Source organism: Providencia sp. PROV272 (assembly GCF_049901975.1).
Lineage (GTDB): Bacteria > Pseudomonadota > Gammaproteobacteria > Enterobacterales > Enterobacteriaceae > Providencia > Providencia stuartii.
Genome location: NZ_CP096291.1, coordinates 57,672 through 115,342, shown reverse-complemented (window position 1 = coordinate 115,342; position 57,671 = coordinate 57,672). Strand labels below are relative to the sequence as shown.

The 57,671-nt window shown below is 42.8% G+C and carries 47 protein-coding genes, 2 tRNA genes and 3 rRNA genes (2 of these 52 cut by a window edge); 29 read left to right on the top strand and 23 right to left on the bottom strand.

Annotated elements, in window-relative coordinates; genetic code table 11:
- Positions 1 to 1,082 carry the 5' portion of an IgaA/UmoB family intracellular growth attenuator gene (locus M1E93_RS00480; RefSeq protein ID WP_004916096.1) on the bottom strand. 1,012 nt of this gene lie to the left of the window's left edge, so only the first 1,082 of its 2,094 coding nucleotides appear in the window; the start codon lies at positions 1,080 to 1,082; its stop codon lies beyond the left edge, outside the window.
- A 421-nt stretch (positions 1,083 to 1,503) separates the two neighbouring features.
- Here M1E93_RS00480 and nudE point away from each other — a divergent pair, with 421 nt between their 5' ends.
- Complete coding sequence (gene nudE, locus M1E93_RS00475) at positions 1,504 to 2,055, top strand: ADP compounds hydrolase NudE (protein ID WP_004916049.1); 552 nt, start codon at positions 1,504 to 1,506, stop codon at positions 2,053 to 2,055.
- Between the two features lie 128 nt (positions 2,056 to 2,183).
- Here the strand turns inward: nudE and mrcA are convergent, their stop codons facing one another.
- A complete protein-coding gene (gene mrcA / locus M1E93_RS00470; RefSeq protein ID WP_014657121.1) occupies positions 2,184 to 4,715 on the bottom strand; it encodes a peptidoglycan glycosyltransferase/peptidoglycan DD-transpeptidase MrcA in 2,532 nt (843 codons plus the stop codon).
- Positions 4,716 to 4,831: 116 nt separating this feature from the next.
- Here mrcA and pilM point away from each other — a divergent pair, with 116 nt between their 5' ends.
- From pilM to M1E93_RS00410, 12 genes are all read left to right on the top strand, one after another.
- Positions 4,832 to 5,674, top strand: coding sequence for a pilus assembly protein PilM (gene pilM / locus M1E93_RS00465; protein WP_040132637.1), 843 nt, complete (start codon positions 4,832 to 4,834; stop codon positions 5,672 to 5,674).
- Positions 5,661 to 6,200 (top strand): PilN domain-containing protein, encoded by a 540-nt coding sequence (locus M1E93_RS00460; RefSeq protein ID WP_040132636.1) that lies wholly within the window; start codon positions 5,661 to 5,663, stop codon positions 6,198 to 6,200. The genes pilM and M1E93_RS00460 overlap by 14 nt, the downstream gene beginning before the upstream one ends.
- Positions 6,193 to 6,741, top strand: coding sequence for a hypothetical protein (locus M1E93_RS00455; protein ID WP_004916055.1), 549 nt, complete (start codon positions 6,193 to 6,195; stop codon positions 6,739 to 6,741). Before M1E93_RS00460 ends, M1E93_RS00455 begins: the two co-directional genes overlap by 8 nt.
- Positions 6,731 to 7,768 carry a secretin N-terminal domain-containing protein gene (locus M1E93_RS00450; protein ID WP_014657124.1) on the top strand — a complete coding sequence of 346 codons (1,038 nt, stop codon included), beginning with the start codon at positions 6,731 to 6,733 and terminating at the stop codon, positions 7,766 to 7,768. The genes M1E93_RS00455 and M1E93_RS00450 overlap by 11 nt, the downstream gene beginning before the upstream one ends.
- A gap of 503 nt (positions 7,769 to 8,271) precedes the next feature.
- Complete coding sequence (gene aroK, locus M1E93_RS00445) at positions 8,272 to 8,793, top strand: shikimate kinase AroK (protein WP_004916057.1); 522 nt, start codon at positions 8,272 to 8,274, stop codon at positions 8,791 to 8,793.
- A 34-nt stretch (positions 8,794 to 8,827) separates the two neighbouring features.
- The gene (gene aroB, locus M1E93_RS00440; protein WP_004916059.1) at positions 8,828 to 9,922 is read left to right on the top strand and encodes a 3-dehydroquinate synthase; all 1,095 of its coding nucleotides are present in this window, start codon (positions 8,828 to 8,830) and stop codon (positions 9,920 to 9,922) included.
- 319 nt (positions 9,923 to 10,241) lie between these two features.
- The gene (locus M1E93_RS00435) at positions 10,242 to 11,147 is read left to right on the top strand and encodes an SPOR domain-containing protein (RefSeq protein WP_014657126.1); all 906 of its coding nucleotides are present in this window, start codon (positions 10,242 to 10,244) and stop codon (positions 11,145 to 11,147) included.
- A gap of 80 nt (positions 11,148 to 11,227) precedes the next feature.
- Positions 11,228 to 12,112 (top strand): adenine-specific DNA-methyltransferase, encoded by an 885-nt coding sequence (dam, locus tag M1E93_RS00430; RefSeq protein WP_004916061.1) that lies wholly within the window; start codon positions 11,228 to 11,230, stop codon positions 12,110 to 12,112.
- 34 nt (positions 12,113 to 12,146) lie between these two features.
- Positions 12,147 to 12,821 (top strand): ribulose-phosphate 3-epimerase, encoded by a 675-nt coding sequence (gene rpe / locus M1E93_RS00425; protein WP_004916064.1) that lies wholly within the window; start codon positions 12,147 to 12,149, stop codon positions 12,819 to 12,821.
- On the top strand, positions 12,818 to 13,510 hold the full coding sequence (locus tag M1E93_RS00420; RefSeq protein WP_104873096.1) for a phosphoglycolate phosphatase: 693 nt from the start codon (positions 12,818 to 12,820) through the stop codon (positions 13,508 to 13,510). The genes rpe and M1E93_RS00420 overlap by 4 nt, the downstream gene beginning before the upstream one ends.
- A 19-nt stretch (positions 13,511 to 13,529) precedes the next feature.
- Complete coding sequence (gene trpS / locus M1E93_RS00415) at positions 13,530 to 14,573, top strand: tryptophan--tRNA ligase (RefSeq protein WP_004916068.1); 1,044 nt, start codon at positions 13,530 to 13,532, stop codon at positions 14,571 to 14,573.
- 174 nt (positions 14,574 to 14,747) lie between these two features.
- Positions 14,748 to 15,485 (top strand): 3-oxoacyl-ACP reductase family protein, encoded by a 738-nt coding sequence (locus M1E93_RS00410; protein WP_004916069.1) that lies wholly within the window; start codon positions 14,748 to 14,750, stop codon positions 15,483 to 15,485.
- A 57-nt stretch (positions 15,486 to 15,542) separates the two neighbouring features.
- On the opposite strand, the gene M1E93_RS00405 is transcribed toward M1E93_RS00410, so the two are convergent.
- The 3 genes from M1E93_RS00405 to M1E93_RS00395 all read right to left on the bottom strand — a co-directional run bounded on the left by M1E93_RS00405 (position 15,543) and on the right by M1E93_RS00395 (position 18,115).
- Positions 15,543 to 16,721, bottom strand: a complete 1,179-nt coding sequence (locus tag M1E93_RS00405; RefSeq protein WP_426207270.1) for a lactate oxidase — start codon at positions 16,719 to 16,721, stop codon at positions 15,543 to 15,545.
- Positions 16,722 to 16,773: 52 nt separating this feature from the next.
- On the bottom strand, positions 16,774 to 17,340 hold the full coding sequence (locus M1E93_RS00400; RefSeq protein WP_004916073.1) for a YceI family protein: 567 nt from the start codon (positions 17,338 to 17,340) through the stop codon (positions 16,774 to 16,776).
- 97 nt (positions 17,341 to 17,437) lie between these two features.
- Positions 17,438 to 18,115, bottom strand: a complete 678-nt coding sequence (locus M1E93_RS00395) for a hydrolase (RefSeq protein ID WP_004916074.1) — start codon at positions 18,113 to 18,115, stop codon at positions 17,438 to 17,440.
- A 266-nt stretch (positions 18,116 to 18,381) separates the two neighbouring features.
- Between M1E93_RS00395 and M1E93_RS00390 the strand changes: the two genes are divergently transcribed.
- A complete protein-coding gene (locus tag M1E93_RS00390) occupies positions 18,382 to 19,257 on the top strand; it encodes a pirin family protein (protein ID WP_004916075.1) in 876 nt (291 codons plus the stop codon).
- A gap of 56 nt (positions 19,258 to 19,313) precedes the next feature.
- Here M1E93_RS00390 and M1E93_RS00385 read toward each other — a convergent pair whose 3' ends face one another.
- On the bottom strand, positions 19,314 to 20,225 hold the full coding sequence (locus M1E93_RS00385; protein WP_169342353.1) for a LysR substrate-binding domain-containing protein: 912 nt from the start codon (positions 20,223 to 20,225) through the stop codon (positions 19,314 to 19,316).
- Positions 20,226 to 20,411: 186 nt separating this feature from the next.
- Between M1E93_RS00385 and M1E93_RS00380 the strand changes: the two genes are divergently transcribed.
- Together M1E93_RS00380 and M1E93_RS00375 are read left to right on the top strand one after the other, a co-directional pair.
- Positions 20,412 to 22,094 carry an ABC transporter ATP-binding protein gene (locus tag M1E93_RS00380; protein ID WP_040132633.1) on the top strand — a complete coding sequence of 561 codons (1,683 nt, stop codon included), beginning with the start codon at positions 20,412 to 20,414 and terminating at the stop codon, positions 22,092 to 22,094.
- Positions 22,091 to 23,722: an ATP-binding cassette domain-containing protein gene (locus M1E93_RS00375; RefSeq protein WP_053110896.1), complete on the top strand. Its 1,632-nt coding sequence runs from the start codon at positions 22,091 to 22,093 to the stop codon at positions 23,720 to 23,722. Before M1E93_RS00380 ends, M1E93_RS00375 begins: the two co-directional genes overlap by 4 nt.
- Before the next feature lie 5 nt (positions 23,723 to 23,727).
- Here M1E93_RS00375 and yiiM read toward each other — a convergent pair whose 3' ends face one another.
- The 4 genes from yiiM to sodA form a co-directional block, all read right to left on the bottom strand.
- Positions 23,728 to 24,408, bottom strand: a complete 681-nt coding sequence (gene yiiM, locus M1E93_RS00370; RefSeq protein WP_004916078.1) for a 6-hydroxyaminopurine reductase — start codon at positions 24,406 to 24,408, stop codon at positions 23,728 to 23,730.
- 71 nt (positions 24,409 to 24,479) lie between these two features.
- Positions 24,480 to 25,943: a J domain-containing protein gene (locus M1E93_RS00365; protein WP_053110897.1), complete on the bottom strand. Its 1,464-nt coding sequence runs from the start codon at positions 25,941 to 25,943 to the stop codon at positions 24,480 to 24,482.
- Positions 25,943 to 27,640, bottom strand: a complete 1,698-nt coding sequence (locus M1E93_RS00360; protein WP_014657134.1) for an Hsp70 family protein — start codon at positions 27,638 to 27,640, stop codon at positions 25,943 to 25,945. Before M1E93_RS00360 ends, M1E93_RS00365 begins: the two co-directional genes overlap by 1 nt.
- A gap of 207 nt (positions 27,641 to 27,847) precedes the next feature.
- Positions 27,848 to 28,474, bottom strand: a complete 627-nt coding sequence (sodA, locus tag M1E93_RS00355) for a superoxide dismutase [Mn] (RefSeq protein WP_014657135.1) — start codon at positions 28,472 to 28,474, stop codon at positions 27,848 to 27,850.
- Between the two features lie 423 nt (positions 28,475 to 28,897).
- Between sodA and acs the strand changes: the two genes are divergently transcribed.
- The 3 genes from acs (at position 28,898) to actP (ending at position 32,878) form a co-directional block, all read left to right on the top strand.
- The gene (acs, locus tag M1E93_RS00350; protein ID WP_004916080.1) at positions 28,898 to 30,853 is read left to right on the top strand and encodes an acetate--CoA ligase; all 1,956 of its coding nucleotides are present in this window, start codon (positions 28,898 to 28,900) and stop codon (positions 30,851 to 30,853) included.
- A 67-nt stretch (positions 30,854 to 30,920) separates the two neighbouring features.
- Positions 30,921 to 31,232 carry a DUF485 domain-containing protein gene (locus tag M1E93_RS00345; protein ID WP_004916081.1) on the top strand — a complete coding sequence of 104 codons (312 nt, stop codon included), beginning with the start codon at positions 30,921 to 30,923 and terminating at the stop codon, positions 31,230 to 31,232.
- The gene (gene actP, locus M1E93_RS00340) at positions 31,229 to 32,878 is read left to right on the top strand and encodes a cation/acetate symporter ActP (RefSeq protein ID WP_004916106.1); all 1,650 of its coding nucleotides are present in this window, start codon (positions 31,229 to 31,231) and stop codon (positions 32,876 to 32,878) included. The genes M1E93_RS00345 and actP overlap by 4 nt, the downstream gene beginning before the upstream one ends.
- Positions 32,879 to 32,956: 78 nt before the next feature.
- Here actP and M1E93_RS00335 read toward each other — a convergent pair whose 3' ends face one another.
- From M1E93_RS00335 to M1E93_RS00310, 6 genes are all read right to left on the bottom strand, one after another.
- The gene (locus M1E93_RS00335) at positions 32,957 to 33,385 is read right to left on the bottom strand and encodes a hypothetical protein (RefSeq protein WP_014657136.1); all 429 of its coding nucleotides are present in this window, start codon (positions 33,383 to 33,385) and stop codon (positions 32,957 to 32,959) included.
- 395 nt (positions 33,386 to 33,780) lie between these two features.
- Positions 33,781 to 33,896: ribosomal RNA gene (gene rrf / locus M1E93_RS00330) — 5S ribosomal RNA — on the bottom strand.
- Between the two features lie 130 nt (positions 33,897 to 34,026).
- Positions 34,027 to 37,037: ribosomal RNA gene (locus M1E93_RS00325) — 23S ribosomal RNA — on the bottom strand.
- 325 nt (positions 37,038 to 37,362) lie between these two features.
- Positions 37,363 to 37,438 (bottom strand) — tRNA-Ala (locus M1E93_RS00320).
- Positions 37,439 to 37,618: 180 nt separating this feature from the next.
- Positions 37,619 to 37,695: transfer RNA gene (locus tag M1E93_RS00315), tRNA-Ile, on the bottom strand.
- Between the two features lie 64 nt (positions 37,696 to 37,759).
- Positions 37,760 to 39,298 (bottom strand): 16S ribosomal RNA (locus tag M1E93_RS00310).
- Together the 16S, 23S and 5S rRNA genes with 2 tRNA genes alongside form the textbook arrangement of a ribosomal RNA operon.
- A gap of 513 nt (positions 39,299 to 39,811) precedes the next feature.
- Between M1E93_RS00310 and M1E93_RS00305 the strand changes: the two genes are divergently transcribed.
- The gene (locus M1E93_RS00305; RefSeq protein ID WP_004923944.1) at positions 39,812 to 40,510 is read left to right on the top strand and encodes a FadR/GntR family transcriptional regulator; all 699 of its coding nucleotides are present in this window, start codon (positions 39,812 to 39,814) and stop codon (positions 40,508 to 40,510) included.
- A gap of 49 nt (positions 40,511 to 40,559) precedes the next feature.
- The gene (gene mdtD / locus M1E93_RS00300) at positions 40,560 to 41,966 is read left to right on the top strand and encodes a multidrug transporter subunit MdtD (protein WP_004923945.1); all 1,407 of its coding nucleotides are present in this window, start codon (positions 40,560 to 40,562) and stop codon (positions 41,964 to 41,966) included.
- Here the strand turns inward: mdtD and rbsR are convergent.
- The 6 genes from rbsR to rbsD form a co-directional block, all read right to left on the bottom strand.
- A complete protein-coding gene (gene rbsR / locus M1E93_RS00295) occupies positions 41,963 to 42,964 on the bottom strand; it encodes a ribose operon transcriptional repressor RbsR (RefSeq protein ID WP_014657138.1) in 1,002 nt (333 codons plus the stop codon). The two genes, mdtD and rbsR, sit on opposite strands and share 4 nt — an antisense overlap.
- A 3-nt stretch (positions 42,965 to 42,967) precedes the next feature.
- Positions 42,968 to 43,897 (bottom strand): ribokinase, encoded by a 930-nt coding sequence (rbsK, locus tag M1E93_RS00290; RefSeq protein ID WP_004923951.1) that lies wholly within the window; start codon positions 43,895 to 43,897, stop codon positions 42,968 to 42,970.
- A gap of 81 nt (positions 43,898 to 43,978) precedes the next feature.
- A complete protein-coding gene (gene rbsB, locus M1E93_RS00285; protein ID WP_014657139.1) occupies positions 43,979 to 44,869 on the bottom strand; it encodes a ribose ABC transporter substrate-binding protein RbsB in 891 nt (296 codons plus the stop codon).
- Between the two features lie 24 nt (positions 44,870 to 44,893).
- Positions 44,894 to 45,856 carry a ribose ABC transporter permease gene (gene rbsC / locus M1E93_RS00280; RefSeq protein ID WP_004923956.1) on the bottom strand — a complete coding sequence of 321 codons (963 nt, stop codon included), beginning with the start codon at positions 45,854 to 45,856 and terminating at the stop codon, positions 44,894 to 44,896.
- Positions 45,853 to 47,367, bottom strand: a complete 1,515-nt coding sequence (gene rbsA, locus M1E93_RS00275; RefSeq protein WP_060560762.1) for a ribose ABC transporter ATP-binding protein RbsA — start codon at positions 47,365 to 47,367, stop codon at positions 45,853 to 45,855. The genes rbsC and rbsA overlap by 4 nt, the downstream gene beginning before the upstream one ends.
- Positions 47,368 to 47,374: 7 nt before the next feature.
- Complete coding sequence (gene rbsD, locus M1E93_RS00270; RefSeq protein ID WP_004923960.1) at positions 47,375 to 47,794, bottom strand: D-ribose pyranase; 420 nt, start codon at positions 47,792 to 47,794, stop codon at positions 47,375 to 47,377.
- 280 nt (positions 47,795 to 48,074) lie between these two features.
- Here rbsD and ravA point away from each other — a divergent pair, with 280 nt between their 5' ends.
- Positions 48,075 to 49,589 carry an ATPase RavA gene (gene ravA / locus M1E93_RS00265; RefSeq protein WP_004923961.1) on the top strand — a complete coding sequence of 505 codons (1,515 nt, stop codon included), beginning with the start codon at positions 48,075 to 48,077 and terminating at the stop codon, positions 49,587 to 49,589.
- Between the two features lie 2 nt (positions 49,590 to 49,591).
- Positions 49,592 to 51,049, top strand: coding sequence for an ATPase RavA stimulator ViaA (viaA, locus tag M1E93_RS00260; RefSeq protein WP_004923962.1), 1,458 nt, complete (start codon positions 49,592 to 49,594; stop codon positions 51,047 to 51,049).
- Here viaA and asnA read toward each other — a convergent pair whose 3' ends face one another.
- On the bottom strand, positions 51,050 to 52,042 hold the full coding sequence (gene asnA, locus M1E93_RS00255; protein ID WP_004923963.1) for an aspartate--ammonia ligase: 993 nt from the start codon (positions 52,040 to 52,042) through the stop codon (positions 51,050 to 51,052).
- A 161-nt stretch (positions 52,043 to 52,203) separates the two neighbouring features.
- Between asnA and asnC the strand changes: the two genes are divergently transcribed.
- From asnC to atpB, 6 genes are all read left to right on the top strand, one after another.
- On the top strand, positions 52,204 to 52,665 hold the full coding sequence (gene asnC / locus M1E93_RS00250; RefSeq protein WP_004923964.1) for a transcriptional regulator AsnC: 462 nt from the start codon (positions 52,204 to 52,206) through the stop codon (positions 52,663 to 52,665).
- A gap of 91 nt (positions 52,666 to 52,756) precedes the next feature.
- Positions 52,757 to 53,191 (top strand): FMN-binding protein MioC, encoded by a 435-nt coding sequence (mioC, locus tag M1E93_RS00245; RefSeq protein WP_104873098.1) that lies wholly within the window; start codon positions 52,757 to 52,759, stop codon positions 53,189 to 53,191.
- Positions 53,192 to 53,575: 384 nt separating this feature from the next.
- Positions 53,576 to 55,465 carry a tRNA uridine-5-carboxymethylaminomethyl(34) synthesis enzyme MnmG gene (gene mnmG / locus M1E93_RS00240; protein ID WP_004923968.1) on the top strand — a complete coding sequence of 630 codons (1,890 nt, stop codon included), beginning with the start codon at positions 53,576 to 53,578 and terminating at the stop codon, positions 55,463 to 55,465.
- A 2-nt stretch (positions 55,466 to 55,467) separates the two neighbouring features.
- The gene (gene rsmG / locus M1E93_RS00235) at positions 55,468 to 56,091 is read left to right on the top strand and encodes a 16S rRNA (guanine(527)-N(7))-methyltransferase RsmG (protein WP_014657142.1); all 624 of its coding nucleotides are present in this window, start codon (positions 55,468 to 55,470) and stop codon (positions 56,089 to 56,091) included.
- A 601-nt stretch (positions 56,092 to 56,692) separates the two neighbouring features.
- Entirely contained in the window at positions 56,693 to 57,070 is a 378-nt protein-coding gene (atpI, locus tag M1E93_RS00230; RefSeq protein ID WP_004923974.1) for a F0F1 ATP synthase subunit I, read from the top strand.
- Between the two features lie 33 nt (positions 57,071 to 57,103).
- Positions 57,104 to 57,671 carry the 5' portion of a F0F1 ATP synthase subunit A gene (atpB, locus tag M1E93_RS00225; RefSeq protein ID WP_004923976.1) on the top strand. It continues 251 nt past the right edge of the window, so 568 of the gene's 819 nt are visible here — the first part of the coding sequence; the start codon lies at positions 57,104 to 57,106; the stop codon falls past the right edge of the window.

The window sequence follows — 57,671 nt, the reverse complement described above, 5'->3', positions numbered from 1 at the left end:
CCGAGTTTGATGGGTAAGCACATGGATTGATAGGAAAACATCAAAAATAAAACCAGTAAACCAGTTGCGAGTATCAGGAGATTTTTTTTATATCGCCGATAAGGGTAATAGCGCTCCTCTTCGTGCAATGATAGAAATTGCCCATGCCGCAAAACCTGCCCTGACGGGTACATGTCTATCTGAGTCGCTTTGTTTAACTCATGGTGGATATAAGGTTCCCAATGGGAAGGGTAATAGAGATCGATCCCCCCTATAGAGACGGTCGATGATTGCCTTTTATCTAATTCCCCATACAGTTCCCACCGTTTCGGTTGCCCAAAAACGCACTGCACATCTTGTAATTTCTTAGGGAAGACACGTAAGCGAAAGAGAGCCAATAGGCCCGCAACAAAACAGAAAAAGGCTCCGACAAACCCCCATGACTGCAAAAAAGGAATGGCAATTAGTGCTAAATACCCAAGTAAAAAGCTCAAACAAATCAGTAAAGTGCCTAGCCAACCAGAGGAATGATTTAGCCGATGCTCCTCAATAGTTTCTTTGCGAACACGCAATACTTGAACATTAGGTTCTCCTCTTTCATGAATTGCCGCTTCAGGGGTAACAATTTCCTGAATATCATCAGAGGTCCACTCATAATTAAAATCTTTTAACGAGAAATTATTTAGAGAAATAATTAATGGTAGATGGTTAGTTTCAACTAACTCCATCACATTTTTTTGCTGTAAATAAGGTTCAAGCTGGTGGGGAAGTTTAACTTCAATGGTATCAATAAAATAACGCCAACTATTCGCTTGCTCTTGCCGCAAATTAAATCGAGTGACTGAATTACACACCGTTGCGATCACGGCATTTTTCTTCAATTGCCACGGTGTTTGCTCAGCGCTTTGGGAAGGAAAAGGGTTGGTACGTAAGTACTGAGAGATGATTTGATAGTCGTTATCTATCATCTTCCGGTAAGATGGCTCAGCTTGAGAAGGGATCTGATAGACACCAGAATTCCGCCCCCGCCTGAAATACAGAAAGGAAGCCATTATAGTTAGGCTAATTATAAAAATAGCCATTATAATGACGTAAGTAAGCATTTTTTCCCCAGTGAAATAATATCAAGAAAAGCATAGCAATCACGGCGCTATCGCTATATAAGCCAATTCCTATTCTATTTTTAGTTTTTATGTTAATTTACAATATGTTGTAATTAAAAAATTTTATTTATTAATCTGTGCTCTTTTTATACACTTCATATATACATAAAATAATTCAAGTTGTATGTTTGTATACATGCTAAGTACGCCATTTTAATATAAAAACCTAAGAGACGAAGCACTGTACCTTATTATCATACCTCTCACACAACTAGAAGTGCGATAGGTATACTAACAGCATTTTATCAACCCGATAATCTCTATCAATTTTTTTTGATATGGGTCATAGTTAACAACAGTGTAATAGCGACATTGTAGCGTCGCTGATATTTTTATTCACTCACCCTATTCGGGAATTGTTATGACTGAGCTTAAAAAGCCAAAAATCTTGAATATTCAGGATGTTGCTCATTCCAAGTTATTCAGTATCCAATCTGTTGACCTCGAGTTTAGCAACGGCGAAAAACGCATTTATGAAAGGATGCGTCCAGGGAAACGTGAGGCCGTACTCATTGTTCCTATCATCAATGATAGTTTGATCCTAATCCGTGAATACGCTGTCGGTATTGAAGATTACGAATTAGGGTTCCCTAAAGGCGCTATCGATCCCGGTGAAACCCCAATAGAAGCAGCACAACGCGAGTTAAAAGAAGAAATCGGTTTTGGTGCCAATCACATCACACAAGTGGCGAAACTCACCATGTCACCCTCTTACTTCTCTAGTAAGATGAATATTCTCATCGCAAGCGACCTCTACCATGAAAAGCTAGAAGGGGATGAACCAGAGCCTTTACAACAGGTTAGATGGCCAATTGCACGCATGATGGAGTTACTTGAACACCCTGATTTCAATGAAGCGCGTAATATCAGTGCCTTATTCTATCTTGAGCGTTATTTAAAAAAATACAATTAGCGCCATTTTTCCAAATAGATCACCGATTAATTTTTGCGTTAAAAATAAATAGGAAAATCAATACAACGATTTTCCTATTTAACATTTACTCTCTTGTTAGCTCCCCTTTGAACAGGGAGCCAAACACATTAGAACAGTTCTTGGCTCTCGCCGCCCTCTTCAAAGATAGTCGTTCCAACCTCTTGAATAGCATGCTCTTTAGGCTCAGTACCCTCAATAAAATACTCTTTACGAGAATTGCCTAGCTTACCCGTCCGACTATCAATAGAAACAGCAATGATCCCTTTCGGTGGCTTCATCATCGTAACCGGTACACCTTCTAAGATTGACTTCATAAAGTCATCCCATATTGGTTGAGCGCTTTTCGCCCCCGCTTCACCACCGCTGATTGCAGTGCGCCCTAAGGTACGCCTATTATCATCAAAACCAATCCAAGCCGAGGCGACAACATCAGGGCCGTAACCGGAGAACCAAGCATCTTTCGAGCTATTCGTTGTGCCTGTTTTACCACCAATATCACGGCGACCACCTAGATCTCTCGCTGCACGCCAGCCAGTACCTAACCAACCTGGTTCACCATAGATATTCGTCATCATTGCATCCCTAATTAAGAACGCTAAAGGTGTGCTGATAACATGAGGCGCATACATATCTTGAGGTGTCGCTTCTTTTGGTGCCGCAGATGTCACTTCCATCGTTGGCTCTTGCTCCGTTGGTTTATCATCTGATTGAGTAATTTCTTCTGTCGACTCGTCATCAACGCCTTTAAGGGCGATCGTACGCTCCGTATTTCCATAAATCACTGGAATATCAGTACAATCAGGGCAAGCTATTCTTGGATTAGCTTCAAAAAGCACCTCACCCTCTGCATTCTCAATTTTTTGGATATAGTAAGGGTCAATCAGATAACCACCATTCACCATCACCGCATAGCCTCGCACCATCTGCATTGGCGTAAATGATGGCGCACCGAGCGCTAAGGCTTCAGTCCGATTGATATTTTCCGCAGGGAAGCCAAAACGTGTGAGGTAATCGGCTGCATAGTCAACCCCCATCGCTCTCATGGCGCGTACCATAACCACGTTCTTTGATTCACCTAACCCTTGTCTTAAGCGGATAGGGCCTGCATAACGAGGTGGTGAGTTTTTCGGCCGCCAATCTGACCCTGCTCCCGCATCCCAACGACTGATAGGAACATCATTTAACAGTGATGCCAACGTCAAGCCTTTATCCATCGCTGCTGTATACAAGAAAGGTTTGATATTCGAGCCAACTTGGCGTAATGACTGAGTGACGCGGTTAAACTCACTCATATTAAAGTCAAAGCCACCCACTAAGGCGATAATCGCACCATTATTTGGGTTCAATGCCACAAAAGCCCCGTTAACTTCAGGAACCTGTCCCAGCCACCAAATATCTTTTACTTTGCGGATCCAAACTTGCTCACCTGCTTTCATCACCGCATTCACTTTACTTGGCATGGCACCTTGCTGGGTATCGGAAATGAATTTACGCGCCCAACGCACACCCGCTAAAGTGATTTTCTCTGTTGAGCCATCGGCCAATTGTACCGTCGCTTCGCTGTCCGTTGAGGAAAGGACAACAGCAGGTAATAATGGCCCATAAACAGGGGATTTTTTAAGTTTTTCGATAATTTTTTCTGTCGTCCAGGCAGGCTCTCCTGCTGTCCACAACACGTCTGCTGGCCCGCGATAACCATGACGGACATCATAATCAATTAAATTATTGCGTACCGCATCAGTGGCTGCGAGTTGGTCTTTGCGAATAACCGTTGTGTAGACTTTGTAACCGTCAGTATAAGCATCTTCACCATGTTGCTCATACAATGTTTGGCGTGCCATTTCGGCGAGGTAAGGTGCTGAGAAATCAATTTTCGGTGCGTGATAAGACGCTTCAATTCGCTCATTTTTTGCTTGTTCATATTCAGCTTGGGTGATGTATTTTTCTTCTAGCATACGCCCAAGCACCACATTACGACGGCTAATCGCTTTTTCATAAGAGAATAAAGGGTTTGATGTCGAAGGTGCTTTTGGTAAACCCGCGATCATCGCCATTTCACTGAGCGTTAATTCATTAACCGTTTTACCAAAATACACATACGCGGCTGCGCCAACCCCATATGCACGGTTACCAAGGTAAATTTTATTGAGGTACAGTTCCATGATCTCATTTTTGGTGAATAACTGCTCAATTCTCACCGCAAGAAAGACCTCTTTTACCTTACGCATTATGGTTCTTTCTGGGCTTAAGTAAAAGTTTCTGGCTAATTGCTGGGTGATTGTACTCGCCCCTTGGGAAGCACGACCCGAAGATGCCATTACCGTAACGGCACGGAAAATACCCACAGGGTCGATACCATGATGCTCATAAAAACGGCTATCTTCCGTTGCAATAAAGGCCTTGATCATCAGGGGTGGGATATCAGCTAATGGCAGCGGAATACGGCGTTTTTCACCATATTGTGCAATTAATTCACCATCAGCACTGAAGATTTGCATCGGCGTTTGTAGGCGGATGTCTTTCATTGTTGCGACGTCAGGTAACTCATTTTCGACATATTTGTACATGCCAAAAATCGAGGCGGTTCCCAAAAAAATGCAACAAATAACAATAATAAAAAAATATTTTACGAACTTCACCGGATAATTCCCATACTCAACAGACAGGAGGGTTTAGATATAGCTGGCGCGTAGTATAAAGCTTATACAGCTCAATAGAAATCGTAATTTATTTGTTGATGATAAGGAAATTATCTATGTATTCACAAAAATGGAACATCGGAATAGACCTTTGCCAAGCCTCAATTCAACTTGTTGCCACAAAACAAAACCGCAAACGGCGGTACTTATGCGAGTGTTGGCAACATAATATTCCAAACGAAATCACCAGCCAATCTGAACATGATAGATACGAGATGCTACTGAAAATTTTAATACAATGGCGTCGGAAATTACCTAAAAATTGTCAGGTCTCAATGGCATTTTCTGCTCTGAGAACATTAAAACAGCAAGTGACTTTACCTGAACAAGTGACTTTAAAGCAACCTGAGCTAGGTTGGTACTTACAAAGCTGCGCCGAAAAATTGTTTCCACTAAGTTCAGAAGATTTGGTGATCGATTATCGTGTGATAGACAATCGAGCCTACCTAAACGGGGTACGTAAGTCAGAGATCGTGTTTTGGCAAAATTTATTACATGACAGTGGCTTCTTGTTAACCGCAATTGATGTCGCCCCTTGTGTCTTACGTTACATTGCACGCTATGCTGGGTTACCCGATGAGAGTTGGCTAATACATTATCGCCAAGGGGAGTGGCTATGGACTGGCCCCGTCAGTCAACCTGCAACTTATAATCAAATCCAAGAAAATGACATCACCACTCTTCCACAAATTATCGCTCTACTCAATGAAAACAATGGGCCACTAAAATTGCCTCTCTATTATATCGGTGATCACCATAAGTCTCAGGCGGTACATTCATGGAGCCTATTGCAAGCCTTTCATAACCATACCGTTAAGCTCCCTCACCAACTCGGTGATTTTGTGGTTGCAACAGGTTTAGCGTTACGCGATAAGGATCGTGACCATGTATCAAGTTAATTTTTTACCTTGGCGGCAACAGCGTATTACTCGCAATAAACGGCGGTGTTTCGCGCTATTTATTCTGCAAAGTTGTCTAGTCGCGATCGTGGTTATCTACAATTCTTCACAACAGCAGTTCGAACAAACACAGTGGCAGATCACCAAAATGCAACTCGAACAACATGTCGCGCAAAAGCAGCAACAGATAAAGGTGATTAACGAAAAACAAGCCAAGCTCGCTGAATGGCAAACGCACCGACAACACCTTAATCGGCAAGCACAAAGTAACCGAACTCGGTTAAATCTTCTTTATAAGCTGCCTGAACTTACACCGCAAAAAAGCTGGCTCGCGAAGGTTTCACTCACTGGTAATAACCTAGAAATAGCTGCTGTTAGCTATGATTTTCACGATATTAGCCAATTGATCACTCGCTTAGAAAGCAACCCGTTATTGCATCAAGTACAACTCATAAAAATGGGGAAAACTCGTCAGGTTAACTACTTGCATGTAAGTGCACACTATCAGGAGGAGACGAATGAATGATAATGCCTCTGGGTTTTGGTATCGCCCTTTTTGGCAACAAACTATCCCTCTTTGGGTTGCTACGATTGCTATCTTACTGGCTTACACCTTTTTTTATTGGCAGGAAGTGGAGTCTCAACTGACTGAACTTAAAAATAAAACTCAGCATATCGCCTCTCAATCACAACAATATACGCAGGCACTAACACAACTTCCTTCACTCCATCAACTTGAGCAACAAATGGTGGCTCTGGAGCAAGAATTAACATTATCAAAACAAAACGCAACACAATTTGTGGCTCATATACAACACATGGTTACCCAAACAAAGGTCGTACTTAACCGTTTACAACCCTCGGCGGCTGTAGCGGCCAATGAGCAGCGTTATCAGGTTGAAGTTCAAGGTGATTACCCGCAAATTTACCGCTTCATCCATGCCATTATCACGCCCGCATCATACCAAACAGGTCTCATTTCTGAGGTACGTTTTTCGCCTCGCAATGGCGAGTTAACAGCCACATTCACCCTCTCATTTATCAAGGATGATATTAATGAACAATAAACTGTTTTTAGCTGTAATCATTGTTTTTACTATTCCCTTAAACGTGATCGCTCAAGAGATGCGCGACCCCTTCATCCCTCTGCCTTTAGATGAAACTCACCAAAAGCTCGCCTCTCCCTCACCAACTCCCTCTCATCAACCCGTCGAGAATCCATTCATCGAAAAAATCTTTAAACTCACATCCATAAGTGCAACAGATGCCCTCGAACAGTTAAAACACCCTGAAAATGCTTTATTATCGAGCCAAGCTACCGCCATCAGCCACTTTGCAACAAATAGTTTAGTGATAAAAGAGACAAAAACCCGCTTACAGCTGATTGAAGAGTGGTTAAAGCAACTTGATGTTCCTAAACAGCAAGTCCAAATTACCGCACACATTATCAGCAGCAGCCGGACAGCCCTGCAAGAGTTAGGCTTGGAGTGGGGAATGTTATCGGGTAGCCCCAATAATAGCCGCTACCAGCGTTATAACCGCTATGACTCTTCATCAGGTCAGTTTAATTTACTTCGGCTGGGCGAAGGGCTGTTAGAACTTAAACTTAATGCTTTAGAAAAAGAAAATTTGCTCTCTATTATCGCAAGCCCTCGTTTGATGGCTTCACACAAACACCCCGCCAGTATTCAGCAAGGGTCTGAAATCCCCTATGTCACTAGCACAGAAAAGAAAACACACGTTCAGTTTAAAGATGCGGTATTAGGAATGGAGGTCACGCCAACTCTCTCACGCGGAGATCACGTTGAGCTACTACTGAAAATCAGTCATAACTCCCCTGATAAAGCGATTACCACCAGTGATGAACACTATTTAGCGATCAATAAGCAAGAAATCGCTACCTCTGTCACGATACGCAACAATGAAACATTGATACTCGGCGGCATTTTTCAACAGAAGCAAGAAAAAACAGAAACAGGCCTACCTTTTCTTTCCAACATTCCCCTTTTGGGAAAGTTATTTACCAATACAGGTGAACATATTGACCGTAGAGTTCTTGTGGTTTTTATCACACCAAAGCTGATCAATATTTAGATAAAAAAATAATATTGATACTTCAAGTAGTTGAATGAATATAAAGGAAATGTGAGCGGAGAAAATTATTTTTTATGCCATAAACTTACCGGATAAATTTGACGCTGACGTCGTTTTAGCATACAAGGTTACCCATTGAGTGTTCTAACTATCAGTAGATTAAAGAACAAGCTATCAGCCGCTTATAAAATAGCCGCAATCAATTTGCTCTATAAATTAACACGTTCCTCTGCTTTTATATGCAGTGGCAATACTGTTAAAACTCATGTTGAACAAAACGTTAGGCAAAATAGACGGCATAATAAAAGAAACCAGTAACACAAATGTGGCACTTTGTTCGCTCAGTGCCACATTTATATAGTTGCAATTCAGGTTGATGTATTGAGATAATTTTCTTATCTGATCTCACTTATCACTCATGAGGTTTCAGTTTAGGTCCCGTCGCTAATTCGATTGGCGGGGCGGGTTATCATTAACGAATAATCGTAGTAATACCAAAAAACATGGCAGAGAAACGCAATATCTTTCTGGTTGGACCGATGGGTGCCGGCAAAAGCACTATTGGTCGTCAATTGGCTCAACAGCTTAATATGGAGTTTTTCGACTCTGATCACGAGATTGAAAAACGTACAGGTGCAGATGTAGGCTGGGTCTTTGACCTAGAAGGCGAGGAAGGCTTCCGCGAGCGCGAAGAAAAAATCATCAATGAGCTTACCGAAAAACAAGGCATCGTACTGGCAACGGGTGGCGGTTCAGTAAAATCGAAAGAAACTCGCAATCGCCTATCTGCTCGTGGTGTTGTTGTGTATCTCGAAACCACTATCGAGAAACAGTTGTCTCGAACTCAACGTGATAAAAAACGGCCACTATTACAAGTGGATGAACCGGCTCGTGAAGTTCTTGAAAAATTGGCATCTGAACGCAACCCGATGTATGAAGAAATTGCTGATATCACCATTCATACTGATGAGCAAAGTGCCAAAGTTGTCGCAAGCCAAATCATTGAGCTGTTAGAAAAAAACTAACTTAACATTACTCATGGCAACAAGGTAAAGCAAGATGGAAAAAGTCACTGTTACTCTGGATGAACGCAGTTATCCAATCACAATTGCTCCGGGTCTTTATAACCAACCAGATGCTTTTTGGCCACTCAAAGCGGGTCAACGAGCTATGTTGGTGACCAACGAGACACTTGCGCCTATCTATCTTGAGAAAGTGACGCGTGCTCTTGAAGCAGCAGGGGTAACAGTAGATTCAATCATTTTACCGGATGGGGAACAGTATAAATCCTTGTTCATTATGAACGATGTTTTCACTGCCTTACTCGAAAAACGCCATAATCGCGATACCACCCTCATAGCACTTGGTGGGGGTGTTATCGGTGACCTAACAGGTTTCGCCGCAGCAAGTTATCAACGTGGGGTTCGTTTTATCCAAGTACCAACCACCTTGTTATCACAAGTAGATTCATCCGTAGGCGGCAAAACCGCGGTAAACCATCCATTAGGCAAAAATATGATCGGGGCATTTTATCAGCCCGCCTCTGTCATCATCGACCTTGATTGCTTAAAAACGTTACCGAAAAGAGAGCTTTCATCTGGTCTTGCTGAGGTCATCAAGTATGGCATCATCCTTGATGGGGAGTTTTTCAGCTGGCTAGAAGCGAATATCGACGCTCTAATGGCTCTTGATAATCAAGCCATGGCTTACTGCATCCGTCGCTGCTGTGAATTAAAAGCACAGGTCGTCGCGGCTGATGAGAAAGAGACTAGCGGCTTAAGGGCGCTACTTAACCTTGGCCATACTTTTGGTCATGCTATTGAAGCCCATATGGGCTATGGCGTTTGGCTGCACGGTGAAGCCGTTGCAGCAGGTATGGTGATGGCGGCTAAAACGGCAGAACGCATAGGCACATTCACCGCACACCAAACTCAGCGAATTATCGCCTTGTTAGAACGCGCTGAGCTACCTGTGACGGGTCCTGAGCAAATGAAACCGGATGACTATTTACCTCATATGATGCGGGATAAAAAGGTCATGGGCGGGAAACTCCATCTTATCTTACCTACCACAATCGGCCATGCAGAAATGCGCTCAGATATTGAAACACAAACAGTACGAGATGCGATATCGTCCTGTTTACCCGAAACCTAAGCCATCTTGTGTGATTATCAGCCAGAAACAGATAAAACCATCCAGATAATTTGAGGTTTTAAAATGTTTCTGGCAGATATGTCTTAAAATCGTTAAATTATAAGCTATGCCTAAAGTTTCAGGTTACAACACACTCTCAAACACTTAGACTTTTAGACATGCAATATCATATGTCGTATTAATCATATGAAGACGATATGACAAGTATAAGACTATCCTTTGCAACATCGCGGGTATACACTATTTACTCGTGAAGAGGCCGTAATGAAAAGAGAAATTTTATCTCGATTACAAGGTGATATTTATTCGGGAGGGCAAAATGGACGAATTTAAACCAGATAATCAGCCTAATACACAAAATGATCTACGGCCAGATACATCCGACCGACCGGCAGGTCGTAGCCGTCCATCATCAACAGCAAAACCTAAACTCACGATATCTCGCCAACATATTATGATTGGTGTAGGTGTTTTGGTGCTGTTATTACTGATTATCGCCATTAGCTCAGCCTTAAAAGCTCCAACAGAGCATGAAAAGCAGCAAACTGATACAACGGCAAACGAGCGTAATATCGATTTGTCTAGCTCTTCATCGCTTAGCAATAATCAAAGCCCATCAGGCCAGGCACAAGAGATAAACGTACCGCCTGTGAACCCAGTACCTACCCAAGGTACTCAACAGCAACAAACAAATAATTATGGTGAACGGATTGAAATCCCGGGTGATGTTGTCGATGCTCTAAACCAAGGTCAATCACTCAACCAAGGCACGGCGAATACGCCGGCACAAAATATTGCACCGCCTCCTGTGACACAAACGCCACCGGCCCAAAAGCCACAAACGGTGCCTGCAAAACCAGAGAGGACGCAAACAAAGCCTGTTGAAACTAAACAACCGGCTCAACCTAAGCAGCCAGCAAAAACAACCACGGCGAACCAAAATCAAAGTGGTAACTTAATGTCAGCGCCTGCGAGTAACTACACATTACAATTAAGCAGTGCAAGCCGTTCTGATACACTAGAAGCTTTCGCTAAACAACATAAACTCAATAACTATAAAGTTTATAAAACAATCCGTAATGGGCAAACTTGGTATGTTCTGATCCACGGCAACTATCGCTCCGTCAATGAAGCTAAAAGCGCTATTGCGACTTTACCAGCCGAAATTCAAGCGAAAAAACCATGGGTTAGAAATATGAAGCAAGTTCAACAGGATCAGAAATAACAACGTTTTATAGCGGGCGCATTATGCTGTCCTGACAGAGTACCCAATACTACTCTAAACGTTTGTAACAATAAGACGGCATGAAAAAAACACGCGCTTTTTTGAAATGGGCCGGCGGCAAATACCCTCTAGTGGAAGATATCAAAAAACATCTTCCACAGGGTGATTGCTTGATCGAGCCCTTTGTAGGAGCAGGTTCTGTTTTCCTAAATACCAGCTACGATGCTTATGTCCTAGCTGATATCAACAGCGACCTCATTAACCTCTACAATACCGTAAAATACCGTACAGACTCTTTCATCGGAGAAGTACGCGAGATCTTTACGCCTGAATTTAATACCGCCGAGCAGTATTACATTAAACGTCAAGAATTTAACCAATCTACAGACCCTATCAAACGTAGCGTATTATTTTTATATCTAAATCGCCACTGCTACAACGGGCTATGTCGTTATAATTCACGCGGCGAATTTAATGTGCCTTTTGGTCGTTATAAAAAGCCCTACTTTCCAGAAGAAGAACTACTGTGGTTTGCCGATAAAGCGCAAAAAGCGACCTTTGTGACCCAAGATTATGAAAGTACGCTGCTATCTGCGGAATCAGGCTCGGTCGTTTATTGTGACCCTCCGTATGCTCCGCTTTCCGAAACAGCGAACTTTACGGCCTATCACACCAATGCCTTTAGCGCTCAAGAACAACAAAATCTTGCGCGATTAGCCCATTATTTGTCTTCAGATCGCAAAATTCCGGTTCTGATTTCAAATCATGACACGCCAGCAACAAGAGAGTGGTATCATCAAGCTAAATTACACATTGTCAAAGTGCGTCGAACAATCAGTCGAAACATACTTAATCGCGCGAAAGTCAATGAGTTGTTGGCACTATATAACGGGGAGCCTGCGCTAAAACTCCCCAAAAACGCTGATAAGAAAAACATCAAGCGCCTCTCGTCTGGCGTGGAATGACTCTCAGGTGACGTTTAAATAATCGGAGACAATAATGAAAGATTTTCTCATTGCCCCATCTATTTTATCTGCAGATTTTGCCCGTTTAGGCGAAGATACCGCAAAAGTACTAGCCGCTGGCGCGGATATCGTGCATTTTGACGTTATGGACAACCACTATGTTCCTAACCTCACGTTCGGTGCACCGATTTGTAAAGCCCTACGCGACTACGGAATTACTGCGCCAATCGATGTCCACTTGATGGTTAAACCTGTCGACAGAATTATCCCTGACTTTGCAAAAGCAGGCGCAAATCATATCAGCTTCCACGTTGAAGCCAGCGAACATGTCGATAGAACACTACAGTTAATCAAAGAACATGGCTGTACTGCTGGCCTCGTTTTCAACCCAGCAACACCATTGAGCCACCTAGAGTATGTGATGGATAAAGTCGATATGATCCTACTCATGTCGGTAAACCCAGGCTTTGGTGGTCAATCCTTTATTCCACATACGCTGACTAAATTGCGCCAAGTCCGTAAAATGATCGATGAAAGTGGCTATGATATTCGTTTAGAAATCGATGGCGGTGTTAAAGTTGATAATATTGCCGAAATTGCCGCTGCTGGTGCCGACACCTTTGTTGCAGGATCTGCAATTTTTGGTCAGCCTGATTACAAAACCGTCATTGACCAAATGCGTAAGGAATTACAAAAGGTATCTCAATGACACAACCGAGTTTAGAAAACATCAAAGCAATTGCCTTTGATTTAGATGGTACTCTCGTTGACAGTGCCGGTGGATTAGCTGAAGCGCTAGATAACGCATTAAAAGAACAAGGTTTTCCACCAGCAGGGAAAGAGCGTGTTTCAATTTGGGTAGGTAACGGTGCCGATGTCATGATTGAACGCGCATTAACATGGGCGGGAGCAACCATCACTCCCGAGCTTCACCAAGCGACCCGTGACAGTTTTGATAAATTCTATGCCACCGCTGTGACAACGGGCAGCGAACTATTTCCAGAAGTCAAAGAGACGTTAGAAAAGCTCGCATTCCATAACATCCCTATGGCCATAGTGACCAATAAACCCACACCTTTTATCGCGCCATTACTGGAAAAATTAGCCATTGATCGCTATTTTTCGTTAGTGCTTGGCGGCGATGATGTGAAAGAGAAAAAGCCACACCCAGCGCCACTGTATCTCACCATGGGCAAGCTTGGTTTACGTAAAGAGGAATTGCTTTTTGTCGGTGATTCCCGTAATGATATTATTGCGGCAAAAAGCGCACAATGCCCTAGCGTTGGCCTAACTTACGGTTATAACTATGGTGAATCAATCGCTCTGAGTGAGCCTGACTGTGTATTAACACACTTTTCAGATATCCTGCCTACCATCGGTTTATCTGACACAAAATAATTAAAGGATATAAAAAGAAATGAGTGAACCCACTGAAAAACAAAAGCAAACCCAAAAACCTATCGTATTCAGCGGCGCGCAGCCTTCCGGTGAATTGACCATCGGTAACTACATGGGTGCGCTACGTCAGTGGGTACAAATGCAAGATGATTACGACTGCATCTATTGTATCGTTGACCAACATGCGATCACTGTACGTCAAGACCCTGACGAGCTACGCAAAAGAACCCTCGATACCTTAGCACTCTACCTCGCTTGTGGCATTGACCCGAATAAAAGCACTATTTTTGTTCAATCCCATGTGCCGCAACATGCGCAACTTAGCTGGGCGCTAAACTGTTACACTTACTTCGGCGAACTAAGCCGTATGACACAATTTAAAGATAAATCAGCGCGTCATGCAGAAAACATTAACGCTGGTTTATTTGATTATCCTGTATTAATGGCTGCCGATATTTTACTTTATCAAACTAACCAAGTTCCTGTTGGTATCGACCAAAAACAGCATCTTGAGTTAAGCCGTGATATTGCACAGCGTTTTAACGCGATTTATGGCGATATCTTTACCGTGCCAGATCCTTTTATTCCGACTGGAGGTGGCGCTCGTGTCATGGCTTTGCAAGATCCAATGAAGAAAATGTCTAAGTCTGATGATAACCGCAATAACGTTATCGCCCTGCTTGAAGATCCAAAATCAGCAGCGAAAAAAATCAAACGTGCGGTCACTGACTCAGAAGAGCCGCCTCGTGTTCGTTATGACATCGAAAACAAACCAGGTGTTTCAAACCTGCTAGATATTTTATCTGGCGTAACGGGTAAAAAGATTGCCGAGCTTGAAGCCGAATTTGAAGGTCAAATGTACGGTCATCTTAAAGGGGCAGTGGCAGATGCCGTCTCTGGCATGTTGGCTACACTCCAAGAGCGTTATCATCAATTCCGTAATGACGAAGCGCTGCTCAACAAAATTATGGATGAAGGCGCAACCAAAGCGGCAGCACGCGCGCAAGAAACCGTTGATAAAGTTTATGAAGCCATTGGTTTTGTAAAACGCCCTCAGCTGTAATTCATACACGCCCTTATCTCTTCTAAAAGGTAAGGGCTTTTAATTTAAAAACTCACCTTTCTCTTCACCTTCAATTATTTTCAACAACCTCATCGATTTATCTCTCTGGTGTCTCTGTGCTTTTCTCAGTCAAATAGCTCACTCATTGATATGTAATAACGTTAAGGTGAATCTATGTTATTCAAAAATAAATATGCTTTTGTTCAAGGTGGATCAAGAGGTATCGGTGCTGCTATCGTCAAACAATTTGCTCAAGCTGGGGCCAGTGTCGCTTTTACCTACGCCTCTTCTGACGATAAAGCTAAAGCTTTAGTGGCTGAAATTGAGCAATTTTCAGGTAACGTATTGGCAATCAAAGCAAATAGCGCTGATGAAAATGAAATAAAAGCCGCCATCACACAAGCCGCCAATACATTTGGTAGCCTTGATATCTTAGTTAACAATGTTGGTACTTTAGAGCTAGGAACATTAGATACCCTATCATTAGAAGCGTTCGATCGCTCCTATCACCTCAATGTTCGCAGCCTATTTATTGCCAGCCAAGCTGCATTAGAAGTGATGAATAATAATGGGCGCATTATTCATATTGGTAGCATTAACGCACAAAGAGTACCATTTGAAGGCGGTAGTGCTTATGCGATGAGCAAAGCCGCTATCGTAGGGCTTACTAAAGGGATGGCTCGTGATGTCGCTAGCCGAGGCATTACTGTGAATAATATCCAGCCCGGTCCTGTCAACACGGACATGAATCCTGAACAAGGTGAGTTTGCAGAGAGTTTAAAACAGATCATGGCATTAAAACGTTATGCCAGCGCCGATGAAATAGCCAGTTTTGTCGTTTATTTAGCCAGCCCTGCCGCTGCTTATATCACAGGTGCAAGCTTAAATATTGATGGTGGATTTAGCATCTAATTATCTTAATAGCATAAAAAAACGGGAGGCATCTCCCGTTTTTTCACTTAATGAAATTTATTGAAAATCCATATCGGTATAAAGCTTCGTTGCTTTTACACTTTCAATATTTTTCGCGCCACCCAACATCATATTAATGGATAATTCTTTATTCAGTTGCTGAATAACGGAATTCACCCCTTCCGCGCCCCCTAAATTTAATCCATATAAAATTGGACGACCCACCGCGACAACATCAGCACCACTTGCTAGCGCTTTAAACACATGGGAGCCACGGCGAACACCACTATCAAAAACAATAGGAACACGTTTGTTGACCACTTTTGCAATGGAAGGCAAAACATCAAAAGAAGCTGGGCCGCTATCTAATTGTCGCCCACCATGGTTAGATACCCAAATCGCATCTGCACCAGCCTTGATCACTCTATCTGCATCTTCAGGTGATTGGATCCCTTTCACTATCACAGGCAAACCCGATAGTTTTTTCACGTAAGCAATATCTGCTGGGGTAAAGGCTTGTTTAGCTTGAGCATAAATTTCGCTGATCCCAGCCCCTTTACCTGTTTTAGAGCCATCATCATTTTGTTTAGCGAACAGTTCTAAATTGGCAAAACCAAGTGGGAATTGGAAGTTATTGCGAATATCATCTTCGCGATAGCCACCAACAGGCGAATCCACCGTTAAAATAATCGCTTTAGCACCACTCTCTTTAGCTCGTTTCAAGGTAAACTCATTGAAAGCATTATTCTTGCTCATATAAAGTTGGAAGAAGAATGGGCTTTCCCCTGAAACTTCGGCGACTTCTTCAATAGTCTTGTTACCATAAGTACTTAATGAAAAAATTGAGCCAGCTTTCGCCATCCCTTTGGCTGTCGCAATTTCACCGTCTTGATGGGCCAAACCTTGAGCTGCCATTGGGGCTTGAATAATTGGCGTTTTTAAATCAATCCCTAAAAATTGGGTTGATAAGTCAATATCTTTAATTTCAATCCCCTGCATTACCCACGGCATAATGTATTTTCTATCAAAGCTACGCGTATTTTTATCTAAGTTCAGCTCATCTTCGGCCCCACCTCGAATATAGCCAAAAGCCCCTTTTTCCATGTTTTTCGCAACTTGGTCTTCTAGCTCATCTAAATTGATAATTTTAATCGGTCCTTCTTTGGTACTCGCTTGATAATCCGCGGCTTGTGCAGCCCCAACGGATAAGGTCAAAGCCAGTATCGCCGATGACATCACCGCGATGGGCTGTTTTTTTGCTCTGTGTAACATACTCCACCTCCTCAACTTATTGTTTGATAGCTTCCGCTTGTATTTTTATCACTACCTCTTTTGCCATTCCCTCTTTTGCAAGGAAATCCACCCCCCATTTTGTACGGTCAATGGTCGTTTCAAAGTCACCACCACAAACATCCGCTTTAAAAATAGGACTGAAATAACAGCCGAATTTCGTTGTTTTCAACTGAACGGGATGAGACTGTCCTTTCATGGTTAAAATGCCATCAATAGAAACAGGTTTATTATCCGCAAAGTTCCATTTAGTTGATTTAAATTCGATGGTTGGGTATTTCGCTACATCTAACATATCGGCGCTCTTAATATGGTTATCAAACGCTGTTAGACCGGTATTTAATGTCTCCGCTGGGATTTTGACATTAATGCTTCCCTTGTTTTTTTCTGGGGAATAGCTCATATCACCACGAATGTTGTAGAAACCACCGCTATTGGTCGATGTATTAAAGTGATCAATATAGAAAACCGCTTTAGTATGGGTTGGATCTAACTGATAATTTGCGGCTTGAGCAGTACCGGCTACCAATAGTGAAGCCAATAATGGCAATACAATCTTTTTCATGGAATACATCCTAATTATTTGTTTTATCTAAATTAATACAGATAGGTAGCCTCTACTTTTAGTAAAGGCTACGGATAATTCGAGTTAAAAATAAGGCTTAGCGTTCTGAATCTAATTGCTCATTGTTTTTCAAAACATCTTGAGCTTTCATATAGCTTTCAATGAGCAGTTGATATGCAGGGAAAATTTGCGTGTAAGCTTGTGCCCATTCTGCCGCATCTTCACGATTCCACGTTTTCTGAATTTCAGACGCGACCGCGGCTGTATCCATTGGTACCACACCAGCTTGGACCATGCGTGCTAAGGTGATTTCTTGTGCCATTTTGCTATAAGTACCAGATGCATCAATGACGACAAAAACTTGGTAACCGTCAGCTACCGCACTAATAGCAGGGAAAGCCATGCAAACACTGGTTATCGTGCCCGCGATAATCAGTTGTTTTTTACCCGTTGCTTTAACTGCTTCAACAAATTCAGGGTTATCCCATGCGTTGATTTCACCGCGACGTGCAATATATTGTGCATGTGGCGCATTTTGGTGAATTTCAGGGATCAGAGGGCCATTCGGGCCTTGTGGTACAGATGCTGTTGTGATGACAGGCATTTTTGCCAATGAAGCTATTTTTGCGAGAACAGCAGCACGCGCTCGCAGCTCTGTCATTGGCATATCACCGACAGTTTGGAACAAACCACTTTGATGGTCTATCAATAACATCACTGCATCATCTGGATTAATAACAGGACGCTGTCCATTGAAGTTTGCCGGATTACTCATAATGAAACCTCTCAATCAATAAAATAATGAAATGCTTTTAAACGAGAAATAGAACAATCGTTGCCCCGCTCTCTTGTTATTTACATTAATTCATCGATTTTTTGTTGAGTAGTCCGGTTTTTAGTAAACACTGTTCTAAAAATAGGATAATGGAAACCAGAACTATTGTTCTAGTAATGAAACAATGAAACCTATTTTTACCACTACTGATAACGAAATCGTGCCCCTATGATAAATACATCAGAATCTATTTTAGGAGCATAACCATGAAAAAGATCATTGGTATTTATAACGCACCTCGCAGTCATTGGGTTGGAGATGGCTTCCCTGTTCGCTCATTATTTAGCTATAACAACCACGGGAAATATCTCAACCCATTTCTTTTACTTGATAGAGCGGGGCCTTTTACCTTCCCAAGCTCAGATGCTGAGAACCGTGGTGTTGGAGAGCATCCGCACAAAGGGTTCGAAACGGTAACTATCGTCTATGATGGTGAGGTTGCACATCATGATTCTACAGGTGAAGGGGGCGTGATTGGTCCAGGAGATGTTCAGTGGATGACTGCGGCATCCGGTATTTTACATCAAGAATACCAATCCGATGATTTTATGAAAAATGGCGGCACCTTAGATATGGTGCAACTGTGGGTCAACTTACCGGCTAAAGATAAATTGGCGTCTCCGGGATACCAACTGCTAAAAAGTAGCCATATTCCGAATATTGCTTTACCTAATGATGCAGGCTATTTACGCGTCATTGCAGGTAACTATCTAGGAAATAATGGTGCTGCACGTACATTTACCCCTTTAGATGTTTGGGATCTCAAACTGAAAAAAGGTAAAACAGTAGGGTTACAAACTAAAGCCGGCCGTAATGTTGGTTTAGTGATGTTACATGGCTCGTTAATTGTTGATGGTCACGCTAGTTTAAATGAGGGAGAGCTGCTCATCCTTGATAGTAGTGACAGTAATATTGTTATGGAAGCCACGGAAGATGCTGTTGTACTCTTCTTAAGCGGTGAGCCCATTGATGAACCCGTTGTCGGCTATGGTCCCTTTGTGATGAATAGCGATAAAGAAATTATCGAAGCGGTTAATGATTTTAATCGTGGTAAATTTGGCCGAATCCCTCAAAATCAATAAGATAATAACTCCTCGATAGGGTGACTATTGAGGAGTTATCTTTTTACGGTGATGGATTATGATGATTTAACAGTTGGTGAAATATTCTCAGCCAAATAATTTAATAATAGTTGTACTGATGGCAATAAACCTTTTCTTGATGGGTAAACCGCATGAATAATATCTTCAGGAAAACGCCATTCAGGTAATATCTCAATCAATGCCCCTGAACTTAAGTCTTTTTCCACCACACCATAAGGCAATCGAGCAATACCAATTCCCTTTAATGCGGCTTTATACAAGGTCAAAATATCGGTTGTTGCTAATTTGGGGATAAAGTGCTGAGTGAAGCTTAAGTCCTCACTGTTTTTCAGTGTCACCGTATAATTTTGGGAATGTTCGGTATTTGCCAATATTGGGTAATTCACTAACTCTTCGGGTTGTTGCAGCGGCTCTCCGCCTTTAAATAACAACGGGCTAGCGACCAAAACCCGCCGTGAATAACCCAATACTTTCATCATTAAACCCGAATCATCTAACGGCAGCGAACGCACTCGCAGCGCCATATCTAACCCTTCACTGATCACATCAACGGGCCGATTAACTGCTAAGATTTGTACATTGATCTCCGGATACTTCACCATAAAATCGACTAATAAATCTTGCAGATACACTTGAAGTAAAGCGACAGGACAAGACAATTTAATGATCCCTTTCGGGTCAGTTTGTACAGAGCAGATCAGCTCCTCAGCAATTTTCGCTTCATCGACAACATTTTTGCATTGTTGATAAAAGGTTTGGCCGATTTCAGTCACATGGAACTGGCGTGTTGAACGATAAATTAAGGAAACATTGAGTTTCTGCTCAAGATCAGCAATACGGCGGCTAAGTTTAGATTTCGGGATCCCCAAAGCAAGACCTGCTTGTGAAAACCCGCCATGCTCGACTACTTTGACATAGTAGTAGAGGTCATTTAAATCGTACCGCATCCCTATTCCCCTTTTTACTAAAACCTATTTATATTACTGAAAATCGATAATAAGTCTGCTTAAATTACGCCATTTACCCCGTCAATAAGACCCGTTAGCCAAACAAATAGTTTCGGTATCGAAACAACTCATTGCCAGTTAAACAAGGAAATCAATTAAAGTAACTACCCGGCTATGGAGGTTTCTATGTACCGCGCACTTTGGGCATTGTTACGCCCTTATCGTTTTGTTTTAATATTTGCTGTTATTTTACAAGCTATCGCTGGCATTAGCTCCCTGATCCCTTGGGTTGCAATTAGCCAAATCGCCTTATCCCCTGTTGAACAAGGGAACACTTGGGTCATTATTGCATTTATTAGCGGAGTCGTATGGCTCGTTTGTCAAACACTTGCCCTATACCTAACCCATCAAACGGATAACCAATTGTGCTATCAATTAAGGCTAAAAATACTCAATAAACTCAATCGACTTCCTTTGAGTGAATTTGTTTATTCAGGTAAAGAAGGGATCCAAAAAATTGTTGATCGCGATGTGCGCTTGCTGCATCAACTCACCGCCCATGCACCTGCCGACTTGGCTCAACTGTTTGTCGTTCCAATAACTGCAACGCTGATCTTATTATGGACCAACTGGGCATTAATGATTTTTTGCCTACTTCCTTTAATCATCACCATTTACCTTTTCCGCCAGCTACGCTCACCACGTTATCAATCGCTATTCACTGCTCGTGACCAGACGATGGGGAATTTATATGCTCAATATGCAGAGTTTGCCGATAACCCATTACTTGCAAGACAGTTTCCAAACCGCGCCATTCAACTTGCTGTGACACAAGCACTCTCCGCTTTTCTCGTGGCCTTTAATCGCTGGATTAACAAAATCGGCGCATTCAGTTCACTGACTCAAATTGGAATGAGTACCACATTACTGACGTTATGGGTGATTATTGGGTCGTTGGTAGTGCCGACCTCGGTGTCACTGTCGCAAATGGTGTTGTTTATTCTTTTGATGCATAGCATTACCGCTCCAATCGCTGCCATGGGGCACGGTGCCGATGCCCTCAACCATGCAGTCGCCGCTTCAGAGCGTATTCGCCATTTTCTTGAGCAAACAGAAATGCAGTATGGTGATAAATCACTGCAAGGAGCGCCTTGTGCCGTTCATATTCACGATGTGGATTATTGTGTACAGGATAAAACTTTACTCTCTAACATCAACTTAACCATTCAACCCGGTCAGCTTGTCGCTATTGTTGGTGCATCGGGAGCAGGAAAAAGTACACTTTTACAATTGATGGCACGGTTCCTCGACCCAACTCGTGGCGAGTTATACTTTAATACGACGCCCCTACCTCAATTCTCATTAGCAGGGTTAAACCAGCAAGTATCTATCGTGATGCAGAATACTCAACCTATGCCGTGTTCGCTGAAAGAAAATCTACAGCTATTTGCCCCCGATGCGACAGCGGTCGAAATCACTGACTACCTTGAAAAATTAAATCTACTAACACGGCTCCAGCAATTACCAAAGGGGCTAGACAGTTTAGTCGGTCATGATATCACCTTATCAGGTGGTGAAGCTCAACGTTTAGCCATCGCTCGCGTGCTGCTCTCTAAAGCCCCTATTTTGTTGTTTGATGAGCCAACATCTGCATTAGATCCGCAAAATGCCGAATTATTTTTCCAGCTTTTAAACCAAGAGCAGCGTACACGAGTCTTGGTCACCCATGATCTGAGCTATTTATGCCATGCAGATACGGTGATCTTACTGGAAGAAGGACAAATAATTGCTCAAGGTACACACCTACAGTTATCTGAACATACTCCCCAATATCAACAATTACTAAGTGCATTGGAGGACGCCGCATGATCCGTCTGTTCTTAAGTACCGTCCGTCGTGCGCTATTATGGATGATATTCGCTGCTATCTTAGATGGTATCAGCGGGTTGCTACTCGTTCCTGTGATCATCAATTGGGGCTCCGACGATATAAGTGCGCTGATTTGGCTACTGGTGAGTAGCTTAGTGTCATTAACCGTTATTTTTATCGCCACTCAGAAAGGCTACCTTGCAGGTGGCATTGTTATGCGCACGCTCACCAATGCATTAATACGCCATCTACCTGTCTCATTAAAACCAATCCCGAGTGCGACAAGTTTAGTTTCTGGGCCAATTTCCCATGTGATGTCCATTCCTGCTCACTTATTACACCCAATCATTAGCGGTATTGTCACCCCTTTAACCGTGATCTTAGGGGCATTGATTCTGAACTTTTGGCTAGGAAGCATCCTGCTAATGATTGGCTTCATGTTATTACTTATTTTACGTTTTTCCGCCAAACACGTGTCATTCGCCGAAAAGCAAGTACACGCCTCACAGCAGAAGGTTATCGATGAATTAGGCCACTTTGCCACACATCAACCGCTGCTTCGCAGAGCGGGTGTCAGTCAACAGCAGCAACAAGGTTTAGAGCAGAGCCTGACTCAGCAATATCAGACACAAAAACAACTTCAACGCCGTAGCTTGCCTTTTCATTTGCTGTTTTCATTCGCTATTCAAGTAACCTTTATCGGCTTATTAACTTTCGGCTTATTGGCGGTCAATCGTGAAACACTTACCCTACCTATGTGGTTAGCCGCCATGCTGTTATTAGCGCGTTTTATTGAGCCACTCTGGTTGCTTTCCCATTTAGACCAAGCATTACGCCAAGCTAAAAAATCGCTCAATCAGATAACCCAAGCACTGGAAACACCTGAGCTTAATTTTGTTCGTTCATCTCAAACCCCATCTGAAAATACCGTGAGCTGTAACGCCTTATCTCAGCGTACAGAGGAGGGGAAAGTCCTATTAAAACCGCTCGACTTAACTTTTAAAGCAAATACATTCACGGCCATTGTGGGGGCGTCTGGCGCTGGAAAAAGCACGTTATTGAATTTGTTGGCGCGCTTGCAAGACCCTTCACAAGGCGTAGTGCGGTATGGCAATAAAGATATCGCTCAATTATCGCAAGCAGTGCTCTGTAGTAAGCGAGGCATATTATTTCAAGATAACCGGCTGTTTAAAGGCAGTTTACGGCAAAATATGACTGCCAGTTCAGAAGAGATCGATGATCCATCAATCATCGCCATGCTTCAACAACTCAATATCGATGCAGATCATACTTTACTAGATGGAGATGTAGGTGCTGGCGGGCAAATTTTCTCTGGTGGACAAAGGCAACGTTTGTGTATTGCAAGACTACTATTAAGCCGTCCTGATATTATTTTGATGGATGAGCCGACAGCTAGCCTTGATTACATCAATACTGCCGCTGTTATTGAACAGCTACTCACTGCCAACCAGCAGACACGTATTGTTGTGACTCACCAACCGATGCTTGCCAGCCAAGCCGATCATATTATTGTGATGGCATCTGGCGAAATCGTTGACCAAGGAACACATGCAGAATTATTAGCCCGTGAGCCTTGGTATCAACAATTTATCAGCGGCAGCCTTTAAGAATATCAGCCTCGCTTACCAAATAAGCGATGGCTGAACTCTTCAATACGGCGATGCTCAAGCCTATTTTGCATCGTCAGGCTCCAACTTGCAGACAGCCCCGCGGCTCCTAGCAAACGTTGATATAACTCTTCATCGAATGGGGCATGAAAAGCGATCATAATCGCTTCTTGAACAGAAATATCGCTATTACGACTTAAAAGGGTGATCGGTGTTGCGGCACTGACTGACCCCGTCTTTATCACTCGATACAACCAACCACAACGACCATTTTCTTGCATTATTTGAGCAAAGTTTTCAACGCCTGTCAGGCCATTGAGCTTATAGCATGGCGAGCGTGGTTGGGTGACTTGAATACGAGCATCACCCCAAGCATAAATATCACCAATAAAGACATTCTCTTCTGTCATACCTTGAGTCGAGATATTTTCACCAAACGCTGGTGGCGTAAAAAGAGATTCAAGTTCAGGATAAGCATTAGCCCAGAATTGATAGTGCTCTGCCGGATAATGGCATAGCGCCCGATCAGGGCCACCATGAAAGCGTTTTTCAGCTTGCTCATCTCCCTCAAGCCCTAATTGCCCTAATGGCAACGGCCCATCCACTTGACGCTTATGAATAGCGCTCTGACCACAATCTAATGTGGCTTTGACTTCGCCGATATAGACTTGAGGATGAATTTGCATTGCGATTACACCTTTATCGTGGCTTTAAATTCAATGAACTCATCATTATCACGTTGAACGAGCATCAGAGTTCAATTTACTAGAAATTCTGTAAAATACTTCAATAAGTTATGCATAGCACTATAATAAATCAAATAGATAATAACTAACCAAACGAGTGAAAACCATGAAAACTTAAAGTACTCCAAAAATTTCCATGGACTCGCAAACACCCGATACATCATTATGCCCGGTCTGCGTATACTAGGTTTATCTTTCGGCCATGCATACCAAAAAAGCCACATAAGAATAAAAATCACCATCGCTTGTGCACCATGTGCAGGCCCAATATCCAAGCCAGTGATAAAGAATAAGAGTACCTCAGACAGACCAAGAAAAAAGATCAGGATAACGAATAACGTTATAAAAAATTCACTGACCAAAAATACAGTGAATGCTTTTTTCCTAGAATGAAGCCCAAACATAATCAGGTCATTGAAAAATAAATAGAATAAAATAATCACACCAGCAACTATTGCCACGCCGCTATTAACATCAGGCTGAGTAGCAACCATGTTCAATAACAATCCCCAAAAAATACATAAGAAGACCCCGCGCCAGTTGAACGCTAGCCTAGGCTGCTGTATGAAAGATAAAATAGCAGGGTTAAATTTATCCTTTAGCTCTGGGTATTCACTGGTTCGTTGTTTCACTTGCTCAGCGATTTGAGGGATCAATCCAGGTATCAAGCGAACTTTATAAGAAACTTTCTCATTTTTACTCGTCAGTACACGTAAAGATTGAGAAACGATATAGTCTCCATGGACAGCATCAATCTGACACTGCTTCCATGCTCGAGCCACCTCAGTCTGGCGTAGCTGTTCAGTTAATGCGTTTTGAATATAAAACGGGATAATTTGCTCTGAGTTATATTCATCAAGCCGCCAGCCTAATAGAGACGAAACATGTTCCACAACAGCTTCGGTTAAACCTTCTTGCTCTGATAATGCCCACGCAAAATCTTGATGAAATTGCTGATGTGTCTGCAAACTGCCTTTTTGAGAGACGTTTTCCCACAATTCAACTAATTCACGTTTTGCCGCGTTTTCATCAATAATAAACAGCTTCGCGAGCCAATCAATTAACTCTTGGGTATAAGCTGTTTCAACAACCGGTAATTCATTAATCGATGGTTGATAATCATCTAACAACACATCTGAAAATGGGTAAGTAATCTGAATTTCAGACAGCTCTTGCTGTTGTTGATCATCATTAACGGCTTCTTCATTAACAGCCTCTTGGTGTAAGAGGCTTTCTAAATGAGGCACATCAACGTCTATATTCGCCTGCTCTTCAACATATTCATCATCGGCAGATTCATCATCATAAATAGCGTAAGCGGCATATCTTTTTGCCTCCTCAAAAGCTTCACGTAATTGTTGATACTCTTCAGGGTGGCTATCGGGTCGATATTTTTTTACCTGCCGCGCATAAGCACGCCGAATTTCCTTTTCATCGTTTGTTTGAGTGATTCCCAATGTTTGCCATATACTCATTAATGCGAGTCTCCCTCATAGCGACTCAAAAATTGTTCCACTTGTTGACGAATGGCCGCAATACGGCGTGGATCTTGGCTATCGAGCGCTCTTTCAAACTCCGTTGTGACTTGATCCATCCAATAGCGATCCTCACCCAGTAAAAACTCATATAACCGAGCACAGCGTGACAATAACACGCGATTCTCTTTTCTATCCCTCGGATGCTGTTTTAAATCAGCAATTTTTAATAAGCTTTGTTCGATTTGCGCTTCATTCATTTGCCCCGGAACTTTCTCTATCACTAGCCGAAACACCTCAGGGTTACCTTGATAACGACACTCAACTTCTAGTAATCCATCAACGGTATAGGTAAACCGGACATCAATATCCACTTCTCCAGCAGGCTTCTGAGGGATATCAATCGCCATCTCCCCCAAAAATACGTTATCTTGGACGCGACGCGCTTCCCCCTGATAAATCTTTAATAAAATCATTTTTTGGTTATCTTCAATCGTGCTGACCGTTTGCATCTTGCTCACAGGTAAAAAGGTATTTCGCTCAATTAAAGGTAAAAAATAACCCGAATCATAATGGGTTCCGTTTCTTTTTGAGGTTTCAATCCCCAAAGAAAATGGCATTACGTCGGTTAAAATAACATCATCAAGGGCTGTATCTGCCATCACCATACCCGCTTGAACCCCTGCACCTAATGCAACGGCTTCATCTGGATTAAGGTCATGGCGAGGAAAACGTCCAAACAGACGCGCTACCGTTTGTCGGATAAGTGGCATTCGTGTTGCACCACCAACTAATAAGATGTCGTCCAAATCATTAAGAGTAAAACGAGAATCATGCAAAGCCTGCAAAATAGGTTGTTGCAATCGTGCTAATAAAGATTGACAACAAGAAGCTAGCTCCTGATCTGTCATTGTCCAATGCCAATCCTGATCATTCCACCGTAGCGAAGCCGTCGCTTCATTGCTTTGACCTAATGCGATTTTTAATGTTTCTGCTTGTTTGAGTAATTCCGCGCGAATATCTGCTTGGGCTTCTTTCAGTTCAGGATGCTGCTTTAACATCCACAGATAAATAGCTTCACTGAAATCATCACCGCCTAAACGGACATCGCCACTACTCGCGCAAACCTCAATAACGCCTTCAAACATATCAATTATCGAAACATCAAACGTTCCCCCACCAAGGTCAAAGGTTAGGTATTTGTGTTCTTTGTTTTCGAGTAACCCAAAGGCCAACGATGCCGCAGTAGGTTCATTCAATAACCTTAAAACATTTAGCCCAGCGAGTTGTCCCGCTGTTTTAACCGCCCGACGCTGAACATCATTAAAATAAGCAGGAACCGTGATCACTGCATCTTTAACGGGGTAACCAAGCCAAGCTTCAACATCCTCTTTTAATTGCCGTAATAATAAAGCAGAAAGCTCCTCAGCCCGAAAAGTCAGAGAGCCTAATGATAACGTTGCGTCCGTGCCCATAAAGCGCTTAAAGCTGGCTTGGGTTAAATGGGGGTGACTCTGTAGACGTTCACGAGCGAATTTTCCGACCAAGATCTGGTCATCATCATCAAGAGCAACAACAGATGGCGTTAAAACATCACCTTGTTTATTGGGTACTAATACCGCTCGCCCTTCAATCCATAAACTCACTGCACTATTACTGGTCCCAAGATCAATCCCCATAACCATGTCAGCCGCCATATTATCTCCCTTATCATTCACTTTATTGAATTATTACTGGATAGAATATCAATCTGTTTTTTGTACTTATGAGACACATTATGAACAAAACACAAGATATTAAAACGAGACAAAGCTGAGATTAATAGAAAAAAGAAAAAGAGAGGCATAAAAAAAGCGCAACCCCAAAAGGGTTACGCCCATCTAATTATCATTTAATTTAATGAATTATTTAGTTTTTTCTGCAAAACGTTTTGCAGCTTCATCCCAGTTAACGACTGACCAGAATGCTTTGATGTAGTCAGGACGACGGTTTTGATATTTCAGATAATAAGCGTGTTCCCAAACATCAAGGCCAATAATTGGGTAACCTGAAGTACCAGAAATCGCTTCACCCATCAGAGGGCTGTCTTGGTTAGCTGTAGAAACAACCGCTAGCTTACCGTCATCTTTTAGAACTAGCCATGCCCAGCCAGAACCAAAACGAGAAGCTGCTGCTTTCTCAAATTGTTCTTTGAAAGCGTCAACACTACCAAAATCACGCTCGATAGCTGCTTTCAGATCACCGCTTAGTTCAGTACCTAATTTTAGGCCTTTCCAGAACAGGCTGTGGTTTGAGTGACCACCAGCATTGTTACGAACAAAAGTACGTTGATCAGCAGGAACTTTATCCAATTGTTGGATCAGATCATCAATGTCTAGGTTAGCCAGTTCAGGTAATTTTTCTAACGCAGTGTTAGTGTTGTTAACGTAGGTTTGATGATGCTTGGTGTGATGGATTTCCATTGTTTGCTTATCGAAATGAGGTTCCAGCGCATCATAAGCATAAGGTAAAGCAGGTAATGTATAGCTCATTGTATTTGTCTCCAGTGACTTATTGACATATACCTCTATATCTCTCACTCAATGCCAAGACACATAGGGTATACACTTCAGAAACTTCACACCTTGTGAGTCGGTATCAATTATAGTTATTTTACTGTTAATGAAAATCATTATCAAACCCATGATATTTATATGGTCTTTCTCATCAACTATCATTGTTGATTTATTTAGCAACTAATACCAATATCGCCCTGCTTTGTTTTTCTTTAATTCTACCCTTATACAGATAATCAGATGATTAATCTAATTGACGATTTCGCATCAAATGATAATCCTGTTAAATCCATTACAATTAATACGTGATCTCCCGCTCAAAAGAAAAACAAATTTATATTTCCTGCTTTAGTTAACCATTTTTTGACATAGTATTAACATCTGCAAGGAGATAAAAATATGACTCAAATAACTAAGCATCCCGTTACTGCTGAAATTGCAGAAAATGCCCTGATAAACGAGCAACAGTACAACAATGAGTATCAACTCTCTATTCAAGACCCTGAAACGTTTTGGGGGGAGAAAGGAAAGGTTGTTGATTGGATTAAGCCGTATACCCGAGTAAAAAACACCTCCTTCGATCCTGGCCATATCAGCATTCGCTGGTTTGAAGATGGCACCCTTAACTTAAGCGCTAACTGTTTAGATCGTCATCTGGCAGATAAGGGCGATCAAACCGCAATCATATGGGAAGGTGATGACCCTTCTCAATCAAAAAATGTCACTTACCGTGAACTGCATCATGATGTTAGTCAGTTCGCTAACGTATTAAAACAACATGGTATTCGTAAAGGCGATGTTGTCGCGATTTACATGCCAATGGTGGTTGAAGCTGCCGTCGCAATGTTAGCTTGTGCTCGCATTGGGGCGATTCATACTGTTATCTTTGCTGGCTTCTCTCCAGAAGCGGTATCGGGTCGTGTTATCGACTGTAAAGCAAAACTGATTATTACAGCCGATGAAGGCCTACGTGCTGGCCGCTCAATACCTCTCAAGAAAAACGTTGATGACGCATTAACCAATGCCAATGTCACCACCGTTAAGAATGTCATTGTCTACCGTCGTACTGGGAATGTTCCAAGCTGGGTAGAAGGGCGTGACCTATGGTGGCACGATGTGATTGATGGCGTCAGCGCCGACTGCCCACCTGAAGAAATGAACGCAGAAGACCCATTATTCATTCTGTATACTTCAGGCTCAACAGGTAAACCAAAAGGTGTACTGCATACTACTGGCGGTTATTTAGTCTATGCAACACTCACCTTTAAATATACTTTCGACTACCATCCCGGTGAAGTGTATTGGTGTACTGCCGATGTTGGCTGGGTAACGGGTCACAGCTATTTGTTATATGGCCCTCTATCTAATGGTGCCAAAACATTGATGTTTGAAGGCGTGCCTAACTACCCTGCGGTCAATCGCATGAGCCAAGTGGTTGATAAGCACCAAGTTAATATCCTGTATACCGCGCCGACTGCTATCCGCGCCCTAATGGCTGAAGGTGATAAAGCCATTGAAGGCACCAACCGTAGCTCGTTGCGTATCCTAGGATCCGTTGGTGAACCTATCAACCCTGAAGCATGGGAATGGTTCTATAAGAAGATTGGTGATAGTCGTTGCCCAATTGTTGATACATGGTGGCAAACAGAAACTGGCGGCTTTATGATCACTCCGCTGCCGGGAGCGACCATGCTAAAACCAGGCTCAGCAACGTTACCTTTCTTCGGGGTTCGTCCTGCTCTTGTTGATAATCTTGGGGAACCATTAGAAGGTGCAACAGAGGGTAACCTCGTCATTGTTGATTCATGGCCTGGTCAAGCACGTACCTTATTTGGTGACCACGAGCGTTTTGAGCAAACCTACTTTTCTACTTTTAAAGGTATGTATTTCAGTGGCGATGGTGCTCGCCGCGATGAAGATGGCTATTTCTGGATCACGGGCCGTGTTGATGATGTATTAAATATTTCCGGTCACCGCCTAGGTACTGCTGAAATTGAATCTGCATTAGTTGCACACCCAAAAATTGCAGAAGCAGCCGTTGTTGGTATTCCTCATAATATTAAGGGGCAAGCTATCTATGCTTATGTCACCTTAATTTCGGGGGAAGAGCCTTCACCTGAGCTATATACCGAAGTTCGTAATTGGGTTCGAAAAGAAATCGGTCCAATTGCAACACCTGATGTTCTACACTGGACGGACTCTTTACCTAAAACCCGCTCCGGTAAGATCATGCGCCGTATCCTACGTAAAATTGCCTCAGGAGATACTAGTAACTTAGGAGATACTTCCACACTGGCAGATCCTGGCGTTGTCGAAAAACTACTCGAAGAAAAACAATCAATGAGTATGTCATAAGCCTGAAGGTCGCCTTTATGGCGACCTTACATACATTCCAATAAGACGATAACAGAGGAGAATTCTGATGAATGCTACTGCTTATCAAGAGGTAGAGAATAACCCTCGCTTTAAAGAATTGGTAAGGAAACGCGGTCGATTTTCATGGTTGTTGTCAGCTATCACATTAATATTGTATGTCGGTTTTATCTTTCTTATTGCTTTTAACCCAAGTTGGCTTGGAACGCCGATTAGTGAAGGATCCTATATCACACGAGGTATACCTATTGGTGTAGGATTGATTGTCATCTCTTTCTTATTAACTGGCCTATATGTTATTCGGGCAAATGGTGAATACGACCGTTTAACGGCTGAAATCTTAAAAGAGGTGCAAAAATGATAAAACTCCTTCCTCTCATCTTACTTTTCGCCTCTTCAGCCGCATTTTCTGATGCACTGACAGGGGATGTCGAGCGGCAACCTGTGAATATTCAAGCCATTATCATGTTCTTGTTATTCGTCGGGTTTACTCTCTATATTACTTATTGGGCATCTAAAAGAACACGTTCTCGCTCAGACTACTACACCGCAGGCGGTAAAATTACAGGTTTTCAAAATGGGATGGCCATTGCGGGTGACTTTATGTCCGCAGCCTCATTCTTAGGTATTTCAGCACTGGTTTACACCTCCGGTTATGATGGCTTGATCTACTCTATCGGCTTCTTAATTGGCTGGCCTATTATTCTTTTCTTAATTGCTGAACGCTTACGTAACCTCGGTCGTTATACCTTCGCCGATGTTGCGTCATATCGATTAAAACAAAGACCAATACGGATACTGTCTGCCGTTGGCTCTCTTGTTGTCGTTGCACTCTACCTCATTGCACAAATGGTTGGTGCAGGGAAGTTGATCGAACTACTGTTTGGTCTTAATTACCATGTTGCCGTCGTAATTGTAGGTATTTTGATGGTGTTATACGTCCTATTTGGTGGAATGTTAGCCACTACATGGGTACAAATCATCAAAGCAATTCTCTTATTAGCAGGCGCAACATTTATGGCCGTAATGGTCATGAAACATGTTGGTTTCAATTTCAATACCCTATTTAAAGAAGCCGTCGAAGTACATAAAAATGGCATTGCCATTATGAGCCCAGGAGGATTAGTTTCAGATCCTATATCGGCTTTATCACTTGGGCTAGCGCTGATGTTTGGTACAGCAGGGCTACCTCATATCATTATGCGTTTCTTTACGGTCAGTGACGCGAAAGAAGCTCGTAAGAGTGTGTTCTATGCAACAGGTTTCATTGGCTACTTCTATATTTTAACTTTCATTATCGGTTTTGGTGCGATTGTTCTTGTTAGTGCAAACCCTGACTTTAAAGATGCAGCAGGCAAATTGATCGGTGGAACAAACATGGCCGCCGTACACCTTGCAGATGCCGTCGGAGGGAACTTCTTCCTTGGCTTTATTTCTGCTGTTGCTTTCGCCACGATATTAGCTGTTGTTGCGGGGCTAACACTCGCCGGCGCCTCAGCGGTTTCCCATGACCTTTATGCCATGGCAATCAAAGACGGTAAGGCAAATGAAAAAGAGGAGTTACGTGTATCCAAAATTACGGTAGTGATCTTAGGCTTTGTTGCTATCGGGTTAGGTATTTTGTTCGAAAACCAAAATATCGCCTTCATGGTAGGCCTCGCATTCTCTATCGCTGCAAGCTGTAACTTCCCTATCATCCTGTTATCGATGTATTGGAAGAAATTAACAACACGTGGTGCCTTAGCAGGCGGATGGTTAGGACTTATTACCGCCGTTGTGCTGATGATATTAGGGCCAACTATTTGGGTAAGCATCTTACATCATGAGAAACCTATCTATCCTTATGAGTATCCTGCATTCTTCTCGATGATAGTGGCATTTGTCGCTTCTTGGTTATTCTCTATCACAGATAACTCAGAAAGAGGCAAATTCGAGAGAGAACGCTTTAGAGAGCAATTTGTACGTTCACAAATTGGCTTAGGTATTGAGCAAGGTAAATCTCACTAACCCTTAATATTACCTCTAGAAAGAAACATAAAAAAGCGGCTCTTAATAAGCCGCTTTTTTAATCTGTATAAAACCACGTTACCTCGCATAAGTCATTTTTTCAGTGTTTACCCACTCATCAACTAACTCAAAAAAGCGTGCTGGTTGGTTTTTTACTTCGACTTTAAAGTTCTCAAACTCAGATTTGTTATTAGGTACATACATTGATAATAATATATTTAACGATATTTCTTTGTTCGCAAATTTCTGGCTAATATTAAATGCCTTATAGAGGATCGCCGCCAATACAAAACTAACCACTGCTATACCAGCCATAGCAGCAAAACTGTAATCTATGTGTAGAAGCTGGCGAGCCTCATTCAGTAGTAAGAAAGGCGTAAAAAACATCACCAGCAGAGATAAGATAATTGCCCCATCTTGACCATTGTTGAATTCGTGTTCCTTTTGCTTATTAACGGCAACAATATCCCTAAATATTTGGCTATTAACAGATTTTATATTCTTCATTATATTCACCTTGATAAACAAGCGCATTATCGTGTGTAAAAATCATTCATAACAACTAATTAAGTTACTTATTGATAGTATATGTTTAACTTTTTGCAACATCAATTTAACATTTGTTATCTATTTTAATGGGAAAGTATCTTAAGAAGAGTAGGTAAATAGAAGATATAGAACAACAAACCCGATGATCACAAAACCGTGTTTATGGCCTATCTATTGATATTAAAAGTAAAGTTGAAAAATGATCTAACTTAAACGGATTTTATTTAACATTTAAACAAATTAATTTATAAAAAATTAATTATTAAAGTTATAAAGCTTGCTTATCGATACTCATTACCTTTTTCCCAAACGCAAAAAAGCCACCCGATGGGTGGCTTTCTCACTGATTTGATGTCTGGCAGTTCCCTACTCTCACATGGGGAGACCCCACACTACCATCGGCGCTACGGCGTTTCACTGCTGAGTTCGGCATGGGGTCAGGTGGGACCACCGCGCTATTGCCGCCAGACAAATTCGGTTTCGTTCCCGTTTGCGTCGACACCGCAAACCAGAACTGCAATCTTGAACAAGCTGATTTCTCGCACCACTCTATCTCGTGCACTTCAACAATCGTCTCTCTAAAACACCTTCGGTGTTGTCAGGTTAAGCCTCACGGTTCATTAGTACTGGTTAGCTCAACGTATCGCTACGCTTACACACCCAGCCTATCAACGTCTTCGTCTTAAACGTTCCTTTAGGACCCTTAAAGAGTCAGGGAAGACTCATCTCAAGGCAAGTTTCCCGCTTAGATGCTTTCAGCGGTTATCTCTTCCGCACTTAGCTACCGGGCAGTGCCATTGGCATGACAACCCGAACACCAGCGGTGCGTCCACTCCGGTCCTCTCGTACTAGGAGCAGCCCCTTTCAATCTTCCAACGCCCACGGCAGATAGGGACCGAACTGTCTCACGACGTTCTAAACCCAGCTCGCGTACCACTTTAAATGGCGAACAGCCATACCCTTGGGACCTACTTCAGCCCCAGGATGTGATGAGCCGACATCGAGGTGCCAAACACCGCCGTCGATATGAACTCTTGGGCGGTATCAGCCTGTTATCCCCGGAGTACCTTTTATCCGTTGAGCGATGGCCCTTCCATTCAGAACCACCGGATCACTAAGACCTACTTTCGTACCTGCTCGAGCCGTCACTCTCGCAGTCAAGCTGGCTTATGCCTTTGCACTAACCGCATGATGTCCGACCATGCTTAGCCAACCTTCGTGCTCCTCCGTTACGCTTTGGGAGGAGACCGCCCCAGTCAAACTACCCACCAGACACTGTCCGCACCCCAGATTATGGGGCTACGTTAGAACATCAAACATTAAAGGGTGGTATTTCAAGGTTGGCTCCATGCAGACTGGCGTCCACACTTCAAAGCCTCCCACCTATCCTACACATCAAGGCTCAATGTTCAGTGTCAAGCTATAGTAAAGGTTCACGGGGTCTTTCCGTCTTGCCGCGGGTACACTGCATCTTCACAGCGAGTTCAATTTCACTGAGTCTCGGGTGGAGACAGCCTGGCCATCATTACGCCATTCGTGCAGGTCGGAACTTACCCGACAAGGAATTTCGCTACCTTAGGACCGTTATAGTTACGGCCGCCGTTTACTGGGGCTTCGATCAAGAGCTTCTCCTTACGGATAACCCCATCAATTAACCTTCCAGCACCGGGCAGGCGTCACACCGTATACGTCCACTTTCGTGTTTGCACAGTGCTGTGTTTTTAATAAACAGTTGCAGCCAGCTGGTATCTGCGACTGGCTTCAGCTCCATGGGTAAACCACTTCACCTAATGCCAGCGTGCCTTCTCCCGAAGTTACGGCACCATTTTGCCTAGTTCCTTCACCCGAGTTCTCTCAAGCGCCTGAGTATTCTCTACCTGACCACCTGTGTCGGTTTGGGGTACGATTAATGATAATCTAGAGCTTAGAGGCTTTTCCTGGAAGCGGGGCATGAGCTACTTCGCCACCGTAGTGACTCGTCATCAGACCTCAGTGTATAGCGAACCGGATTTGCCTAATTCGCCCACCTACATCCTTAAACCGGGACAACCGTCGCCCGGCCAGCCTAGCCTTCTCCGTCCCCCCATCGCAATTATCACCAGTACAGGAATATTAACCTGTTTCCCATCGACTACGCATTTCTGCCTCGCCTTAGGGGTCGACTCACCCTGCCCCGATTAACGTTGGACAGGAACCCTTGGTCTTCCGGCGTGCGGGTTTTTCACCCGCATTATCGTTACTTATGTCAGCATTCGCACTTCTGATACCTCCAGCATGCCTCGCAGCACACCTTCACAGGCTTACAGAACGCTCCCCTACCCAACAACATTTACATGTCGCTGCCGCAGCTTCGGTGCATGGTTTAGCCCCGTTACATCTTCCGCGCAGGCCGACTCGACCAGTGAGCTATTACGCTTTCTTTAAATGATGGCTGCTTCTAAGCCAACATCCTGGCTGTCTGAGCCTTCCCACTTCGTTTCCCACTTAACCATGACTTTGGGACCTTAGCTGGCGGTCTGGGTTGTTTCCCTCTTCACGACGAACGTTAGCACCCGCCGTGTGTCTCCCGTGATAACATTCTTCGGTATTCGTAGTTTGCATCGGGTTGGTAAGTCGGGATGACCCCCTAGCCGAAACAGTGCTCTACCCCCGAAGATGAGTTCACGAGGCGCTACCTAAATAGCTTTCGGGGAGAACCAGCTATCTCCCGGTTTGATTGGCCTTTCACCCCCAGCCACAAGTCATCCGCTAATTTTTCAACATTAGTCGGTTCGGTCCTCCAGTTAGTGTTACCCAACCTTCAACCTGCCCATGGCTAGATCACCGGGTTTCGGGTCTATACCCTGCAACTATTCGCCCAGTTAAGACTCGGTTTCCCTACGGCTCCCCTATTCGGTTAACCTTGCTACAGAATATAAGTCGCTGACCCATTATACAAAAGGTACGCAGTCACCCCACCACTAAGCCCCCTTTGCTTGATTTTTTGGGTTGGGCGTCACAAAGGACGTTCCGCCAACCGCCATCAAGTAAGGATGACGCTGTGATGACTCACCACTGGCTTAGTGGTGGGGCTCCCACTGCTTGTACGTACACGGTTTCAGGTTCTATTTCACTCCCCTCGCCGGGGTTCTTTTCGCCTTTCCCTCACGGTACTGGTTCACTATCGGTCAATCAGGAGTATTTAGCCTTGGAGGATGGTCCCCCCATATTCAGACAGGATAACACGTGTCCCGCCCTACTCATCGAGTTCACAACACCAACACCTTCGGATACGGGGCTATCACCCTTTATTGCCGGCCTTTCCAGACCGTTCTCCTGATGCTGATGCTGATTAAGACTCTGGGCTGCTCCCCGTTCGCTCGCCGCTACTAGGGGAATCTCGGTTGATTTCTTTTCCTCGGGGTACTGAGATGTTTCAGTTCCCCCGGTTCGCCTCGTTTGACTATGGATTCATCAAACGATAGTGCAACGAATTGCACTGGGTTTCCCCATTCGGACATCGTCGGTTATAACGGTTCATATCACCTTACCGACGCTTTTCGCAGATTAGCACGTCCTTCATCGCCTCTGATTGCCTAGGCATCCACCGTGTACGCTTAGTCGCTTAACCTCACAACCCGAAATTGTTTCAACGATCACCTGACTGTCATGGCTGTGCGTGGTGAACTTCTGCGTTGAGCAGTGCTCGCAATGCTCACGTACTCATGTACGCTGCGCTTGCTGCGCGCTGTCCGCCTTGAATTTCACACTGCTCGCTCATGCCACTCGTTTGAATGACCGAAAATTTCAGGTTTGAAATTTTGAGAGACTCTCACATTGTTTAAGCGATAAACAATGTGCGTTGTTTCAATTTTCAGCTTGTTCCAGATTGTTAAAGAGCATAATTATTCGCAATAGACTAAAACTAATCTATTCTGAATAATTCAAAAATATTATGGTGGAGCTAAGCGGGATCGAACCGCTGACCTCCTGCGTGCAAGGCAGGCGCTCTCCCAGCTGAGCTATAGCCCCATAACAGGTTTAACAGTATCAATTAATCTCTTTGTAAGTTTCTTTACTTGGAGATCTTTTTTCTTAGGCAAGCACGTTTTTGCTATGCTTAAGTTGGTTAATTTTGTTTAGACTAGGCGTGGATTAGCGACGTTTACAATAAGTAAACGAGCTGAGCCACAACGACGTATTAACAAAATTTGGTAGGCCTGAGTGGACTTGAACCACCGACCTCACCCTTATCAGGGGTGCGCTCTAACCACCTGAGCTACAAGCCTATTGATACCGTTGACTCTTTCATCAGACAATCTGTGTGAACACTTCACAAAAACACTTCAACGGTAAGGAGGTGATCCAACCGCAGGTTCCCCTACGGTTACCTTGTTACGACTTCACCCCAGTCATGGATCACAAAGTGGTAAGCGCCCTCCCGAAGGTTAAGCTACCTACTTCTTTTGCAACCCACTCCCATGGTGTGACGGGCGGTGTGTACAAGGCCCGGGAACGTATTCACCGTAGCATTCTGATCTACGATTACTAGCGATTCCGACTTCATGGAGTCGAGTTGCAGACTCCAATCCGGACTACGACGTACTTTATGAGTTCCGCTTGCTCTCGCGAGGTCGCTTCTCTTTGTATACGCCATTGTAGCACGTGTGTAGCCCTACTCGTAAGGGCCATGATGACTTGACGTCATCCCCACCTTCCTCCGGTTTATCACCGGCAGTCTCCTTTGAGTTCCCGACCGAATCGCTGGCAACAAAGGATAAGGGTTGCGCTCGTTGCGGGACTTAACCCAACATTTCACAACACGAGCTGACGACAGCCATGCAGCACCTGTCTCAGAGTTCCCGAAGGCACTTCAGCATCTCTGCCAAATTCTCTGGATGTCAAGAGTAGGTAAGGTTCTTCGCGTTGCATCGAATTAAACCACATGCTCCACCGCTTGTGCGGGCCCCCGTCAATTCATTTGAGTTTTAACCTTGCGGCCGTACTCCCCAGGCGGTCGATTTAACGCGTTAGCTCCGGAAGCCACTCCTCTAGGGAACAACCTCCAAATCGACATCGTTTACAGCGTGGACTACCAGGGTATCTAATCCTGTTTGCTCCCCACGCTTTCGCACCTGAGCGTCAGTCTTTGTCCAGGGGGCCGCCTTCGCCACCGGTATTCCTCCACATCTCTACGCATTTCACCGCTACACATGGAATTCTACCCCCCTCTACAAGACTCTAGCTAACCAGTCTTAGATGCCATTCCCAGGTTAAGCCGGGGATTTCACATCTAACTTAATTAACCGCCTGCGTGCGCTTTACGCCCAGTAATTCCGATTAACGCTTGCACCCTCCGTATTACCGCGGCTGCTGGCACGGAGTTAGCCGGTGCTTCTTCTGTCGGTAACGTCAATCGTTGATGGTATTAACATCAACGCCTTCCTCCCGACTGAAAGTACTTTACAACCCTAGGGCCTTCTTCATACACGCGGCATGGCTGCATCAGGCTTGCGCCCATTGTGCAATATTCCCCACTGCTGCCTCCCGTAGGAGTCTGGGCCGTGTCTCAGTCCCAGTGTGGCTGATCATCCTCTCAGACCAGCTAGGGATCGTCGCCTAGGTAAGCCATTACCTTACCTACTAGCTAATCCCATATGGGTTCATCCGACAGCGCAAGGCCCGAAGGTCCCCTGCTTTGCTCCTAAGAGATTATGCGGTATTAGCCACCGTTTCCAGTAGTTATCCCCCTCTATCGGGCAGATCCCCATACATTACTCACCCGTCCGCCGCTCGTCAGCGGGAAGTAAGCTTCCCCTGTTACCGCTCGACTTGCATGTGTTAGGCCTGCCGCCAGCGTTCAATCTGAGCCATGATCAAACTCTTCAATTAAAAGCGTTTGATGCTCAAAGAATTAAACTGACTACATTCTTTCATATATGAATTAACGTGTTAGTCACTCTTCAAGACTTTAAAATCAAATATTTTTTTGATAGTGTCCTGTGAGTGCCCACACAGATTGTCTGATAAATTGTTAAAGAGCGTTGCGACTTTATCTTTCGATATTAACCAGTTAGGTCGTTGTCGCGAGGTGATGTATACTACGTTTTTTCGTGAGAAAGTCAAGCGATTATTTTCAACTTTTTCTTTCTTTTTTCACCTCTCGTTGCCACTGGTTTCTTTTCTAACCTGACCACCGAAGTGGTTTGTCGTGACAACGGATGCGCATTATAGGGAGTCAGAAAATTCTAGCAACCCTTATTTTGCATTTTCTTTTCGTTCGCGCTTTTTTTCATCAAAACGGTGATAAATCAACTAAAACAACGGTAGAATTGATTATTTCAGCAGCAATTATCCCCCAACTCACGTAATATAATTGCTCAAGGTTATGTATTGGGACTAATTATGGAATTTAGTGAGCAGCAAACTGCTTCGCAAAAAAACCTTTCTTATCTTATTGCCGAACAGCTAGGCCAAGAGATTTTGAAAGGCACTTATTTACCAAGCTCTATTCTTCCCAGTGAAATAGAGTTATCTGATAAATTCCAAGCCAGCCGCACAGCGATTAGAGAAGCGGTTAAGATGTTAGCAGCAAAAGGGATGTTACTTGCGCGTCCTCGCATTGGCACAAGAGTTATGCCTTCATCCCACTGGAATTTTTTGGATCAAGATCTGCTTAAATGGTGGATAAGCAGTGATGAACAAACGGTCGTTATTAGGCATTTTCATGTTGTAAGACTCGCGATTGAACCGCAAGCTTGCTACCTTGCCGCAAAACATGCCACAGACAAGCAAAATAATTTACTCAAAGCACTCGCCAATGAAATGCAATTATTAGAAAAGCAATTTGATAGGCAACGTTGGATAGATGTTGATCACCGTTTTCATCTAACGATTTATGAAGCTTGTGCCAATCCATTTTTGATCTCCTTTGCCAATTTATTCCGTTCTGTCTATCAATTCTATTTTGATGCGATTACAGAAAATGACGTTATTGAAGTAGACATTCATCAGCAACTGGCAAATGCCATAATAAAAGGTAATAGCGCCAAAGCGTTTGATCTCTGCTATAAGTTATTAACTATTACTGGAAAACAGACCTAACACGATAACTTTCCATGTTTGCTTTAACTTTTTATTTAATAGGTTACCGATGTTAAAAACAGCTAAAAGCATGTCAGGCCTTCCATGGATAGCCGCAATGGCATTTTTCATGCAAGCCCTTGATGCAACCATTTTGAACACGGCGCTACCTGATATCGCCAAAAGCCTCCACCATTCACCACTCGCCATGCAATCTGCGATTGTCAGTTATACATTAACAGTTGCATTATTAATTCCTGTGAGTGGATGGTTTGCAGATAGGTTCGGCACTCGTCGCATTTTTATTATCGCTGTTTCACTGTTTTCCTTTGGTTCCCTTCTTTGTGCGCTATCACCGTCATTGACATTCTTAGTCACCTCCCGCGTTATCCAAGGTATTGGTGGGGCAATGATGATGCCTGTTGCGCGCCTTGCATTGATCCGTGCCTATCCACGCAGTGAATTACTCCCAATATTAAACTTTGTTACTATCCCTGGATTAGTAGGTCCTATCTTAGGCCCTTTACTAGGCGGTGTATTAGTGACTTATGCCACATGGCATTGGATCTTCATTATCAATATTCCGATTGGTATTTTAGGGATCTTGTACGCCTTAAAATCAATGCCTGATTTTAAAATGCCAAAACGTAAGTTTGATGTTCTTGGGTTTATTCTCTTTGGCTTTGGTCTTGTCATGTTATCAGTCAGTCTGGATCTCTTTGGCGACAAGTCCTTGCCCGGTTACATTCCAGCATCCATCGTACTCGGTGGTTTTGTATGCCTATTTCTTTATGTTTTTCATGCTCGACGTATAAAACATGCCATCATTCCGCTGAATTTATTTAAAACCCGTACTTTTAGTATTGGTATTAGCGGTAATATTGCCACTCGATTAGGGACAGGAAGTATTCCATTTTTGATGCCATTAATGTTGCAGGTTGGTTTTGGCTACGAAGCGGTTATCGCCGGTATGATGATGGCTCCAATGGCTATAGGGTCAATTATCGCAAAATCAGCAGTAACTCGGATACTGACTCGCTTTGGTTATCGAAAAACACTGTTTACCGTGACGGTCATTATTAGTTTTATGATAGCTCAGTTTTCTCTCCAGACTCCGACTATGTCTATCTATTTACTGGTGATACCTCTATTTGTGCTTGGTATGGTCATGTCAACGCAATTTACTGCGATGAATACGATTTGCTTAGCTGATTTAACAGATAATAATGCCAGTGCGGGGAATAGTATGTTAGCGGTGACTCAACAGCTATCGATCAGTTTTGGTATTGCAGTCAGTGCGGCAATATTGAGCTTCTATGAAGGCTTACCACATGGGAATACTGTAGATAATTTCCATTACACCTTTATAACTATCGGTGCCATTACATTACTTTCTGCATTTGTCTTCTTGTTGTTGAAGAAAAGTGATGGTCAAAACTTAATAAAAAATAAGTCTAAACCATCAGATAAGAACTAATTTCGTTTAACGGATTGGCGCTCAACCAGTTTGGGCGTCAACACCAAAACGTTAGCGTCGGCTTCAGGGTTATCCATTCGAAAAATAAGCTGGTCGACAGCCAATTTACCCAATTCATCTTTTGGTTGATGAATCGTCGTTAATGGCGGGATCATATAAGGTGATAAGTCGATATCATCGTAGCCAATGATTGAGATATCATCAGGTACTTTCAGTCCTTTACGAAATATCGCCTGATAAGCGCCAACGGCCATGGCATCATTCCCGGCAAAAATAGCTTTAGGTGGGTTAGCAAGCGCCAACAGTTTATTCATTGAATTAAAGCCACCAGCAAATTCAAAATCACTAAAAATAATATATTCATCAGGAATATTCAGCGATGCTTGCTTCATCGCCTGCATGAAACCTTGGAAACGCGCACGTGCTGGTGATTTGTCTTGGGGGCCTGCGATGCAAGCAATTTGGGTGAACCCCGCATCAATTAAATAACGTGCGGCAATCTCCCCGCCAAGAAAAGAGTTATCTTGAATAATATCGCCATCAGACTCAAAGGGAGACCAATCCATCATCACGGTAGGCACTGCGGGATAACGGGAAAGAACCTCTTTTGATGGCCCCTGAACTTCTGTACACATCATCAGTAAACCATCAACGCGTTTCTGTAATAGTGTTTCTAAACTATGATTCATCCGCTGAAGGTCGCCTTCAGTATTACAGAGGATCAAACTATAACCACGTTCATAACAGCTGCGCTCAACCCCACGAACCACTTCTGCATAAAAAGGGTTATTACTGGTTGTTAGTAACATACCTATCGTATTAGTACGATTCATTTTTAAGCTACGAGCTAACGCCGATGGAGCATAATTTAGCTGCTCAATCGCATTTTTGACTCGTAATGTCACACTTTCGCTGACATAGCGATTTTGGTTGATGACATGAGAAACGGTGGATGTCGACACGCCAGCAAGGCGCGCAACATCTTTCATTGTTGCCACAAGCTATTCCTGTTGAGTTAAAAATGCATCGATTTCATTGCGCCATGGTACAGAGGGTTGTGCACCGGGTCGAGTTACCGCAATTGCAGCCGCTGCATGAGCGAAAACAATAGCCTCAGCATCACTTTTCCCTTCAAGTAAAGCGGTAACATAAGCGCCATTAAAGGTATCCCCTGCCGCAATTGTATCGACGGCTTTCACTTTAAATCCAGCGATAATTTTACCTGTTGAACCTTTTTCACTATACCAAACGCCTCTCGCCCCTAACGTAATCATGACTTTACTGATACCTTTATCATGCAATACTTGAGCTGCCGCTTGTGCGCTCTGATCATCTTTGACGGTAATTCCAGTCAAATGCTCCGCTTCTGTTTCATTTGGCGTAATAATATCGACTAAAGCAAGTAACGAGTCAGGAAGAGCTTGGGCAGGTGCAGGGTTTAAGATTACTTTTGTACTGTTTTTTTGTGCAATTTCCGCTGCTAACTGAACCGCTTCAATAGGGGATTCTAATTGCATCAGTACGGCATCTGCATCAATGATTTTTTGCTGATAGTGGTTCACTCTTTCTTTAGTTAAATGCGCATTGGCTCCAGCATGGATACCAATTACGTTTTCACCTTGTTGGTTTACAAAAATCAGTGCAACACCCGTTGTTTCATTATCAACGACATCAATACATTCAACATCAATATGATCATTTTTGAGCTGCGTTTTGATGCTTTGCCCAATGCTATCGTTACCGACGCAAGCAATAAATGTTATGTCAGCACCACTTCGTCCAGCAGCAACCGCCTGATTCGCACCTTTACCACCAAAAGCAACCTGATAGTGATTCCCTCTAACCGTTTCTCCCGGTTGCGGAAATTGCCCGATGTTTAGAATATGATCAGCATTGATACTACCTAAAACCACAAGTTTAGCTGCGCCCATAACATTTATTTCCTTTTGCCTTTTTTATTTTATTCGCAAATAGAACAAACCGCCGTTAAGGATAACGGCGGTTAATCTTTATTACTTTTTAACAACCAGTTCTAGTTCTACAGGTACTGTTGGCTCGACCTTTTCACCTTTCAAAACTTTATCGGCGATTTGTACACCTACAATGCCAATTTGATCAGGGCGCTGTGCAATTGTTGCGCCTAGTTTGCCCCCTTCAACCGCTTTAATACCATCATTGGTTCCATCGAACCCGACAACTAATACATCATCACGTCCTGCGGTTTGTAACGCTCTTAGCGCCCCTAATGCCATTTCATCATTTTGAGCAAATACCGCTTGCACAGTAGGATGCGCTGTCAGTAGGTTTTGCATCACGTTTAAGCCTTTTGTTCTATCGAAATCAGCAGGCTGGCTGGCTAATACATTAAATTTATGCTCTTTTGCACCGGTATTAAAACCTTCACCGCGTTCACGAGCTGCGGAAGTTCCTGTGATCCCTTCGAGTTGGATCACTTTGGCGTCGTTACCTGTTTTTTCAGCGATAAAATCTGCCGCCATCTTACCGCCCATTCGGTTATCAGAAGCGACATGACTGACTACATCACCTTTGTTAGCTGCGCGGTCTAGGGTGATAACAGGAATTTTTGCTTTATTGGCCATGATAATGGCATTCCCAACCGCATCTGAATCGGTCGGGTTAATCAACATGAGTTTAGTGCCACGAACAGTTAAATCTTGAACGTTAGCTAGCTCTTTAGCAGGGTTATCTTGAGAGTCGAGTACTATTAGTTCGTAACCTAATTTATCGGCTTCTTTTTGAGCACTATCTTTCATTGTCACAAAGAACGGGTTGTTCAGTGTGGAAATAACCAGAGCGATACTCTCTTTCGCCATCGCATTAACACTCACAGTAGCACTTAAAGCGACGGCTGATAGCAAGGTTGCGAGTTTTTTCATTTTCATAATCGTATTCCTGTAGGGTATAAGTTACTTTTTATTATCAACGAGTACGGCAAGTAAGATGACAACCGCTTTTACAATCATTTGATAGTTTGATGATATACCTAGTAAGTTTAAGCCATTATTGAGAAAACCTAAGATAAGAGCACCAATCAAAGTTCCAACAATGCGTCCTTTACCACCAGCCAGACTTGTACCGCCAAGAACAACAGCGGCAATTGCGTCAAGCTCATAACCATTACCAGCCATTGGTTGTGCTGACGACAGTCGAGCAACTTCAATAACACTCGCCAATGCCGCTAATAATCCACACAGGGCATAGACAATAATTTTAATTCTGTCGACATTAATGCCGGATAAGCGCGTCGCGGCTTCATTTCCACCCAATGCATAGATATATCGACCCAAACGGGTATGGTGTAATAGATACCATGCCGCGGCAAACACAATGATCATCAACCAAACAGGGGTCGGGATCCCGAAGGGACGACCAATACCAAACCAGCCGAAAAGATCTGCATTATCACTGAAACCTGTATTGATCGGGCTACCATCTGTATACACACGTGTCACCCCCCGCAATAACAACATCATGACTAATGTCGCAATAAAGGCTTGAACTTTACCTTTGGCGACAATCACCCCCGTACAAGCACCAATAGCAGCCCCAAGGGCTAATGCTCCCGCAACGGCGACGAAGGCATTCACATCAGCCCCCACCATCGATGCCGCAACAGCCCCTGTTAAAGCCAGTAATGAACCAACAGATAGGTCAATACCGGAGGTTAAGATCACCAACGTCATCCCCACAGCCATGATGGCGTTAACCGATGTCTGTTGCAGGATATTAAACAGGTTATTAAGGGTGAAAAAATTCGGGCTAAGGGATGAAACAATGGCAATTAACACTAATAATGCAATCAGTGATTTTTGCTCCATTAGCCATGCTTTACTGAACCAACGTTTTGAGGTTGTGGTATTCGATGTCATTCTGATAACTCCTGAACTGAGCCGTAGCTTTTGCCAACAGCGGCAGCCATTAAGACTTCTTGAGTGGCCTGTTTAGCTGAAAACTCACCGCTAATATGCCCTTCATGCATAACGAGAATGCGGTCACTCATCCCAATCACTTCTGGCATTTCAGAAGAAACTAAGATGATGCTCAGCCCTTCTTTTTTAAATTGGTTAATTAATTGATAGATCTCTTTTTTAGCCCCAACATCCACACCTCGAGTTGGTTCATCTAAAATCAGGACTTTAGGCCTTGTCATCAAACCACGCGCAATCGCGACTTTTTGCTGATTTCCTCCCGATAGGTTGCCAATAATCTGATCCATGGAAGGGGTTTTGATATTAAATAAGCGAATAAAGTCACCGACCGTCTGTTGTTCTTCTTTATGTTTAAGATTGCCGCCAGCACGACTAAAGTAACGAAGTGCTGTCAACGACATGTTCTCTTTGACGGACATGCCTAGTACTAAACCGTCACGTTTACGATCTTCCGAGATATAGACAATGCCGTTATTTAAACCATCTTGTGGCGTTTTTAATGAAATACTTTTGCCATCAAGGCGTACTTCACCTGATTTTTTTGTCGCAGCGCCGTAAATGATCTTCATTAATTCAGTACGCCCTGCTCCCATCAAACCAGAAACGCCTAGAATTTCACCGCTTCTCAATGAAAAGCAGGCATTATCGACACCAGGGCCTGATACATTTTCAACCTGTAAGCGAACCTCTCCCACCGGAACATGAATACGTGGGTATTGGTCTTCTAATTTACGGCCCACCATCATTTCAATCAGGGTTTCTTCTTCTAATTCTTTGACAGGTTTTTCACCGATAAATTGTCCATCACGAAACACGGTTACATCATCACAGATTTCAAAAATCTCTTTTAAGCGATGAGAGATATAAACAATTCCACGCCCTTGCGCTTTAAGCTCTTCAATAACTCGAAAGAGTGATGCTGTTTCCGTATCTGTGAGGGCATCCGTTGGTTCGTCCATGATGATGACTTGCGATTCAAAACTTAACACTTTCGCTATCTCAACCATTTGCTGTTCGCCAATAGAAAGCTCAGCGATCAATTGATGGCTGTCATAATCCAAGTTCAGGCGTTTTAGTAGCTTATCGGATTCACTGAACATGGTTTTCCAGTCGATTTTGCCGAATTTATTAACAAATTCGCGACCAAGGAAAATATTTTCAGCAATTGTCAGTTCAGGGATCAAATTAAGCTCTTGATGAATAATACCAATCCCTGCTTCTTGTGAATTTTTAGGGCCATGAAAGACCACTTCTTTCCCTAAATAACGGATAGCGCCAGCATCTTTACTATAGATACCTGTAAGCACTTTCATCATGGTGGATTTACCCGCACCATTTTCACCGACTAGCGCCATCACTTTTCCTGGGTAAACTTTAAGTGCAGCACCGTTTAGTGCTTTTACTCCGGGAAAAGACTTTTCAATGCCAATAAGCTCTAATAAAGGCTGCATACACACCTCAAAACGTCACACCAGAACAAAGGATCACATTAGCAAAAGGTGAACACTCCCCTGTTCTAATCACCGCTTTGCTGTCATGAGTCATTTTTTTAAAGCTTTCATGACTACAATATTCCACTGTTATTGGTTTTCCTTGGGCAAGCTCTAATGCCTGCAAATGTGCCAATATCGCATGTTCCATTTCAGGATTAACGGTCGTGATCTCGCCAGCCAAAATTGCCTTTTCAATCTGCATCTCTTGAGTAATGACACTCAATACCGACATCAAATCGGGCAAACCTTGTGTAATAGCTAAATCAATACGTTCAACCTGCTGTGGTATAGGTAACCCAGCATCAGCAATTGTGATATGGTCGGTATGACCTAACTTTGCTATCACGGATGTAATATTGGAATTAAGCAAAATACCTTTTTTCATTGTTCCCGCCGTTTCCTTATGAGCGAAACGTTTCGCTAAATCTAATCATAGATAAGAAAATGAACAACACAATGTTGTTGGCTAAGATTTGTGATCACCATCGAAACGTTTCGTTAACGCCAAAAAGAGAAGAAAAGATGAAAGTATTGAATTAGTTATAGCTGAATCGTTTTTGTTGATAGTGAGTCTAAATCAAAGAAAAATGACAAAATTCGTTGCAAAATTGGCACCTCGATGGATAACCTAGCAATAAATGACATAAATAATAAAAGGAACGAATATGCAGTTAGCGGAAAGAATCGCCCAACTTAGCAATTACCTTGAAAGTGGTTTGTATGAACGCCAGCAAGCAATTCGTTTATGTTTATTGGCCACATTAAGTGGTGAAAGTGTCTTTCTTTTAGGGCCTCCAGGTATCGCTAAAAGCTTAATTGCACGCCGCATGAAGTATGCGTTTCGCCACGCGAATGCGTTCGAATATTTAATGACCCGTTTTTCCACACCAGAGGAAATTTTTGGGCCATTATCCATCCAAGCTTTAAAAGATGAAGGGCGCTATCAACGACTAACAAAAGGCTATTTACCTGATGCTGAGGTGGTTTTTCTTGATGAAATTTGGAAAGCTGGCCCCGCTATCTTAAATACCCTACTCACCGCTATCAATGAACGGAAATTCCGTAATGGGGATGGTGAAAGTGCTATTCCTATGCGTTTATTAGTCACCGCATCTAACGAGCTTCCTGATGCAGACAATAGCTTGGAAGCGCTATTTGACCGAATGCTTATCCGTATTTGGCTCGATAAAGTACAAGAAAAACAAAACTTCCGAGCGTTGCTGACAGGTAAATCCCCCCAAGATGAGTCACTGGTTCCTGAACACTTAAAAATCAGTGATGATGAATATAAAGAGTGGCAACAGCAAATCCCTAAAATTACGCTGCCCGATCACTGTTTTGAACTTATTTATCAACTCCGCCAGCAACTGGATGCCACCGATAAACACCTTTATGTCTCGGATAGACGCTGGAAAAAAGCGGTCTATTTATTACAAGCCAGTGCGTTTTTTAATGGGCGAAATACCATTTCACCCCTTGATATCATCCTATTAAAAGATTGTTTATGGCATGACATGCAATCGATGAATGCCTTACCTCAATTACTCAAGTCCATATTAGAAGAAGATGGCTGGCAACAGAGAAAACTCTCTCGTGAAATAGAAATGCTCTACCAAGAGTGGACCTCATCAACCCAAGATCAAAACAATCAAAATGCTTTTAAGGTCAATAAAAATACGCCAATGTTTGCTCGTAAGCCAACGTACACTCTTCCAGAAAATATCAAAGAGGGGCGTTTAACGCTATTTTTGCATAAGCCACTACAGTTACATGATATAAAAGTAACGTTTATTACCACGGATAAAAAGTTACTGACTCATTTTCTAACGAAAGGTACTACTCTATCAGCTCACCTCAATGGTATTGGTTTTGCACAAGAAATTGCTGCTGAAATTAATAACTTAAATCAGATTCAGCTATTAGATGTGAGTCACCAAGCTTCCACTCTTTATTTACAAGAATCCACCACCACCGTCGATAAAACGGATAACACACAATGGTTAGAAAAGCTTGATAAGATCCAACAAGATATTCAATCGGCGCGTTATCAATTTGAACAACAACAGCCCAATTTATTTATTGAATCAAGCTGGCTGGCAGGAATCGAAGGAAGCTTTATGAAGTTAACTGAAAAGCTCACTCAGTTACGTAATCAAATAACAGGAAAAATGGCGGATTAACTATGCTGAGTTTAGCCACGCTAGACTTATTGCTTTCCGTTAATGAAAGCCAGCTTATAGAAGAGATTATTATCTCTCTTCTTGCCACACCTCAACTCGCCGTTTTCTTTGAAAAACACCCTCGACTTAAAAAAGCCCTGTTAAAAGATTTATCGGAATGGAAAAAAGATCTTAAACAAAAGCTGCAAGATGCCTTAGTGCCTGCTCAACTCGCTGAGGAGTTTCAACTTTATCAACAGTCTCTTGGTCAAGCGACTGAGTTATTTTTTAATCAATTACCCGAGATTATTGAAACACTAAAAGCCATAGACTCTCCTTTTTATGCCGAAGCCTGCAAATTAAGTTCAGGTAAAATAGAGAATAAAAGCGCTAGGCAAAGTTTATTTATCCAACGCTGGCGGATCAGTTTGATATTGCAGGTGACAACTTTACATAAGGAGTTATTAGAGCAAGAAAAAGAGCAGTTACTCGCTGAACTACAACAACGGCTCGCGTTAAGCGGTAATCTCGAAGAGATTTTAGGCGAAAATGAGCGGGCTGCTGGCCGGTTATGGGATTTAAGTAAAGGGCTAAATACAGCATCAGCCTATAATGATAAGTTATTGAATCAATATAGTGATTTTTTACGTCAACAACCTGAATTGGAAAAGATAGCTCAATTATTAGGCCGCAGCCAATCTGCTCGCACCCTGCCTGAAGATAGCGTGCTGCTAGAGCCAATGACTATCTTCGAGAAAGTCCCTGAAACAATACCAGAGCAAGTTGATGGATTAAGCCAAAGTGATGACGTATTACGACTATTACCTACCGAATTAGCGATGTTAGGGCTTGAAGAAATTGAGTTTGAGTTCTATCGAAAACTGCTTGAAAAGCAGTTAATCACTTATCGTCTCCAAGGAGAAAGTTGGCAAGAAAGACGAGTATTGCGCCCCGTAACTCACCATCATCATGAAGAGCAACCTAGAGGGCCTTTTATTGTCTGTATTGACACTTCAGGCTCTATGGGGGGAATAAATGAGCGATGTGCAAAAGCATTTTGCCTCGCATTATTAAAAATTGCACTGGCAGATAACCGTTCATGTCACATCATGTTATTTTCTACTGAACTCGTCCATTATGATTTACTCTCCGTGGATGGTTTAGAGCAGTGTATTCGTTTTTTACACCAAACATTTCGTGGAGGAACAGATTTAGCTAACTGTTTGCAAGAAACGGTCAAAAAACTCGAAACCCCGACATGGTCAGATGCTGACGCGGTGGTGATTTCCGATTTTGTTTCTCAACGTTTGCCTGACGAATTAATCAAAAAGATAAGATCCCTTCAGCAGGTAGGGAAATACCGCTTCCATGCGGTATCTGTTTCAAATTATGGGAAACCCGGCATCATGAAGATATTTGATCATATCTGGCGCTTTGATACCGGATTAAAAAGCAGGTTATTGCGCCGCTTTAGTCGCTAACTACAGCATACCCGCAACAGATTCACGAGTTTCTGGAGACCAAACACCACATTGAACTTGGCCAATGTGCTGACGTTGGAGCAGTAACATCACTAAACGTGACTGACCAATACCGCCGCCGATAGTCTGTGGCATTTTGCCTTCGACTAATGCTTGGTGCCATTCTAGCTCCATGCGCTTTTCATCGCCTGTTAAGCTTAGCTGACGAGTCAAGCACTCAGGGCTAACACGGATCCCCATTGACGAGATTTCAAATGCGTCTTGCAACACTGGGTTCCACACAATGATGTCACCGTTTAAGCCTTTAAAGCCATCTTCGTTTTCAGTTGTCCAGTCATCGTAGTCTGGTGCACGCACATCATGCGCTTCACCGTTTGATAGCTTCCCACCGATACCGATAAGGAAAACAGCGCCTAATTCTTTAGCAATCGCACGTTCACGGCCTTTTGCATCTAAATCAGGATAGCGTTGTAGCAGTTCTTCACTGTGGATAAAGTGAATTTGGTCTGGCAGGAACGGTGCCAGCCCAAATTCGCTGCTAATTGCGGCTTCTGTTTGTTTTATTGCCTGATAGATTTTACCCACTGTCTGCTTCAGATAAGGAAGTGTACGCTCCTCATCTGCCATCACTTTTTCCCAATCCCACTGATCAACGTAAACAGAGTGGATTGGTGTTAAGCGATCTTCGTCCGGACGTAACGCTTTCATATGAGTATAAAGGCCTTGACCTTGTTTAAAATCGAAACGGCCTAATGTCTTACGTTTCCATTTAGCCAAGGAGTGAACCACTTCAAAGGTTGCGTCAGGAATTGATTTTACTTTTACTTGAACCGCTTTTTCATGGCCTGACAAGTTATCCTGAGTTCCATCACCTAAACGGCTTAAGATAGGACCTTGAACTTCAATTAAGCCAAGCTCTTTTTCAAGTAAACGTGAAAAATAAGATTTAACAAAGCTGATTTGCTGCTGTTGTTCGATGAATGATTTGTCCATTTTATTTACCCATAATTTGTTAGCTGCGTTAGCCGATGTGTAGATTAAGCAACAAAACAGGGGTGGAATTCAATATACTTCATTAAAAAAACACTTTCCCATTTATTTTATCTAAAAAAATGGGTATAAAAATGAGAATCCGTTAAATTAAGGAGGTAATAATGCCTGAAAATTATCAAATCGATAATCTCGATCGTGACATACTTCACGAATTAATGCGCAATGCACGTACAGCTTATGCTGAACTTGCTAAAAAATTCTCCGTTAGCCCAGGTACTATTCACGTCCGTGTAGAAAAAATGAAGCAGGCAGGGATCATTACAGGAACACGTATTGATATCAGCCCGAAACAACTCGGTTTTGATGTGTGCTGCTTTATTGGCATTATTTTGAAAAGTGCTAAAGATTATCACACCGCCCTCAAAAAATTAGACGCCCTAGAAGAAGTAGTTGAGGTCTACTATACGACTGGGCAGTACAGTATTTTTATTAAGGTGATGTGCCGATCTATTGATGCCCTCCAAGACGTACTTATCAACAAAATTCAAACTATCGATGAAATTCAATCGACAGAAACGCTGATCTCGCTACAGAACCCGATCATGAGAACAATCACCCCATAGAAAAAAATTTATATAACCACATTATCCACAGGTAGATCCCAGCTCATTCACAGCGTACAATAACGCCCTAATATTGCTATCAGGAATCACCATGACAAAAGTAACCCTAATTAGTGGCAGCACAATGGGCAGTGCTGAGTATGTTGCAGAACATATGGCTGAGATCTTAGAAGAACTTGGTTATGAAACAGAAGTGCAGCATGGGCCTGATCTTGACTCACTTCCACGTGAAGGTTTATGGCTGGTGGTGAGTTCCACTCATGGGGCAGGCGATCTTCCTGAAAATATTCAACCTCTAGCTGAACAAATTGAAAGCCAATCCCCTGATCTTAGTCAGGTGCTGTTTGGTAGTGTAGGTATCGGTAGTTCTGAATATGACACTTTCTGTGGTGCGATCCATAAATTAAGTCGCCTATTAGTCGATCATGGGGCGAAAAGGATCGGTGAGCCACTAGAAATCGATGTACAGCAACACGAAATACCGGAAGATCCGGCAGGGGAATGGGTTAAAATTTGGGCAAACTAACTCTAGTTTGTTCAAAATAACAACGAACAGATGTGGATAACTCTGGTAAGATCGCGGTATTAACCCGTAGTTATCCATAGTATAAGTTTTAAAGGGTCGGGTGCCTGTGCATAACCCCCCTTTTAGATCCCAGCTTATACGCAAAAGGATCACGGATCATTCACAGTATATGATCCTTTACACTTTTATGATCTTTAAAGTGAAAAGTCAGTTATTCACAGATATCGATGATCCTAATAAAAGATCTAATAAAGAGATCTTTAAATAAAAAGATCTTTATATAATAAGGCTCGGATCAACTTAGCTTGGTCTATCCTTAAAACTTGAGTAGAATTCTCTCCTCGAATGCAACACTCAGCATTTTTCTAACGTTAAGGTTCACACATGTTTTATCCAGAGCAATTTGACGTCATCGTAATTGGTGGTGGTCATGCCGGTACTGAAGCAGCAATGGCAGCTGCACGTATGGGGCGTCAAACCCTATTACTGACTCACAATATTGATACATTGGGCCAGATGTCTTGCAACCCAGCCATCGGTGGGATCGGTAAGGGGCATCTGGTAAAAGAAATTGATGCCCTTGGTGGCCTAATGGCTATCGCGACAGACAAAGCGGGTATTCAATTTAGAACCCTCAATGCCAGTAAAGGGCCAGCTGTTCGTGCAACTCGAGCACAAGCAGACCGCGTCCTTTATCGCCAAGCGGTAAGAACGGCTTTAGAAAATCAACCAAATCTCATGATCTTCCAACAACCCGTGGAAGACTTAATTGTGGAAAATAACACGGTTACTGGTGCGGTAACCCGTATGGGGCTGAAATTTAAAGCCAAAGCAGTTGTGTTGACAGTCGGTACTTTCCTTGATGGAAAAATCCACATTGGTTTAGAAAATTACAGTGGTGGACGAGCAGGGGATCCCCCATCTGTTTCACTGTCACAGCGCCTAAGAGAATTACCTTTACGTGTTAATCGTTTAAAAACGGGTACACCACCAAGAATTGATGCTAGAACAATAGATTTTAGCCAATTAGCTCAACAGCTTGGTGATGATCCAATGCCTGTATTCTCCTTTTTAGGATCACAGGATCAACATCCACAACAGATGCCTTGCTATATCACTCATACGAATGAAAAAACCCATGATGTGATTAGAAATAACCTTGATCGTAGCCCAATGTATGCTGGGATCATTGAAGGGATCGGTCCTCGTTATTGCCCATCGATCGAAGATAAAGTCATGCGCTTTGCCGATCGTGACGCTCACCAGATCTTTTTAGAACCTGAAGGGTTAACGAGCAATGAAATATACCCTAATGGGATCTCCACCAGCCTACCATTTGATGTACAGATGCAAATTGTCCACTCAATGAAAGGGATGGAAAATGCAAGGATCGTACGTCCGGGTTACGCTATTGAGTATGATTTCTTTGACCCTAGAGACCTAAAACAAACACTTGAAAGTAAGTTTATTAATGGTTTGTTCTTTGCTGGTCAAATTAACGGAACTACAGGTTATGAAGAAGCTGGTGCGCAAGGGTTGCTAGCTGGCTTAAATGCGGCTCAATATGCTTTTGATTTAGAAGGTTGGTTCCCTCGTCGTGACCAAGCTTACATGGGAGTGCTGGTGGATGACCTTTGCACCCTAGGAACAAAAGAGCCTTACCGTATGTTTACTTCTCGTGCAGAATATCGATTAATGTTACGTGAGGACAATGCTGACTTGCGCTTAACAGAAAAAGGTCGTGAGTTAGGATTAGTCGATGATGTCCGTTGGGCTCACTTTAACAACAAAGTTGAGTTGATTGAGAAAGAGCGTCAACGCCTAAAAGATATTTGGGTTCATCCAAAATCTGAAGGTCATGATGAAATCAATCAGATACTGTCAGTTCCGCTTTCTAAAGAAGCGAACGGGGAAGACTTATTACGTCGCCCTGAAATGGATTACCAAACATTAATTTCACTAAGCCGTTTTGCACCGGGGATCACCGATCCTCAAGCTGCGGATCAAGTTGAAATTCAAGTGAAATATGAAGGTTATATCGCTCGTCAGCAAGAAGAGATTGAGCGCCAACTACGCAATGAAAACACCTTATTGCCTGTTGATCTTGATTATAAGCAAGTCAAAGGGTTATCAAATGAAGTGATGGCTAAGCTAAATGATCATAAGCCAACTTCAATTGGTCAAGCTTCGCGTATTTCGGGAATTACTCCAGCAGCAATTTCCATCTTGCTTGTTTGGTTAAAAAAGCAAGGCATGTTGCGTAGGAGCGCTTAATAATGAGTTTATTAGCACAACTAACGCGCTTATCGGCTCTCGCGAACATTGAATTAACCGATCAACAAAAGCAGCAGCTAGTGGGATATGTCGAACTACTGGCGAAATGGAATAAGGCTTATAACCTGACCTCTGTTCGTGACCCTCAACAAATGTTAATCCGTCATATTATGGATAGCATAGTGGTGAACGGTCAGCTTAAGGGCACATCATTTATTGATGTTGGAACGGGGCCGGGGTTGCCTGGAGTACCGTTAGCGATTGTTCGACCTGATTCGCATTTTGTTTTACTTGATAGTTTAGGGAAGCGAATTCGCTTCCTCAAACAAGTCCAACATGAGCTAGGGTTAAATAATATTGAGCCGATTCAATCACGTGTTGAAGAGTATCAGCCTGAAGCAGGGTTTGATGGCGTAATTAGCCGCGCATTTGCTTCCTTAAGTGATATGTTGAGCTGGTGCCATCATCTGCCAAATGCTTCTGGGAAGTTCTATGCATTGAAGGGAGCGGTGCGTGAAGAGGAACTGACTGACTTACCTGATAATTTTTCAATTGATACCATCGTTGAATTGAACGTGCCTGAACTTGATGAACAACGTCATTTAGTGATTTTATCTTTAAAATAAAGTTGCTTTTCATCAATAAATTTTTATCTTTTAGAGCTTTAGCAGTAGCATTTACAATGTTACTGCTATTTTTATTTTTACCTTATTCTCTCAATTCGGGTTTTACGTGATATTTACACGGTAATAACGAATAACTAGCAAAAATGAACATTAGAGATTAAAAAATATCTCTAAATGGATATTTTAGATAAATCCAGTTTGTGTCTTAGTTAATTAATAATGAAATATTTGATTTATTATGGCTTTTTTTTGTTTAAAAAATATCGCTTTTAATTATTTGATTTATGGCTCAAATCTTTTTTTTCTTAGTGAGAACGCGGGAGTCCGCTAATAATCTGAACAGTAAATATTGTGATACTCATCACAGAAAAATGTTTTTAGTTGTCGAGTCATTAACTATTTATTAATTATTATTGCCACATTTCTGCGCTATCTCGAAAAAATTAAATATTTATTCACCTTTTCGCTACTTACTGATTGAATTCATTTCGCCTGCCCGTATAATTTGCTCGTTTTTGTCTCTTGACACATTTAAGCAAAGACAGTTTTATACAACACTTAGCGTTTCTGAGGCTGAGAATAGCTGGGAGTACAAAAAGTTATGTCTGTATCCCTTTACGACAACAAATATGCTGTAAAGCAGTTGTCTTTTCAGTTAATAACTTTTGTGATCCTCAGTGGGGCTTTCTGTGCAAATAGTATAGAATGGGGGGCCTCTGCTCTTGCGGGTGGTTTAGCATGCTGGTTACCAAATATCGTATTTATGCTGCTAGTCCACTTTCAGAAAGCAAAAGAAGAGGATGAACCTGTCCGCATTGCCTGGTTCTTTGCATTAGGAGCAGGGCTAAAGGTTGTTACAACTATTATCGTACTAGTTGTTGCTTTTGGTGTGTTTAAAGCGTCATTAACACCACTGGGTTTGGCCTATTTAGCTGTGCTAATTGTTCAGATTGTTGCACCAGCCGTTTTTAAACGGTAAGTAATTTTAAACTACAAAAGGGTAAGAGGCATCATGTCTGCATCAGGAGAAGTGATGACTACAAATGAGTACATAGGTCACCATCTGAAAAACCTTCAGTTGGATCTACGTACCTTTGAGTTGGTCGATCCCCACGCTAGTCCAACATTTTGGACGTTGAACATTGACTCGCTTTTTTTCTCGATAGTTCTCGGGGCTCTGTTCCTGTGGCTATTTAGAAAAGTTGCAGTTAAAGCGACTAGTGGCGTACCCGGTAAGTTACAGACTGCAATAGAACTGATCATTGGTTTTGTTAATAATACCGTTCGTGATATGTATCACGGCAAGAGCAAAGTTATTGCTCCTTTGGCATTAACTGTGTTCGTCTGGGTATTTTTGATGAACCTTCTGGATTTACTCCCTATCGACTTTATTCCATACATTGGTGAGCACTATTTAGGTTTACCTGCTCTGCGTATTGTTCCAACAGCAGATGTCAGTATCACTATGTCTATGGCGATTGGCGTGTTTATCCTAATCCTCTTCTACAGCATTAAGATGAAAGGAATTGGTGGATTTACTAAAGAGTTAACTCTTCAGCCATTTAATCATCCAGTTTTTA

Excerpts from the sequence above, each read along its gene's own strand:
- rsmG (WP_014657142.1), top strand. The coding sequence starts at position 55,468 with ATGAGTTTATTAGCACAACTAACGCGCTTATCGGCTCTCGCGAACATT.
- M1E93_RS00455 (WP_004916055.1), top strand. The coding sequence starts at position 6,193 with ATGAATGATAATGCCTCTGGGTTTTGGTATCGCCCTTTTTGGCAACAA.
- mdtD (WP_004923945.1), top strand. The coding sequence starts at position 40,560 with ATGTTAAAAACAGCTAAAAGCATGTCAGGCCTTCCATGGATAGCCGCA.
- sodA (WP_014657135.1), bottom strand. The coding sequence starts at position 28,474 with ATGAGCTATACATTACCTGCTTTACCTTATGCTTATGATGCGCTGGAA.
- ravA (WP_004923961.1), top strand. The coding sequence starts at position 48,075 with ATGCAGTTAGCGGAAAGAATCGCCCAACTTAGCAATTACCTTGAAAGT.
- yiiM (WP_004916078.1), bottom strand. The coding sequence starts at position 24,408 with ATGCAAATTCATCCTCAAGTCTATATCGGCGAAGTCAAAGCCACATTA.
- rpe (WP_004916064.1), top strand. The coding sequence starts at position 12,147 with ATGAAAGATTTTCTCATTGCCCCATCTATTTTATCTGCAGATTTTGCC.
- aroK (WP_004916057.1), top strand. The coding sequence starts at position 8,272 with ATGGCAGAGAAACGCAATATCTTTCTGGTTGGACCGATGGGTGCCGGC.
- asnC (WP_004923964.1), top strand. The coding sequence starts at position 52,204 with ATGCCTGAAAATTATCAAATCGATAATCTCGATCGTGACATACTTCAC.
- mioC (WP_104873098.1), top strand. The coding sequence starts at position 52,757 with ATGACAAAAGTAACCCTAATTAGTGGCAGCACAATGGGCAGTGCTGAG.
- M1E93_RS00405 (WP_426207270.1), bottom strand. The coding sequence starts at position 16,721 with ATGTCATCGGCGATACTGGCTTTGACCTTATCCGTTGGGGCTGCACAA.
- M1E93_RS00460 (WP_040132636.1), top strand. The coding sequence starts at position 5,661 with ATGTATCAAGTTAATTTTTTACCTTGGCGGCAACAGCGTATTACTCGC.
- rbsC (WP_004923956.1), bottom strand. The coding sequence starts at position 45,856 with ATGACATCGAATACCACAACCTCAAAACGTTGGTTCAGTAAAGCATGG.
- M1E93_RS00365 (WP_053110897.1), bottom strand. The coding sequence starts at position 25,943 with ATGAGTATATGGCAAACATTGGGAATCACTCAAACAAACGATGAAAAG.
- M1E93_RS00360 (WP_014657134.1), bottom strand. The coding sequence starts at position 27,640 with ATGGCGGCTGACATGGTTATGGGGATTGATCTTGGGACCAGTAATAGT.
- rbsB (WP_014657139.1), bottom strand. The coding sequence starts at position 44,869 with ATGAAAATGAAAAAACTCGCAACCTTGCTATCAGCCGTCGCTTTAAGT.
- M1E93_RS00450 (WP_014657124.1), top strand. The coding sequence starts at position 6,731 with ATGAACAATAAACTGTTTTTAGCTGTAATCATTGTTTTTACTATTCCC.
- atpI (WP_004923974.1), top strand. The coding sequence starts at position 56,693 with ATGTCTGTATCCCTTTACGACAACAAATATGCTGTAAAGCAGTTGTCT.
- M1E93_RS00435 (WP_014657126.1), top strand. The coding sequence starts at position 10,242 with ATGGACGAATTTAAACCAGATAATCAGCCTAATACACAAAATGATCTA.
- M1E93_RS00380 (WP_040132633.1), top strand. The coding sequence starts at position 20,412 with ATGTACCGCGCACTTTGGGCATTGTTACGCCCTTATCGTTTTGTTTTA.
- asnA (WP_004923963.1), bottom strand. The coding sequence starts at position 52,042 with ATGGACAAATCATTCATCGAACAACAGCAGCAAATCAGCTTTGTTAAA.
- trpS (WP_004916068.1), top strand. The coding sequence starts at position 13,530 with ATGAGTGAACCCACTGAAAAACAAAAGCAAACCCAAAAACCTATCGTA.
- M1E93_RS00335 (WP_014657136.1), bottom strand. The coding sequence starts at position 33,385 with ATGAAGAATATAAAATCTGTTAATAGCCAAATATTTAGGGATATTGTT.
- actP (WP_004916106.1), top strand. The coding sequence starts at position 31,229 with ATGATAAAACTCCTTCCTCTCATCTTACTTTTCGCCTCTTCAGCCGCA.
- M1E93_RS00395 (WP_004916074.1), bottom strand. The coding sequence starts at position 18,115 with ATGAGTAATCCGGCAAACTTCAATGGACAGCGTCCTGTTATTAATCCA.
- pilM (WP_040132637.1), top strand. The coding sequence starts at position 4,832 with ATGTATTCACAAAAATGGAACATCGGAATAGACCTTTGCCAAGCCTCA.
- M1E93_RS00305 (WP_004923944.1), top strand. The coding sequence starts at position 39,812 with ATGGAATTTAGTGAGCAGCAAACTGCTTCGCAAAAAAACCTTTCTTAT.
- aroB (WP_004916059.1), top strand. The coding sequence starts at position 8,828 with ATGGAAAAAGTCACTGTTACTCTGGATGAACGCAGTTATCCAATCACA.
- viaA (WP_004923962.1), top strand. The coding sequence starts at position 49,592 with ATGCTGAGTTTAGCCACGCTAGACTTATTGCTTTCCGTTAATGAAAGC.
- M1E93_RS00345 (WP_004916081.1), top strand. The coding sequence starts at position 30,921 with ATGAATGCTACTGCTTATCAAGAGGTAGAGAATAACCCTCGCTTTAAA.
- M1E93_RS00390 (WP_004916075.1), top strand. The coding sequence starts at position 18,382 with ATGAAAAAGATCATTGGTATTTATAACGCACCTCGCAGTCATTGGGTT.
- M1E93_RS00400 (WP_004916073.1), bottom strand. The coding sequence starts at position 17,340 with ATGAAAAAGATTGTATTGCCATTATTGGCTTCACTATTGGTAGCCGGT.
- acs (WP_004916080.1), top strand. The coding sequence starts at position 28,898 with ATGACTCAAATAACTAAGCATCCCGTTACTGCTGAAATTGCAGAAAAT.
- M1E93_RS00385 (WP_169342353.1), bottom strand. The coding sequence starts at position 20,225 with ATGCGGTACGATTTAAATGACCTCTACTACTATGTCAAAGTAGTCGAG.
- M1E93_RS00410 (WP_004916069.1), top strand. The coding sequence starts at position 14,748 with ATGTTATTCAAAAATAAATATGCTTTTGTTCAAGGTGGATCAAGAGGT.
- rbsA (WP_060560762.1), bottom strand. The coding sequence starts at position 47,367 with ATGCAGCCTTTATTAGAGCTTATTGGCATTGAAAAGTCTTTTCCCGGA.
- dam (WP_004916061.1), top strand. The coding sequence starts at position 11,228 with ATGAAAAAAACACGCGCTTTTTTGAAATGGGCCGGCGGCAAATACCCT.
- mnmG (WP_004923968.1), top strand. The coding sequence starts at position 53,576 with ATGTTTTATCCAGAGCAATTTGACGTCATCGTAATTGGTGGTGGTCAT.
- M1E93_RS00375 (WP_053110896.1), top strand. The coding sequence starts at position 22,091 with ATGATCCGTCTGTTCTTAAGTACCGTCCGTCGTGCGCTATTATGGATG.
- rbsK (WP_004923951.1), bottom strand. The coding sequence starts at position 43,897 with ATGGGCGCAGCTAAACTTGTGGTTTTAGGTAGTATCAATGCTGATCAT.
- nudE (WP_004916049.1), top strand. The coding sequence starts at position 1,504 with ATGACTGAGCTTAAAAAGCCAAAAATCTTGAATATTCAGGATGTTGCT.
- M1E93_RS00420 (WP_104873096.1), top strand. The coding sequence starts at position 12,818 with ATGACACAACCGAGTTTAGAAAACATCAAAGCAATTGCCTTTGATTTA.
- rbsD (WP_004923960.1), bottom strand. The coding sequence starts at position 47,794 with ATGAAAAAAGGTATTTTGCTTAATTCCAATATTACATCCGTGATAGCA.